Here is a 57,671-nt window from a genome sequence, read left to right as displayed (position 1 = left end):
AAGGCCGAATACATGACCTCCCTGTTCCGTTCAGTGCTTGGATTCCCCAAGGAAGGTATCAACTTCCGTGATTTCATGCCGGTTCTCGAGGACGCGAAAGGTCTGCAGATTCTCTTGGAAGGCCTTGAAAAGGCACTGCCGGTTCCTGCTGATTCCTTTGACTCTGTAGCAGGGCTGGAAGCCAGGGGCTTTCTGTTCGGTCCGGCGCTTGCAGCCCGACTTGGCAAGGGATTCATCGCAGTGCGTAAGGCGGGCAAGCTACCGCCACCCGTCATCGGCGAGGATTACACCTTGGAATACGGGCAAGCCCGTGTGGAAGTGGAATCCGATGCGGTCAGCTCCGGCGAACGCGTACTGATTGTCGACGATCTCATCGCAACGGGCGGCACGGCGAAGGCGGCAGCGGACCTGATTCGCAAATGCGGCGGCATCATCGCCGGTTTCAGCTTTGTGATGCAACTCGAAGGGCTTGACGGAATCGACAGTCTTGGTCCATACCCTACGAGCACACTGGTGTCCATGCCGGCGTGACCGGATGAAGAGAGGCAGAAATGGATTTATACGAGTATCAGGCTCGCCAGCTGCTTGACGAGCAAGGGATTCCCACCCCAAGTGGGATTTATGCGTCGAATGCCGACGAAGTCGCCCAGGCTGCGGATACCATCGGATATCCGTGCGTCATCAAGGCGCAGGTGAAAATCGGCCATCGCGGTCAAGCAGGCGGCGTCAAGATTGCCCATACGCGCGATGAAGCTGTCGCTGCGGCGAATGCCATTTTCCCCATGGTCATCCATGGCCATCAGGTTCGTGGCGTACTGGTCGCGGAAGCCAAGAACGTCATCCACGAATACTATGTCTCGATTTCAGTGGACCGCACCTCGCGTGATTTCGATGTGCTCGCGACAGCGAACGGTGGCACCGAAGTCGAGGAAATCGCAAAGGCCCATCCCGAATCGGTCAAGCGCCTGCACATCAACGCGTTGGACACTTTCGACCTCGAAGCCGCGACTGAGATGGCGCGCAACATCGGGTTCTACCATGCGGACGTTGACCAGGCTGCGCGCATTCTGCTGAATATGTGGCAGTGCTTCAAGACCAACGATGCCACGCTCGTGGAAATCAACCCGCTCGCCAAAATCGGCGACCCGCAAGATGAATCAAGTAAATCGTTGTGCGCGCTCGATGCCAAGATTTCACTCGACGACAATGCCTCGTACCGGCATGACGGTTGGAAGCGTTTCGAAGGCGCCACGCAGCTTGACCCGTACGAGCGCAAGGCAAAGGAACTCGGACTGCACTATGTACATCTGACCGGACAGGTCGGCGTCATCGGCAATGGCGCAGGACTCGTCATGAGCTCGCTTGATGCGGTTTCTGGAGCCGGCGAGGAACAGGGCACCAGCATCAAGCCGGCGAACTTCCTCGACATCGGCGGCGGCGCCTCAGCCGAGGTCATGCGCAACAGCTTAGAGATTGTACTGTCTGACCCGCAAGTGCGTTCTGTCTTCGTGAACGTCTATGGCGGCATTACGTCATGTGAGCAAGTCGCTGCTGGCATTCTCGGCGCATTGCAAGCCATCGAGACCGTCAAGCCGATTGTTGTACGATTCGACGGCAACGCTGCACAGGAAGGTCTGCGCATGCTCGCTGATGCCAATGACCCGAACCTGCATGTCTATGGCACCATGGAGGAAGCAGCACAACAGGCCGCACGCATCGCTGCCGCATCGTCCAGCAAGGAGGCCACGAAATGACGTTGTTTGTTGAAGATGGTGCCCCGGTCATCGTCCAGGGCATGACGGGCCATCAGGGTATGACCCATACGGCAAGAATGCTCAAGGCAGGGACGAATATCGTCGGTGGTGTCAATCCTCGCAAGGCAGGCACGACCGTCACCTATCCGAAGGCCCGTGAAGGCAAGGACGCGGTCATTCCCGTATACGCGACATGCAGCGAAGCGATCAAAGCGACCGGAGCCAAGGCGAGTGTCATCTTCGTACCTCCGCGCTTCGCCAAAGACGCTGTCGTCGAAGCGATTCAAGCCGGTATCGGCACGATTGTCGTCATCACCGAGGGTATTCCCGTTGCCGATTCCGCATACTTCGTCGAACTCGCCTTGCGCAAGGGTGTCCGTATCATCGGACCGAACTGCCCGGGCCTGATTACATTGCCGGCGACTGACGGTGCTCACGGCGTCAACCTTGGCATCATCCCCGATGGCATCGTCCACCGCGGTCCGCTCGGCCTCGTGTCGAAATCCGGTACGCTCACCTACCAGCTCATGGGCGAGCTCTCCGACATAGGTTTCACCGCGTGCGTGGGTGTGGGGGGCGACCCCATCGTCGGCACGACACTCCAGGAAGCTTTGGAACAGTTCGAAGCCGATGACGCCACCAAGGGTGTCGTCATGATTGGCGAGATCGGCGGAAGCGCCGAACAGGATGCCGCCGCATGGGCCAGCAAGCACATGACCAAGCCCGTCGTCGCCTATATCGCAGGCTTCACGGCTCCTGAAGGCAAGCAGATGGGTCATGCAGGCGCCATTGTCTCCGGTGGAAAAGGCACCGCGCAAGATAAGAAGATTGCGCTGGAAGCCGTCGGGATTCCTGTCGGCAAGACACCGCGTCAGACCGCTGACCTCATGCGCAAGGCATTGCAATCCATCGCCGCATGAAAGAAGGGTGCGTTTCATTCGTCAAGGGGGTCGTCTTCGCGGCGGCCTCCATGGCGTTATATGCGCTTGCGCTCTGGTTGCTGATTTCCCTGCTTCTGCTGGTCATATCCATGGAAGAAGGTACCGGCGGTTTGACAGACTATGCTTTCTCGCTGACGCAAAGCATGATTCTGCTCAGCCAAGGGATTGGATTCCAGACCAGCGCAATCACCCTGAGTGTGATTCCTCTGGCACTGACGCTGTTGATGGTGTGGTTGCTCGCATCCATCGCGCGCAAGCGTCATCTGTCTTGGGCCGCATATTTTGGCGGGCTCATCACATGGTTGTCCTTCAACATGGCCTTCGCCTTCCATATCTCCGTGGGCCTGCTTGACAATATCGGCATCGTGGCGGTAAAAACCTGCTTTGTATTCACTGTGGCCTTCGTGCTCGGGGTGTTCCCGGTAAGCGAATCGTGGCAACGCATTAAGGCGTTCTTTGGACAGCATGTGTCCCGTGAACTCAGGCGAGCGCTGTCGCTCGGCGCGGCACTGGGCTTGACGCTGCTAGGCATATACGTTCTGTTGGCGTGCATCGATGTGGTGGTCTGGATTGTCTACGGCGCCGATGCAGTATCCAAGATTTTTGAATTTGATGCGATGGGCGTGGGATCACGCATCATGACATCGGTATGTTCACTCGCGTGGCTGCCCAACCTGTGCATCTGGTCCCTGTCTTGGATGTTCGGGTCTGGATTCCGCATAGGGGAGCTTGCACATTTCACGATGTGGATCGGACAGTCCACGGACCTGCCGGGTGTGCCGCTGTTCGGCATTTTCCCGCAAGCCATCGGCAATGATGGGTTGCGCTCATTCCTTTTGTCACTTCCGCTGATCGTATCTCTCGTCTGTGCCCTCGCATTCATGTTGTCGCCGACCGGTTTCGCCATTAGGGCGCCCCGCGCCGGAGACGACCGTGCCACAGTGGTGCGCGACATTATCATGTTCGCCTATCCGCTTGGCTCATTCTGCATTTCGGGGGCGCTCGTGGCTTTGGGGTCGTCGTGCATGTTCGCCCTGTCCAACGGTGCGCTGGGAGCGCATCGGCTCGCGCACGTCGGCGTCGACGTCGTGGCTTCGACACGCGCCGTAGGATATCCGACCATCGTCGGATTATTCGGCACATGGGCGGCGGTCATCGTTGCCGATGCGACATGGTATGGATTACGCTTGTGTTGGTCGCATCTGCGCCCGGCCAAGAACAGTCAGTCAACCGGGAATACGGCTGACAGACAACCGCGAGGTGTCGCCAGTACACCTATTGTCGTAGATCATGCGACAACAACCACCAAGGAGGAACAGGATGGCATCAACGAACAGACCGATTAAACGGGCCCTCGTATCCGTATTCCACAAGGAAGGCATCGACGTGCTTGCCAAGGCGTTCATCGCCGCAGGCACTGAAGTCGTTTCCACCGGTTCGACCGCCAAGCGTCTCGCCGAACTTGGTGTCAACGTGACCGAGGTCAGTGAAGTCACTGGCTTCCCGGAAAGCCTTGACGGCCGTGTCAAGACCCTTGATCCTCACATTCATGCGGGCATCCTTGCCGATATGACCAACCCCGAGCATGTCAAGCAACTCCAAACGCTGGGTATCAAGCCTTTCGACCTGGTGGTGGTCAACTTGTATCCGTTCGCGGATACCGTCCGTTCCGGTGCGAATGAGGCGGACACCATCGAGAAAATCGATATCGGTGGCCCGTCCATGGTTCGCGCAGCGGCGAAGAACAGCGCCACAGTCGCCATCATTACCGATCCCGCTGACTATGCGCTGGTGGCCAAGCGCATCGAAGACGGTCGCGGGTTCAGCCTTGAGGAGCGTCGCTGGCTCGCCGCCAAGGCTTTCGCCCACACAGCCGCCTATGACGCGACCATCAACGAGTGGACGTCCAAGCAGTGGCCGAAGCCGGAAAGCATCACCGCCGACCAGCCTGTGTCGGATGACGACATTCCCAATGAGGATACCGTGTTCCCAAAGGCGTACACGCGTACGTGGGATCGCTCTCATATGCTGCGGTATGGCGAGAACCCGCATCAGCAGGCAGCTCTCTACTTGGATCCGCTGAACCAGAACGGGTTCGCCCATGCCGAACAGCTCGGTGGCAAGCCCATGAGCTACAACAATTACGTTGACGCCGATGCTGCTTGGCGCGCCGTGTGGGATTTCGCCCCGAGCATCGCCGTCGCTGTTGTCAAGCACAACAATCCTTGCGGTTTGGCACTCGGCAAGACCGTCGCCGAAGCCCACAAAAAGGCGCATGCCTGCGACCCGATGAGCGCTTATGGCGGTGTCATCGCCGCGAACACCACGGTGACGCTTGAAATGGCCCAGAACGTGCGGCCGATCTTCACTGAGGTCATCGTCGCCCCCGACTATGAGCCGGAAGCCCTTGAGTTGCTCAAGACCAAGAAGAAGAACCTTCGCATCCTGAAGGTCGCCGAGCCTCCTCGCACCAAGCAGCAGTACCGTCAGATCGACGGGGGACTGCTCGTGCAGACTACTGATCTGATTAACGCCCCCGGCGACAGCCCGGATGCGTGGAAGCTTGTCTCCGGCGATCCCGCGGATGCCGATACGCTGCGCGACCTCGAGTTTGCTTGGCGTGCCATTCGTTGTGTGAAGTCGAACGCCATTCTCATCGCCCACGATCAAGCAACCGTCGGCATCGGCATGGGACAGGTCAACCGTGTGGATTCTTGCCATCTCGCCGTCGAACGTGCCAATACGCTGGCTGATGGCGCCGACCGTACCACTGGCTCGGTCGCCGCTTCCGATGCGTTCTTCCCGTTCGCTGATGGCGCGGAATACCTCATCAACGCCGGTGTCAAGGCGATTGTGCAGCCCGGTGGATCCATCCGCGATGAGGAAGTTTTCGAAGCGGCTCGTAAAGCCGGCATTACCATGTACGTCACGGGAACCCGCCACTTCTTCCACTGATTCGCGGTTTTCGGCGTAACGGCCTGTTTGGGGCGGTGTCTGGTCTTCGGGCCGGGCACCGCCTTTTGCACGGATGCGACTTCCTGGTGGTGCGGTAGCCACCATTGGTCGCATTTCAGTGGTCGGTACTCAGCGGTGCCGTGTGTTCCAGACTGGCTGATTTCCGGTGTCGCCAATCGACTCGTACCGTGCTGCCATATTCCTAGCGATTTCGATGCCACGTCGAAGCGGACAGGTATTCTTCCCTTTGACGTGTCAAGATATCGACAACGGGACTCACTGCACACCGATTGTCGATGTGACATCTGTTCCCAACCGCCACGAGGAGGCCATCATGCCGCAAGAGCATCCGTATGTGTCTGAAGCCAAAGAAGGCAAACCGGTATGTGAATGGATTGTGGCGCTGTTGGTATGTGTCAGCGGCATCCTTGCCGCCTTTGGATATACGATGGCCGCCACAGCGTTGCTCGCTGCGACGGCCATCGTCTTGGGGACAATGCGCATCATCCTGCGTGAACGCAGCCCATGGAAGGTCCGGTCCGTGGCATTCGATGCGTCGATGTCCCTGTGTTTTGGTATCGGAGTCTCACTGCTCGATCTGAGCATCCGCATCATGCTCTGACACCGCGGACGCTTCCTGCTCGCCGTGATTGGCAGACTCGGTAGCGGTTTGCGTCGCATCGTTGCCGCTGAGGGCGAGTGCGTCGGTATCAGCTACATTCTGTTGCGCGGCGGTGTCATCGACAACCTGCTGCTTGGCGTTGGCATTGTCACGCAGCAACTGCGCACCGATCATGACCATCGCGACAATCGCCGCAGCGAGAATCGGGCATATCCAGAAGACCCACAGCTGCTGCAGCGGGTTCTGGGACAGTCCGGCGTTGCGCGCGAACAGGGCGATGCCGGTGGAGCGCGCAGGATTCATGCCGGCTCCGGTGACTGGATAGGTCATCGCGGCGCCCAGACCGTAGGCGAAACCGATGGCCGCAGCGTGCGAAACCGCTGTGGTCTCCTTGTTCATGGTCGCCACAGCGGCGGCAATCACCACAATACTTGCGATGATTTCGACCACGACAGCCAGAGTGATGTCAAAGGAGGCGCTCACGCTGCTCAGCGTGGATGCGGAGACGGAGCCGTTGCCGAAGCCGTTGACGGCATCGGTCAGCCAGATCTTCGCGGTCAGTGTTTCGGTCGTCGGCAGGATACGTACGATCAGCGCGCCGGCGGCGATGCCGCCCAGCACCTGGGCGATGATGTAGAGGATGCCGTCGAGCACCTTGGTCTTGCCGGTCAGTATTGCAGCGAGGGTAATCGCCGGGTTCAGCTGTCCGCCGGACACCTTTGAGAATATCAGTGTCATCGCGGCGTACGCGATACCGGTGGCCAAGGCGATGAACGCCATATTGATGCCGAACAGGGCGGTTCCGAAGGTCGTGAAGCTGTAAATCGCGAAGAATGCGATGAAGCTTCCCGCCAGCTCAGCGCCCACGCGTACCGCAAGTGGTTCCTTCGTGCATGATGCCGCGTCACTGGCGCGCTGGGATCCCGTATCAGTCATTGATTGTTCTTTCTCTAGGGGAATAGCGGACAAGGCTCCGGCCTGAAGCGTGGCCATATCCGCCGGACGTGTGACATTCTATCAGTAGGGACGCTTTTCTGTGCCTTACGCTACAATGTCTATGTCGTGTGTCTCGTAGTTCATGCCATGGCGAGTACCGTTGCGAGTGCATCACGACACCAGATATCTATCCATGACGGCTCCGATGGCGCCGTCCGGCCACGTTGGGAGAACGATGCCAAACGCATATTCTCGTGCATTGAAAGCACATGACAATAATCAAGAAGGCATTCGCCTGCAGAAGATCCTCGCACAAGCCGGTTTCGGTTCGAGGCGCAAGTGCGAGCAGATCATCCTCGACGGACGTGTCGAGGTTGACGGCGAATTGGTGACCGAGCTCGGCACCCGTGCCGATCCGAGCAAGCAGGAGATTCGTGTCGACGGCTCCCGCGTCCGCCTGAACCCCAATCACATCACGCTTGCGCTTAATAAGCCGCGCAAGGTGCTCAGCACCATGGACGACCCCAAGGGGCGTTATACCTTGCGGGACATCGTCGGTGACAAGTATGAGCGCATCTTCCATATGGGACGCCTCGATTATGACTCGGAAGGGCTCATCCTCATGACGAATGACGGTGAACTCAGCCAGCATGTCATGCATCCCAAATATGAGGTGGAGAAAACCTACATCGCCACCCTGCAGGGCAGGATCAGCGGCAATGTATGTCGGCGTCTTGTCTCCCAAGGAGTGCAGCTGGACGACGGCTGGATTCGCCTGGACCATTGTGCCATCATCGACGCCAACCATGACACGACCTTGGTGAAGGTCGTGCTGCATTCGGGCAAGAACCGGATTGTCCGTCGTATTTTCGACGCGGTCGGGTTCCCCGTCAAGCGCCTGGTGCGCACGCAGATTGGCCCGATCAAGCTCGGCGATCTCAAATCAGGTTCGTACCGCGTGCTGTCCCAGACTGAGGTTCGTTCACTTGCCAAGGAGGTCGGACTGTGATCCGTGTCGCCATTGACGGCCCCGCCGGTGTCGGAAAATCATCTACGGCGAAGGAACTGGCCAGACATTTCGGTTTCGCATACCTTGATACTGGAGCCATGTATCGCGCATGCGCATGGTGGTGCCTGCATCAGGGCATTGACCTTGACTCCCCGCAGATTGATGAGCAGCAGATTACCGAGACGGTGGGGGAGTTCTTCACCGATGACCATTTCGATATCTCGGTAGACCCTGACCGTCCGATTGTGCTCGCCGACGGTGAGGACATCAGTGAGGACATCAGATCTTCCGAGGTGTCCACCCATGTGTCACGGGTGTCAGGCATCATCCCCGTCCGCCATGTGCTCATTGCAGCGCAGCGCGCGTATATCGCCCGTGAAGCGTCGGGGGATTCCTTCTCGCAAGGGCGTGGCATCGTCGCTGAAGGCCGTGACATTACCACCGTCGTGGCCCCCGATGCCGAAGTACGAGTGTTGCTGACCGCGCGTGAGGAAGTGCGTCAGGCACGCCGGAGCGGGCAATCCGCGCAGGGCGTGGGCGCTGAGGATGTCGCGAAACGCGATCGCATGGACTCGAAGGTCACCAGTTTCCTGACCGCCGCCGATGGGGTCGTGACCTTGGATAACTCGGATCTGACCTTCGAGCAGACCTTGGACCAGCTCATCGCTTTGGTTGATCAAGCGATCGAGGAGCAGCAGTACCAGGAGTACGCCGCGAATCTCGAAGGATACGAGCTTGACGAGGAAGACCGTGAACTCATCGCGGGCGAAGATGAAGGCGACGCCGATGCCGGTTCCGGTAAGCAGGTCGGTGTCATCGCGGTGGTCGGACGGCCGAATGTCGGAAAATCCACGTTGGTGAACCGTATTCTTGGTCGCCGCGCGGCGGTCGTTGAGGACACCCCGGGGGTCACCCGGGACCGCGTCAGCTACGACGCCGAATGGGCAGGTACCGATTTCAAACTCGTCGACACCGGTGGCTGGGAAGCCGATGTTGAAGGCATCGCCTCGGCGATTGCGTCCCAAGCACAGGTGGCGGTAAGACTTGCCGACGCCGTGATTTTCGTGGTGGACGGGCAGATCGGTATGACCGACACCGATGAGCGGATCGTCAACATGCTGCGCGCGGCCGGCAAGCCGGTGACGCTCGCGGTCAACAAGGTCGACGACGCGCAAAGCGAGTATCTCACCGCGGAATTCTGGAAGCTTGGCCTCGGAGAGCCCTATGGCATCTCAGCCATGCACGGCAGAGGAGTCGGCGAGCTGCTCGACGCCGCGTTGGACTCCCTGAAGTCCGCCGACCGGACATCGGGATTCCTGACGCCGTCGCATCTGCGGCGTGTCGCGCTCGTCGGACGACCGAACGTCGGCAAATCATCGTTGCTCAACCAACTCGCCCACGAGGAGCGTTCGGTTGTCAATGATCTAGCCGGCACCACAAGGGATCCGGTCGATGAGATCATCTCGATGGATGGCCAAGACTGGCTGTTCATCGATACCGCCGGTATCAAGCGTCGCCAGCACAAGTTGTCCGGCGCGGAATACTATTCCTCACTGCGCACCCAGGCGGCTATCGAGCGTGCGGAACTTGCGTTGGTGCTGTTCGACGCGTCCCAGCCGATCGCCGATCAGGACCTGAAAGTCATGAGCCAGGCGGTTGACGCCGGCCGAGCAATCGTCCTGGTGTTCAATAAGTGGGATTTGATGGACGAATTCTCCCGTCAGCGGCTGGAGCGTCTGTGGGCAACCGAGTTCAACCGGGTGACGTGGGCTGAACGCGTCAATCTCTCGGCGAAGACCGGGTGGCATACGAACCGCCTGTCTCGTGCTATGCAAACGGCTCTCGAATCTTGGGACAAGCGCATACCCACGGGCAAGCTCAACGCATTTCTCGGGCGGATCCAGGCGGCGCATCCCCACCCGCTGCGAGGCGGCAAGCAGCCGAGAATCCTCTTCGCGACACAGGCTTCGACACGGCCGCCGCGGTTCGTGATTTTCGCGACCGGATTCCTCGAGCACGGCTATCGGCGGTATCTGGAGCGTCAGTTGCGCGAAGAATTCGGATTCGAAGGCTCGCCCGTCCAGATTTCCGTCAAGGTCCGTGAAAAGCGGCGGAAGTAGGCGCCTACCGGAATCGGAAGGGTACGCCACGCCGGGTTGCGTAGACTGAACTGCTGTGGTAAGTTAGCTCTTCGGCGCGTATAGCGCCGATCGGGCCGTAGCGCAGTTTGGTAGCGCACTTGACTGGGGGTCAAGGGGTCGCGGGTTCAAATCCCGCCGGCCCGACCGGAAAGCCGCGGAATCGTTGAGATTCCGCGGCTTGTGTTTTTCCGGTCGAAGTCAAACGGGGTTACGGACAGCAGGATTCGTATGTCCACGGTTATCGGGGTATCGATCATATGTGTGTCTGGCGTCGAGGCCCAACAGCTACATCTTCTGCCGACGTTGAGGGGTGTATCAGTGTCGGTGGAAGCCAAGCAGTGCCGCCCGCACTGTCGTATGCTGTATGCCGGACAGGTTGTCTGTCGGTATCCTGACAACCGGCTGCGTCGCATGTCGTCAGGGCAGCTGTTCAGCCGGTCTGGCCGGCGGCGATCTCATCGTCATCGCTTTGGAAAGGGGCATACGGATTGCTGTGTTGACCTGAGCGATGACAAGACGATATAATCGCGCAGTTGACGATCGGCGTTTCGTCTGCAGCATGCGCATACATACGGGGAACAAATTCATCCACGAATCCTTCACCTGTATCCGGGTGGTAATGCGTGGGCGCCGCCGGTATGGGGGCTACACTTATGAGCAGTCATGGGAGAAAGGGTTATGACATGACGACAAATGAACATGCTGAGCATTGCGCACAAGTGATGCGGGAACATGGCATGAGCGAGATGTCGATCGCACAATTCAGTCATCTGTATGACGTGTGGGCGCAAGGCACCGAAACGACATGGATCCGTGAACACGATATCGAACCGTTGCTCGATGTCCCCAGCTTCCATGATATCTACCAGACCATCGACCACGAGAAAGCCGTGCAGGCGTTCGGTAAAACGGCCTTCATCAAGCTCAACGGCGGCTTGGGAACGTCGATGGGTCTGTCCTGTGCCAAATCGCTGCTTCCTGTACGCCGGCACAAGGCTCGACAGATGCGTTTCCTGGATATCATCGTCGGTCAGGTGCTGACCGCACGAGAGCGGCTTGGTGTGCCATTGCCGCTGACCTTCATGAATTCTTTCCGCACGTCGGCGGATACCTTGCGTGTCCTTGAGTCGAATCCTCGGTTCCACCAGGATGACATTCCTGTCGAAATCATGCAGCATCAGGAGCCGAAAATTGATATCGCCACCGGCGAACCAGTCCGGTATCCCCAACGTCCTGAGCTGGAGTGGTGCCCTCCCGGGCATGGCGATTTGTTCTCCACACTGTGGGAGTCAGGATTGCTCGATACGTTGTGGGATAACGGCATGAGATATCTGTTCATTTCGAATTCTGATAATCTCGGTGCTCGTCCGTCGCGTACGCTGGCGCAATATTTCGAGAACACCGGTGCCCCTTTCATGGCGGAGGTCGCGGTGCGTACCGAGGCGGATCGTAAAGGCGGTCATCTGGTACGCAGTCGTGAGACGGGACGGCTGATGTTGCGTGAGATGAGCCAAGTCCACCCTGATGACCGTGGGCATGCGCAGAATATCAGCAGGCATCCGTACTTCAATACGAATAGCATCTGGATTCGCATCGATGCGCTGCGCGACCTGCTCGCGAGCCACGATGGGGTGTTGCCGCTGCCAGTTATCATCAACAAGAAGACGGTTGATCCCACTGATCGGGAGAGCACGCCTGTGGTGCAGCTGGAGACGGCGATGGGCGCGGCGATTTCCCTGTTTGATGAAGCGACATGCGTTCAAGTGGACCGGATGCGCTTCCTTCCAGTGAAAACCACCGACGATCTGTTCATTATGCGGTCGGATAGGTTCCATCTTACGGACCAGTTCGAAATGGAGGACGGCAACTATATCTTCCCCAATGTGGAACTTGATTCGCGGTACTACAAGAATATCGATGACTTCAACGAGCGCTTCCCGTATGGCGTGCCTTCCCTGGCTGCAGCAAACTCGGTTCGTATCCAAGGGGATTGGACCTTCGGGCAGAATGTGTCGTTCTTCGGTGACGCGGTGCTGCCCGACCAAGGACGGCCCAGTTATGTGCCAAACGGCGAATTCGTCGGCCCTCAGGGCATCGAGCCTGACGAGTGGCTCGCGTGATTATACCGCAGGCAAGAAATATCTCTTTTTTCGAGAAATGACCCACAGGAACATAAAAAGCCTCTAATATAGAGGCAAGGTGCTTTCCAGCACAGATACTCGAAGACTGTAACGATACGTGAGGACTAATGGCAGAGGGTAGCAACGGGAGACGGCGTTTTTCCGACAAATGGGGCAAGCACGAGCTTGATGTCTTGGCCGTATTGTCATCAGCCTTCCCCCAATGGCTCACTTCGCGCCAGATCGCGCAACGCGTGAAGGCGTATGCGGACTCATACGGGGAATTGGCTGATCAAGCGGCGAAGGCGGCTTTCGCCAAGCAGTTCCAGCGTGATCGCGCCAAACTCGCCGCCATGGGTATCGCAATTGAATCGCGGCAGCCGGAATATTCCTCGAAATCCGAAGGTCAGGATTTCGCGTCATACCGCTTGCAACTCGGGGACGAGCCTCGTGTCCGCCTGCATTTCGAGCCGGAGGATTTGCCTGTGCTCGCCGCAGCGAATTACCTCGCGCGTTCCATGTCGATTTCGTCAAGCGCTTCCAGTCAGCAGGTCCAGCACACCTCACGGACCGCGCCGCGCGTCCCTCAGACGCCTGTGCCCGGTCTTGGCTTGGATTCCATCGCTCCGGGGCTTGGTACACAGACCTTGCCCGAATCGCTGGTGAAGGTGATTGATTCCCGTCGCTTTGCGGCAACCGTGGATGTCGACGGCGAGCGCATCAACGTCGCCTACACGGATTCCGACGACTTGGCCATGTATGTGCTCGAACATCCAGGCGCGTATATCGTCAGCCCTCAGGAGGCCGTGGACGCGTTCAACCGCAGGCTCACCGCGGCGACGAAGTTCGAGCTAGCCGACTCCGCCCAGAATTCGGAGAGCTTGGAGGTCAATGCTCCCTCGATCAGTCGGCAGGTGCACGAACCTGGTGATCCGGAAAGCATAAAGGCCCGTCAGAAGAAGATCGGGCCGTCATTCCAGACCGGCAGCGAAGTCGACCGCAGGTTGAGGCTCATGCTGTTCCTGTCTGCCCATCTCGGCGAGGAGTTCTCGCTGGCCGAGCTTGCGGAGCGTTTCATTGGCAAGCCCAAGTCCGAGGATGAGCTCACCAAGTACGTCAACATCATCCACAAGGACATCAACACCTTGACGACGGTGTCCGATGACGGTGAGATGGCGGGTAGCCAGTTCTTCGATATCGATTGGCCGCTTCTGGACAGTGAGGGTATCGTGTCGGCCACGAATTCCCTTGGTTTGGAGCGTCTCGCCGGCATTTCCCAGCAGTATCTGAGCATGTTGACGGCTTCGGTGAGTTATCTGGCCCATTCGTCATTGCTTCCCGATCAGCAGCGCGACCAGGCGCAGTCGTTGTATTCGCGCTTGCGTCAGCATGTCAAGCCCGGTCAGACGCCGTGGCTGAGCCTGACCGGTTACGAACTCGAGCCCCGTGCGTTCTCGGTCGTCAAGCGTGCTATTTCCACGGACAGCCTGCTCGACATGGAGTACACGGATGGCGCGGGTCGTACCCGCCGTAAGCTGGTGGCCCCAGCGAAGATTTTCGTGGATGAGGGCGTGTACTATGTGGCGGTCTGGACGGATGTAGCATCCGCAGCTCCGCACGATGAAGCCAAGTTCGTGCAGAAGGACGTCACCATCAACAAGGCGAACGGTCTGCCCAGGGTGTGGCAGGTTCTGCGTCTTGCCCGTATCGAGAAGGCCGAGCTGGTCAAGCCGATCAAGAAGCTCGATATCCCGGATGTACCGGTAAGTGAACTGCGCAAGTGGAGTTTCGACAATGGCACGCAGACCGTGTTCATCACGGACCAGCCTGATTTGCCGTTCACCAAGCGGCTCCCGGGCGCGACGGTGGAACCGTGCGGCAACGGGCAGAAAGTCCGGCTGATCGTATCTTCCGATTCGTGGTTCGTTGCTTTCTGTATTGCCCACGCGCGGCATATTACCGCTGTCGCCCCTGAGACCTTGCGTTCGATGATCAAGGCACGCGCCGAGCGTGAACTTAGCGTGGACAAGCGTGAAGACGACACTGACTGATAGGCTCGAATGCTGTCCGTATCCGTTTGACAGGAGGTTTCCATGCAATGGTGGGTTGTCTGGGTTGTGCTTGTCTTAGCGTTGCTGGTATCTCTTGCCGCGGGTATCTGGTATGTGTTCAGACGGGGTCTGGCCGCATTGCATATGGTCTCCTCGCTCGGTGATGCCATTGGCAGCAAGTTTGCCGCGGCGGACGGTGTCGATGAATCGCAGCCGAAACCGGCATCGTTCACGGTTCCGCTCCAGCAATCCATCGACCAGTACAGTTCCGCCCACGCCCAAGTGATCAGACGTGAGGAACACAAGCGCGAACGGCATGAGGCCGTATGGCGTCGTTGGGGCGTGTTCAACGAGTAACACCGTTCCACGGTATTCGTTCAGTGTTGACATGGGGGAGAGAAGGCATGTCTCGACATTCGCATTATGCCCCGCAAGGGCGTGGGACAGATTCCAGCCACAGTCAGGGGGAGATTCAGGATTCTCCGGCTCAGCGGTACCAGCGGTTCAAACGCAACCAGCAGTACCGGAAAACGGCCGTGGCAAAGTTCGCGTCATCGTTGCCGTTCGATCTTGACGCCTTCCAGATTCAGGCGTGTGAAGCCTTGGAATCCGGGGACAATGTCCTTGTGGCAGCACCGACGGGCGCGGGGAAGACGGTGGTCGCGGATTTCGCGATGTACTTGGCGCACGAACATCATGTCAAGGCGTTTTATACCACGCCGATCAAGGCGTTGAGCAACCAGAAGTACCATGATCTGTCCGCAATCTATGGCGCCGAGCATGTCGGGTTGCTCACGGGGGACACGTCCATCAACTCCGAGGCGGATATTATCGTGATGACCACGGAAGTGCTGAGGAATATGCTGTACGAGCATTCCAACACCCTGCTTGCGCTTCAATACGTCATTCTTGACGAAGTCCATTATCTTGCCGACCGATTCCGTGGACCGGTGTGGGAGGAAGTCATCATCCACCTGCCGCAATCCGTTCGCATCGTCGGATTGTCTGCGACGGTATCGAATGTCGAGGATTTCTCCGCGTGGATTTCCTCGGTGCGTGGCTCCACCAGGCTTATCGTGTCCGAGCATCGTCCGGTGCCCCTTGAACAGCATGTGATGGTGCAGGCCAACGAGCGCACCGAACCGGAGCTCATCGACCTGTATCGTCGCGACAGTGACGGTGAGGCCACAACACGGCTCAATCCGCAATTGGCCAGACGTATCGATCAACTGGAGCATCAAGCTGTCCGCAGGCGTCCGCCCCATGGATCCCGCAAAGGCCGCGGCTTCGGCCGGACCGGTCGTTCGCAGTATGAAGCCGAACGGTTCACCCCACGGCGTGCGGCAGTCATCGACGAACTCAATTTCCTCGGCATGTTGCCCGGAATCTATTTCATCTTCTCACGTAATGGCTGCGATCAGGCGGTCGAGCAGTGCATCAATGCGGGGCTCGAACTGACGACTGACGATGAGGCGATGCGGATCCGTGAGATTGTCGATGAGATGGTTGAAGGGCAGATGAGCCGCGACGATCTCAAAGCATTGCGATTCTCGCGATTCCGTTTTGCGTTGGAGGAAGGTTTCGCCTCGCATCATGCAGGTATGATTGCCCTGTTTAGACAGATTGTCGAACGTCTGTTCGAAGAGGGTCTGGTGAAAGTGGTATTCGCCACGGAGACTCTCGCGCTTGGTATCAACATGCCGGCCCGCAGCGTCATCGTCGAAAAACTTGAGAAATACGACGGCACAGGGCACGTCATGCTCACCCCCGGAGAATTCACGCAACTGACTGGCCGTGCGGGGCGTCGTGGCATCGATACGATTGGCCACGCGGTGATTGTCGACCATAAGGGGTTCGTTCCGGCCACCGCCGCGGCGTTGTCCAGCAAACGTGTGTATCCGTTGCATTCGAGTTTCAAACCTACTTTCAATATGGCCGTGAATCTGTTGTATTCCAGCTCCTACGAAACCGCCCGCAAGACGCTCGACCAGTCCTTCGCGCAATGGGAGGCGAATGAGTCGGCGTGGCAGCTTGAATCCGAAATCCATACGCTCGAACATGCTTTGGAAGGCTACGAGCAGGCGGCATACTGCGATCGCGGCGATTTCACCCAATTCATGCTGCTAAGGATGAAACTCAGCGATTTGCAGAAGAACGGGCGGCGCGAACTCAAACATCGTTCGTTCCCGTCTCAAGAGGCGCGTAGTAAGGCCTTCCATGATCTTGACAGGCAGATTGCCGAAGTCAAATGGGAACAGCAGCACCATCCTTGCGCCTCATGCCCTGACGAGCAGGAACACCTCAGGTGGGGGCATCGCTGGATGAGGGAGCGGCGCGAACTCGACCGGGTGCAACGGCGCTACGATTCGCGCACAGGGTCCGTGGCTAGGCAGTTCGACCGCATCTGCGACATCCTTGTTGAACTGGGGTATCTCGAACGCCATCAGAACGGCCAGGAGCAAACCTCTTTGGAATTAACTGTCGGTGGGCGTCTCCTTCGCCAGCTGTACAGTGAACAGGATCTTGTGCTCGCCCAAGCGATCCGTACCGGATTGCTGGATACCTTGACCCCGCAGCAGCTTGCCGCCGCGTTGTCTGGGCTTGTCTATGAGTCGCGCAGGGGAGAGGGTGGTGAACCCCGCCGGTATCCTGGCGGCTCTACCGGTCCGGTCGCCCATGTTTGCTCGCAATTGCGCGCGATGAGCATGCGTATCAATGCGTTGCGTGAGGATTATGGGCTGGAGCGGCTTCCGGATGTAGATTTCGGGATTGTCGATGCGGTGTATGCATGGGCCGACGGTGAACCTCTGGCCGTGATCCTTCACGACATGGATTTGACCGGCGGTGATTTTGTACGCAACATGAAGCGTCTGGCCGATATGCTGCAGCAGATAGCATCAGCGCTTCCCGGTGTTCCGGAATACGAGGGACCGTTGTCCGTGCATGCGCGTGCCGCCCAGTTGATGATTAACAGGGGAGTCGTGGCATACTCGGGTGTTGACTGAGGAACAAGGGGTCGCGGGTTCATTCCCTCCTGCTCGTCTTGGGTTTGTTCAGGATTGTGCCCCAAGCCATGGCTCATTTCGCCCGGGGAATATGCGATGCGTCCGGGCTGTTAGGTAATTTGGATAGTTGACTAAACCCCTAGGAGGAATGGATCGACATGGCAGAACGCAGTCTGCGCGGTATGAGCATCGGAGCCAAGTCACTGGAATCAGACGATAATGTGGATTTCGCGGCCCGTACTGACATCGCGTACGTGTGCCCGAACGGGCATCGTACGATTGTCCCGTTTGCCGAAGGTGCTGAGCCTCCGAAGGAATGGGAATGCCGTTGCGGGCAGATCGCCCATCGTGAAGGCGATCAGGACGCCGAGGACGACGAGATCAACAAGCCGACACGTACCCACTGGGACATGCTGATGGAGCGCCGTACTGAGGATGAGCTCAAGGAGTTGTTGGAAAAGCGGCTTCAGATGCATCGTGACGGTTGGATTCCGGATTACGAGTGATTTCCTTGGCTTGGCTCAGCGCTTGTAAGCGCTGAGCCGGACTTGTTGTACTGAAGTGCCGTGCCATGGATACCTGCCTTGGCACGGCACTTCATGTATCAGGGAGATTCCAGTTCACCAGTGGATTCCCATGCGTCGGTTCGAACACGCCAAGGTCACGCGTTCAAGGCATAATACGAATGGGGAGAAGCGTTGAGAAGACGTTTACCTTACAGCCTTCGGAGCATTCGGAGAGAGGACCGTATGACCGTATTGCATTCACCGCGGCGCATTGTGCTGCTTGACCTTGATGGTACGTTGACCAAATCTGACCCGGGCATCATCGCCTGCGTGGTCAAGGCGTTTGAGGCGCTTGGCCGTCCGGTGCCGGACGAAGCGGAACTTCACCGGTTCATCGGGCCGGCGATTATCGAATCGATGAAGCGCAATCACATTCCGGATGATCAGTTGGCCAAAGCCGTCGAGATTTACCGTGATTATTACAGCAACAAGGCGGTGTTCGACGACCCCAATCATCCCGGGAACAAGGTACCGGGAAAGCTGTACAACACTGTGTATCCGGGCATTCCTGAGCAGTTGCAGACATTGAGGGCCGACGGGTATTTCCTGGCCGTCACGACGTGCAAGCCGGAATATCAGGCGAAGCCGATTTGTGAGCATTTCGGGCTTGACAAGCTGGTCGATGCAGTCTATGGGGCCAGCAAAGACAATTCCAGGCTCGACAAGGACCAGGTCATCCGGTACGCGTTCGAAAATATGGGCTTCAATGTCATCCAAGGTGATCGCGCGTTGATGGTCGGCGACCGCTGGACGGATGTCGAAGGCGCGAAGGCATGCGGCTTGGATTGCCTGGGTTGCGGATGGGGGTACGCCGAGCCCGGAGAGCTCAACGAACATGGCGCGTACCGGATTATCGACGAAGTCAGCCAGTTGCGTGACGCCGTCGAAGATTACTTCAACATTGACGAAAACTAAATCAAAGGCAATCGACAATCCATAATCGGAATGGATGCCGATACAAACATAACACATTCGTCCGGATGCAGAATGATATGCATCCGGACGTTCTCATTGTGTGAGTGATTGCCTGGAATAACAACGCATGAAGCTCTTCAGTCAGCGGCGACGGAATTGGTACCATTAACATCCGATAATGTACGTTATGTCAGAATGTAACTATTGACCCCTCCCCGTACACGCAATCGCATATCTTTCGATGCTTCAATACGACAACGACGCATGCGCTCATCCCGGCGCATCAGCAATCTATGACAATCGGCGTCGGCACTCCGATGCGAATTCCAACGTGACTGTTCGTCGTCATATCATTGGTGTAGGCGCCAAACGTCATTGATGTCGTTGTCACGACGGCGTTGTTATCGCGTGGATCGGCTTCGGCTCGACATGGCGTTCGGCGCATCATGATGATATTTGATGACGCGTAGTGAGGTTGCTATAGCTTGGTCCCTGCCGGCTATGGTTGCGATGATACTGGATATCGGCTTTCTGGTGTATGCCGTTGCTGTGTCCGTGTTCCATTACCGCTTGCATGACGGTGCCAGGTCGATATTCTTCTGTGTCCTGCTTTGTCTGCTCGGCGCGTGGACCACATATGGAACTGTGGCATCCTTGCTTCTGCATCGTCCCCGGCGTGAGTCTGCCCTTGTTCCGCTCGTTCGGTGATTTGTGGATGTTGTATTTCTTCGTAGGCGGATCGTTCAGGCGATTTCGGAACCGCGGTTGTTTCCCCGATGTCACACGCGCGCTGATGATATCGACGTATGCGATCAGCGCAACCTGTCTCCTGGTGTTTCTGCCCGGTTGGTGGATGACCACGCGCTGGGTAAATCGAACGTGACTCATATCGCCGATGCGGGAGCGAGGTGCAGGAGTCACGTAAGGACTTACATCCGGTCATTCCCGCTGTTTGCCGCCGAGACGGCGTCATCGGCGTGTTTCCTGGGGTTGTCTTTCCCGGTCTGCGCTGACTGATCGGCAGGCTCGAGGTTCTTATGCCCGGCAAGTTTGGCGTGTGTGGCTTCGGCTTTCGCGGCGCGTGACGCCTGCCGGTACATGAACCACAGTTCCAAGGCGATGAGCACGATCAGAATCGCCCCAGAGATGCCTCCGACGCTGTCATACCAGGACAGCATGGTTTTGCCGATGCTTTCCGCGGCTTCGGTAGCCACGATATACGGCGCCATAGCAAGAATCAACGAGACGAAATGCAGGATGATGACGGTTTTGCTGACCGGACGAGGATCTGTGCTCTCCTCCTCCCCTGCCGCGACGGTATCGTCTGACGCCACAACACCGTCTGATGCTGTCTTGGCAGCAAACGCTACAGAGGCGGCGGATGCCGAATCCGCCGGATGACCGGCATGGGAGCGTCGCGTATCCATCTTCAGCACCATCACGATGACGGTGACGCAACATACCAAGGCAATCAGCCAGAGAACAAGTGGAAGAGCAGTCATCGAATGTAACTCCTTAGAACTGACAATAAACCCGTATCAGAGCATATCTGCCAACAACGGCGATCCACAGCAGCAATGGCATGCCGCGCGTGAATGCCTGGCCACTCACACATGCACAAGGAACGGATCATACTCATCCAAGTCCTGCATGCTGCGTTCCTCATGTCGGATTTCAAGTTTCCTGCGCATACGGGCTTGCGCAAGCTCCTCGAATGGTCCACCGCTCGGCATCTGGGAAGCTGTGACGGAACCATCGGGAAACACGTCGACGTGCGGCTCTTGTTCAAGCCGCTGCTCGATTCCATGCCACAGCGCGGTCACGGAAATGCCGAACACCGCCGTTCCGCTGCCGAGCACATCGCCGATTCTGTCCCCGTCCCGGCATTCGTGCACATGCTCGCCGTCGCTGAGAATCGTCGTATGCTCCAGTTGCGCGGTACTTCGTTGCATGAGATACCCGATGGCGATGGTCACGTTCTGCAGGTTCACGCCTGCGTCAAGCAGCCGTTTGGACACGGCGAGAATCAGCACGTCCTTGAACGAGTACAACCTTCGCGAACCTGAGCCATGCGAGGCTTTGATGGACGGCTCGACGATTTGCTTCCGTGCCCAATAATCCAGCTGACGGTAGGTGATGCCGGCGACTTTCGAGGCGACAGTCCCTCGGTACCCGCGTGTCGGCTTGTCATCGTCAGGGAAGGAAAACAACTCCCCCTGGACGATGGTGATGTCACTGGATGACACAGTAGCGTTCGACGCGTGAGTAGCACGATGGACTGCCATGTCACCTGTGCCCTTTCTGAAGAATACTGCGGTGGCTTGGAGACCGTACCGAGGCCGCAGTGCGGGAAGAGGAGGCGTGATCGCGGGATTGCCGCCGATCACGCCGAAATAAATTCAGGCCTGCGCGGCGTTGCCGAAGAACACCAGCCTGAATTTACCAATCATGATTTCGTCACCGTTGTGCAACACCGCGTTATCCACGCGTTGACGGTTGACATATGTGCCGTTGAGGCTTCCCGCATCGATGACTTCGAACGTGCCGTTCGTGCGGCGGAAGACCGCATGATGACGCGACACGGTCGAATCGTCGAGCAGGATGTCCGCATGCGGGTCGCGTCCCACCGTCACTTCGTCCTCGTCAAGGAGATACCTGGAGCCTGATACAGCGCCTCGCGTCGAGATGAGCAGCGCCGTGCCGGGCGACAATTTGGTGATGGTGTCGAGGTCTTCCTGGGTCAGAGGACGGTCCCCGGTCGTAGTAATGGGTATCGTGATGGCAGGCATCCCGATGATGGTCGTTTCGCCTGCGCTTGGAATCGGATCAGTCATACTTGCTATTCTACAGTCTTTGCGTATTGATATTGGGGTACGTCGCGAATCTCGTTGATTTCGACCTTATCGGATGATGTCACTTTGACTTTCGCGCCGAATTTCACACTGAGCCTGGAGCCGACGCCGCCGGCGATATTGACGGCGTTCTGCAGATTCTGCGGGTCGCCGATAGCCTTGACCTTGTACGGTGTGGAAAGTTCCTGACCATCGCAAATCAGCCCCGTTTTCGTGTCGGCGAAGTAGGTTGACGTCACGACTCTCACGGTGTTGACCGCCATGACTTCCGCACCTGCATTGCGCAGTTCCTCAATCAGTTCGAACATGGTGGCGGCATCGATGCGCTCCTTCGTGCCCTTGCTGATGGTGATGACCACGCCTTTGCCCTGTGCCGCCAGACGGCCGGAGAGCAAGCCGCTGGTCTCTTCGTTCTGCTTGGCGATGCGTTCGGCTTCCGCCTGCTTGTCCGCGGCCTTCTGCAGCGCGGTGAGCTGTTCGGTCAGCTGGCTTTTGCGCTGTTCGAGATTCTGTACTTGGGAACTGGTCTCGGTGATGAGCCTGGTCAGTTCGTCCTCGCTCATCGTCTCATATGTTGATGTGGTGTTGTTCAGCTGGATGGCATAGCTGAAACCGAGCAACGCGCACAGCAAGAGCACAAGCAGGCTGGTCATAAAGCGGGTGCGGGCCGCGTTCGCTTGTAGCGAACGCTTGGGTTTTCTTCTGACAACCGGGAACGATCCCGTCTCGGTATGGTCGTTTGCGCTGTCCGCGACACGCTGACGGTGCAAACGGCTAAGCAGATCCTGTGGTTCCTTCTTATGACTCATGACATTACGCCTTGAAGACGAACCGGCGGATTGCGGACACATTGGAGAAGATTCTGATGCCCAGCACGACGATGACTGCGGTCTGCAGCTGCGAGCCGACGCCGAGCTGATTGCCCAGAAGCACGAGCAGTGTGGCGGTCAATACGTTGGAGATGAACGAAATCACGAACACCTTGTCGGAGAATGTGCGTTCGAAATACGCACGGGCCGCTCCCAGCAGCGCGTCAAGCGCCGCGACGACCATGATCGGCAGGTACGGCTGCAAGACGACCGGTATATCCGGTTTTACGAAGATGCCGATGACCACGCCGATGATCAGCCCCAATACTGCAGCCATTAGTTCGCCCTTTCCGCGTAGCTGATGTCACTTGAGCTTGCCGCTTCCAGTGTAATCGACTTCGACGTCGTGATTTGCGGGTAGATTCCCGCGCCTTTCAACGTCGTATATAACGAGCGCTGGCTCTTCTCCCCCACGGCGGAGGCCAACGCGCTTGCGTCCCCTATGGCTTGGATTTTATAGGGGCTCTGCACTTGGTTGACACCCACCAGAATTGTCTGGCCTGCGGTGCGCACCGACGTCTGCACACCTAGACGATAGCCATTGATGGAGATGGCTTCCGCGCCGGCCTGCCATAGGATCTGGATGAACACCTGCAGATCGCCGTCGGTGACGACACGGATATTCGAGCTGCTTTCCCGCGGCAACGACCCCGAAGTGGTGTCGCTGTTCGCGGCGAGCGGGTTCGCGATGGTCAGCGTGATACCCGGCCCAGTCACCGGAATCGTGCCGGTGGCCATCTCGTCGTAGGTCAAGGTGTCGTCCTTGGTGGTGTTGGCCAGCTTCTTGGACTGGTTCTCCACCTTGACTCTCAAGGAGGAGACTTCACTGTTCAGGGTGTTGAGATGCTTGGTCTGCTGTGTGAGTTCCTTTGCCAGACTGCTACGAATCTCCTTGCGAGGGTCGGTGTGCAGAATCTGGACGATGATGCTGCCGGAAAATCCTACGGCGATGCAGATAATGAACACGATAACCCGTGTCGACCACACACGAAAAGCCGATTTCGGCCGCTTGTCCAGCCTTGAATCGCTGAACATCGGGTCCATCGGACGGTTCGTCAGGTCATCGATGAGACGCAGCGAATCATCCTCCAGTTGGGGGCGCCTGCGCCTCGGAGTGATGGGCATGTCAGGTGACGGCGCTGCATGGTGTGCGCCCAGTGATGACGCGGAAGCGGAAAAGACAGCCCGCGTACGCACAGGCGCCATCTCCTTCGGTATGGATATGGAGTCCGGCGCCTGTGGTGCTTCATGCAGCATATCTGCCATATGTCACTGCCTGTTGTCGTTACGGATCAGTCCCAGTCCCTGATGCGCGTAGATAAGCCCTGCGAGCCAGTACAACGCGATGCCCCAGATGCAGATGGCCAAGGCAACGAGATGCAAGGTCAAAGTTGCCGGATTTCTCCAGATATCGGCGAAAATCAGCAACACAATCGCCGTCATAAGCAGAGCCGTGCCCGTCTTTCCCACGAAATGGACCGGCAGGGGCCCATATCCATGCTGCGCGAGCATCACGATGAGGACTCCCATAAGCAAATCCCGCATACCGATGACGATTAACACCCACCATGGGATGACATGGGCGATGCCGAGGGCGAGGATACTGCAGAAAATGAGCAGCCGGTCAGCGATAGGGTCGAGGATCTGTCCAAGTTTGCTCACCTGGTTGAATTTCCTCGCGATGACTCCGTCAAGCCCGTCGGATATGGCCGACAGGGCGATGATGATCAACGAGGCGACCATCTCGTGTTTGGACACCAAGACGGCAATCACTGGGATTGAGATAATCCTCAAAACGCTGATGCCATTGGGCACCGTGAATATCACGTCGCGTGCTTCAGGGCTGTACTGCTCCCCTGAGGTGTTGGAATGCGTGTGCGTATCGCTCATAACCACTGGGGACTTCAGATACGGGATGCCTGGAGTGCAGTGACGATGATACCGCGGGCGCCGACCTCATAGAGCCGATCCATCAGTTGATTGACCTTTTCACGCGGCACCATGACGCGCACAGCTGCCCACTGCTTGTCATGTAGCGGGGAGATGGTCGGGCTCTCGAAGCCCGGCGTGACCTCGACTGCAGCTGCGACTTTCGAGACGGGGATATCGTAGTCCATAAGCACGTACCGCTGTGCAGTTAAGACGCCTTGGATGCGGCGGCCCAGGATGGTCAGGCGCTCGTCGTTCTCCGTGACACGCGGGGAACGGATGAGGATGGCTTCCGAGTGCAGAATCGGGTCGGCGAACACACGCAGGCCGGCATTGCGCAACGTCGTGCCGGTGGAGACGACATCTGCGATGAGATCGGCGACGCCAAGCTGCACGGAGGATTCAACCGCGCCATCAAGGTGAATGATATCGGCGTGGATTCCGTGGGCCTTGAGATAATCGTCGACCAGTTTGTCATAGGAGCTGGCAACGCGCTTGCCGTCGATGTCCTCAAGACGGTTGATCGGCGATTCCGCGGGAGCTGCGAACCTGAACGTGGACGCACCGAACCCGAGCGGCATATGCTCGACGGCCTCGGTGCCGGAATTGAGCAGCAGATCGCGGCCGGTGATGCCGACGTCGATGGTTCCGCGGCCCACGTACACGGCGATGTCCAGCGGGCGAAGGTAGAACAGCTCGATATCGTTATCTGGGTCTTCGACGACCAACTGCCGTGAGTTGCTGCGCAGGCGGTACCCCGCCTCGGCAAGCATGTTCCAGGCCGGTTCCGACAGCATGCCTTTGTTCGGCACGGCAATCCTTAACATATTTCCTCCCTAATTGCTGCGGTTCCCGAAGACAGGACGCTCACAGGTTCTTGTAGATGTCTTCCAGTGTGATACCCCGATCGATCATCATGACCTGAAGATGGTAGATCAACTGGCTCATCTCTTCCGCAGTGCGTTCCGCTCCTTCGTATTCGGCAGCGATCCACGTCTCCCCGGCTTCTTCGACGATCTTCTTGCCGATGAAGTGCGTGCCTTTGTCGAGCTCGCCGACGGTGAGTGAACCTTGAGGGCGGGTCTGGGCTTTCTCGCTGAGCTCCTTGAACAGTGATTCGAAGGTCTTCACTTGTTGTCTCCCTATGTTGTCTGTTGTTGCGTGCAGGGCGGCCGGTTATGCCCGGTATGCCGCCTGTGCTTTCTCACGGATTGATTCGATGGCTGCGGCGGGATCTTCGGCACCGTATACGGCGGAACCTGCGACGAGCACGTCGGCGCCCGCATCAGCGACGATGTGCGCGGTCTTGGGGCTGACTCCCCCATCGACCTGGATGTGGGTATCCAGACCGCGGCGGGTGATTTCATCGCGCAAGCGACGAACCTTGCCCATCTGGTTGTCAAGGAACTTCTGGCCGCCGAAGCCCGGTTCTACGGTCATGATCAGAACCATGTCGAACTCGTCAAGAATGTCGAAAATCGGCTCGACGGGCTCGGCAGGACGAACCGCGAAGCAAGCCTTGCAGCCCATGTCACGCAGTTGGCGGGCCAAACGCACCGGCGCATGCGTGGCGCCCATATGGAAGCTCACCGACGCCGCGCCGAGCTTCGCATACTCCGGAGCCCAGCGGTCCGGATCCTCGATCATCAGATGCACGTCGACCGGCAGGTCGGTGACCTCGCAGATACGCTTGACGATTGGCTCGCCCAAGGTGAGGTTCGGTACGAAGTGGTGATCCATCACATCGACGTGGACGAGATCGGCATTGCTGATCGCTTTGAGGTCACGCTCGAGATTGCAAAAATCGGCGGACAGGATGCTAGGTGCGATTTGAATACTCATAATACTCATTCTATGGAGTACGGCTGACGATGACGAACCGGGAGCCGGAAGGTGGACACGGCCCGCAGCCGGGCAGGTCATGCCTCGCTTGCGCTGGCTTCCAGTTCGGTCTGGGTACGCAGACGTTCCGCAAGCAGCGAACTGTCTTTTCCGCGCCGTTGCAGGATGACGAAGGCGATGGCGCCGAGAACGAACACCACCATCGACACCCATACGTTGATCCTCACGCCGAGGAACTCGTGAGCGAAATCAATGCGCAGGCATTCGATCCATGTGCGTCCGGCGGTGTACCACATGACATACAGCGCAAACAGGGATCCGCATTTGAGGGTGCGGTACGCCTTGTGCCCGATCCACACGAGCAGTGCGGCGCCGATGAGATTCCAAATCATCTCGTAGAGGAAGGTCGGATGGAACAGAGTGCCTGTCGGACAGGTCGAGCCGTCGTAGCATTGCTCCATGCTGCCGATGGCGGTTCCCGCAGTGTTGAGTTTCAGGCCCCAAGGAAGAGTGGTGGGCGCTCCGTACAGTTCCTGGTTGAACCAGTTGCCCAGACGCCCGATAGCTTGGGCGACCAAGAGCCCCGGTGCCACGCAATCGGCGAGCAAGGCCATCGGGTAATGCTTGTGTCGGCACCATGCCCATGCGGCCAAGGCGCCGAAGACGACACCGCCCCAGATGCCCAGTCCGCCGTTCCAGATGCGGAACATCTCGACCCAATTGCCGTTGGGGCCGAAGAAGCGTTCCGGCGTGGTGATGATGTGGTACACCCGCGCGCCGATGATGCCGGCCGGCACAGCGCACAGCGTGATGTCGAGAATCTGGTCGAATGTGCCCCCGGCATGCCTCCACCGGTTCGTGGTGATCCACACCGCGCATATGATGCCGGCGAGGATGCACAGCGCGTAGAAATGGATGGTCACCGGGCCGATGGTGAACTGCGAAATCGACGGGGACGGGATATAAGCCAGTGTCATGATTCCTTGATGGTAGTAGACGATGGCGATAACGTGCCGATGTGGCGTATTGGCGCGCGTCGTGGGCGGGCGGTTACTTCCGGGCTGTCTTTGCTCCTACTGTACTGTTGTATTGCAGTAATGTAATACAGTAGTACAGTGGTTTAGGTCGGCTGTGACCAGGCGAGGATACGGAACGAATACAACAGGACCCCACCAAGCGTCACCTTGGTGGGGTCCTGTCATCGGCACGAGGGTACGTGAAGGCGGGCCGACCGACCGAGCGCCTCAGCGCAAGGTGTCAGTGCCGCGCGTTGTGGATGCCCTCAGCGAGCTCCTCTGTTTTTGCTGCCAACGCGGACAGGCCTTCGTTGAGTGGCTTCGGGATGCGTGCAGAATCATCGAGCAAGGTGTGCACTAGCGCGGAACCGACAATCACGCCATCTGCATACGATCCGACCTGTGCGCCCTGCTCTGGGGTGGACACGCCGATGCCGACACATACGTTCTGCGCGCCGGCATCCCTGGTCCGGGCGACGAGACGCTCCGGGGAGGCGGACAGGGTCGCGCGCTCGCCGGTGACGCCCATACGGGATGCGGCATACACGAAACCGCGTGCGTTCGCCGCGACGATGCGCAGACGCTCATCCGAAGTGTCCGGAGACACCAAGAAGATTCGATCGAGACCGTGGCGGTCAGACGCCTCAATCCATTCACCGGCTTCGTCGGGAATCAGATCAGGCGTGATGATACCGGCGCCACCGGCGTTCTCGAAATCGGTCGCGAAACGTTCCACACCGTAATGGAAGATGAGATTCCAATAGCTCATAACCAGCGGCACGCCGCCAGCGTTCGCCACGGTTTCCACCGCTTTGAACACGTCGGCGATGCGCTCGCCGTTGTCAATTGCGATTTTTGACGCCGCTTGGATGACCGGGCCATCCATCACCGGGTCGGAATACGGTAGGCCGATTTCCACGGCGTTGACGCCATGGCGAACCATCGTGTCGAAGGCCTTGAGCGAGTATTCGGAATCCGGGAAACCATACGGCAGGTATCCGATGAACGCGGGCTCGTCGCGCTTCCTGAAGTCATCGAACATTGCGCGGGTCTTGCTCGGTTTATGGCTGATGCCGAGAGGCTGTCCTGAAGGGGTTGTTGCGGGGTTGGTCATCGTTCACTCTCCATCTACGCTCGTGCCGTGTGCGCCGTTGGCTTCCAGCGCCTTGCTTTGTTCATCGGTCAGATAGCCGAACCATTTGCCGGCTGTGGCCACGTCCTTGTCTCCGCGTCCCGAGATGTTGACCACAATCACCGGATTGGTGTACCCCTTCGCCTTGAGATCGGCGGCAGCCTTATAGGCGCCTGCGACTGCGTGAGAGCTTTCGATGGCTGGGATGATACCTTCGGTCTCGCACAGGTCTTTGAACGCGCTCATCGCTTCGTCATCGGTGGCATACGAGTACTGTACGCGGCCGATGTCCTTGAGCCACGCGTGTTCGGGGCCGACGGAGGCGTAATCAAGGCCGGCAGAAATCGAATACGTGTTCTTCGTCTGTCCTTCGGAATCTTCCAGCAGATAGGATTCGGCGCCTTGGAACAGACCCAGATCCGCCGCTCCCGGGGTCAGACGTACGGCGTGCTCGCCCGATTCGATGCCGTGGCCGCCGGCTTCGAACCCGTACAGGTTGACACGGGGGTCATCGAGGAAGGCGTTCATGATGCCGATGGCGTTCGAGCCGCCGCCGACGCAAGCGCAAATCGCATCCGGGTGGTCGATGCCGTAGATGTCCTTGAGCTGTTCCTTGGCCTCCTCGCCGATAATCTTCTGGAAGTCACGCACGATGGTTGGGAACGGGTGCGGCCCGCAGACCGTGCCGAGCAGGTAATGCGTGGTCTCCACGTTGGTGACCCAGTCTCGCAACGCTTCGTTGATGGCGTCCTTGAGAATACGCGATCCTTGAGTTACTTCGACAACCTCGGCACCAAGCAGCCGCATACGCGCCACGTTCAGCGCTTGGCGGCGGGCATCGATTTGGCCCATGTAGATGCGGCACTTGAGGCCGAGCAATGCGCAGACGGTCGCGGTCGCGACACCGTGCTGGCCGGCGCCGGTCTCCGCGATGACGCGGGTCTTGCCCATGCGCTTGACCAGCAACGCCTGGCCCAACGCGTTGTTGATTTTGTGGGCACCGGTGTGGTTGAGGTCCTCACGCTTGAGGAAGACACGGGCGTTGAGTCCGGTCTTCTTGTTGAGTCGTTCGGCGAAGCGCGGCGCCTCGGTGAGTTTCGAAGGACGGCCGACATATTGTTCGTTGAGCCGCTTGAGCTCTGCCTGGAACGCCGGATCAGCTTTGGCTTCGTTGTAGACGCGCTCGAGCTCGTCCAACGCCCCAATCAACGCCTCCGGAACGAACCGGCCACCGTACTTGCCGAAATACGGGCCCTGATGTTGTGATAATGGTGTGGATTCTGAGGCTTTCACGCGTTCTCCTGTCTGTATTAGCCTGCGCACCGCCGCGGTATGGTCGTCGGCGGTCGCGACACCTTCACCGACCAGCACCGCATCGGCGCCGGCCCGCGCGTAATCCTCGAGTTCAACACTGCCAAACACGCCGGATTCCGCGACTTTGATGACATCATCAGGCAGATCGCCGGCAAGTTCCTGATACTTGCTGACATCCACCTGAAGATTCTTGAGATTGCGGGCGTTGATGCCGATGACCTTCGCCCCCGCATGGCGCGCACGGTCGATTTCCTCACGCGTATGGGTTTCGACCAGTGCGGTCATGCCCAAATCGTGGGTGAGCTTCAGCAGCTGGGCGAGGCGGCTATCGTCCAGTGCCGCGACGATGAGGAGCACCAGATCCGCTCCATGCGCCCTGGCTTCCCAGATCTGGTATTCATCGGTGATGAAGTCCTTGCGCAACACCGGAATATGCACGGCTTGGCGCACCTGGTCGAGATCGACAAGGCTGCCGAGGAATCGACGCCCTTCCGTCAACACGGAGATTGCGCTTGCTCCCCCGGTCTCGTATTCGCGTGCCAGCGCAGCAGGATCGGGAATATCGGCCAGATGCCCTTTGGACGGCGATGCGCGTTTGATTTCCGCGATGACCGGTATGGAATCGGCGCGTTTGAGCCATTGCGTGGCGTCAAGCGCCGGCGTCCTCGTCTCCGCGAGCCGTTTGAGCTCATCGATCGGCGTGCGTTGCGCACGTTCATGCATGTCTTGTGTGGCTCCTGCCACAAGATCGTCAAGTACTGACATGGTTCCTCCAGAAGTTGTTCCCAAGACTAACGATTCAGACGTGTCATTCCACGGGGATTCCCGCATACCGGGACATCGGCGTGCGCGTGGACGCGTCGCAGCTCATCCCCGTACATGGCGTGGATCCTCTGGTTGCAACGAACGCAATTGCGCGGCAATCTGGATCGCTTCGACGCTGGCCTCGGCTTTGTTGCGTGTCTCCTGCCACTCGTTGGCTGGCACGGAGTCGAGTACGATGCCGGCGCCCGCTTGCACCGAGGCCTGATGGTCGCGGATGAAGGCGGTGCGGATGGTGATGGCCATATCCATGTTGCCGCTGAAATCGAAGTATCCGGCGGTTCCACCGTAAATACCGCGGTCTGCGGGTTCGAGCTGGTCGATAATGTCAATCGCCTTGGGCTTCGGTGCTCCCGACAACGTGCCCGCCGGGAACGCCGAGGTGAAGACATCGAATACGGTTTTGTCCGGGCTGACCGTGCCTGTCACCGTCGAACAGATGTGCATGATGTGGCTGAACCGTTTGATATCCATCAGGGAGACGACTTCCACGCTATCGGGGACGCATACGCGGCTCAGATCGTTGCGGGACAGGTCGACAAGCATGATGTGCTCGCTGCGTTCCTTCGGATCGGCAAGCAGTTCCTGTTCCAGACGGGCGTCCTCTTCTGGGGTGGCGCCACGTGGTCGCGATCCTGCGATTGGGAAGGTCATCGCATGGCCGTCGTCCACTTTGATCAGGGTTTCCGGGCTCGAACCGACGACATTGAAATCACGGCCCTGTGCGTCCGTCAACGCGAAGAAGTACATGTATGGACTCGGATTGAGCGTGCGCAACACCCGGTAGACATCAATCGGATCGGCTGGGGAATCAATGTCGAGACGCTGCGAGATGACGACCTGGAACACGTCCCCGTCGATGATATGCTGCTTGGCGCGTTCGACCGCGCGCTCGTACTGGTCCTTGGGCGTACGGAACCTAAGTTCCGGCTTGGGGACGCTCGGGTCGAGGACATTGACCCGAGATTCGCCCTCGGCGGGGGTTGCGGCCTTGCGCTCCATCGTGTTCAGACGCTCGACGGCGCGATCGTAGGCGAGGTCGGCACGGGTAGGCGAATCATCCATGTTGACGGCGTTCGCAATCAGCCACACCGAACCGTTCACATGGTCGATGACGGCGATATCGGTGGCCAGTGCCAGCACCGTTTCCGGCTGACCGGTCTCATCGGGCGCGTTCGCGCTGAGCGTCGGCTCCCAATGCCTGATGGCATCCCAGCCGACCGTGCCGACCAGCCCGCTGGTCAGGTTCGGCAGCCCCTCGACGTTAGGCGCCTTGAGCGCTCGCAGAGTGGCATGAGCGACTTCGGCGACATCGCCGCTCGTGGGGATGCCTTTGGGCACAGTGCCTAACCAGCTGGCTTGGCCGTGGTCGGAACGCAATTGCGCCATGGAATGTACACCGATGAAGCTGTACCGGCTCCACGATCCGCCATATTCCGCGGATTCCAGGATGAACGTGCCGCTTGCTCCACCGGCGAGCCGTTCGTAGAATCCCACAGGTGTCAGTGAATCGGCAAGCAACCTGCGCACAATGGGAATGACACGGTACCCTTGGTCAGCCAGCTCGTGGAATTGGCGGCGGTCCGGCCAAGTTTCGCCCCATCTCAGGTTGGTTACGCTGCACGTGCTCATTGCTGTTCCTGCTCCTTCGCGCGATATCCAACGACCACCGGCAGTGGACCGCCCTGTTCGAAGCATGACCTCTTGCCGGTGTGGCATGCCGCTCCGACCTGATCGACCTCGACGAGGATGGCGTCGCCGTCACAATCGAGATTCAGCGCCTTGACATACTGGACATGTCCGGACGTGTCTCCTTTGCGCCAGTATTCCTGTCGTGAGCGGGACCAGAACGTCACCCGCCCGGTGGTGAGTGTGCGTCTGAGAGCCTCATCGTTCATGTAACCGACCATCAGCACTTCACGCGTGTCGTATTGCTGGATGACCGCGGCGACAAGTCCTTTGTCATCGCGTTTGAGTCTTGCGGCGATTCTTGGGTCGAGCGCGGTGCTGTTGTCGTATTGCGGCTGTGGACCATTGCCATTCGATGCCATGGGTTTCGCTCCCTGTCTGTTGGCTTGTTGTTGGGATGTCATTGTCGCCAAGCATCGGCGAGGGATTTCCCGTCCGCCGGTGCGGAAAGCGGGTACTGAAGAAAACATGAGAGGAACTCCGGGATGGTGGACTGGCCTGATTGCGTTACGGCCATATCCGGATGTCTCAACGTATCCTCGGAATGCTGTTGGGTCAGCGAACCGTATAGCCGGCCTTGCGCAGCTCGGCTTTGACTTCGCCAATCGTCATCTTCCCGTAATGGAAGACTGACGCTGCGAGGACCGCATCGGCTCCGGCCTCGATGGCGGGTGGGAAATCCTCCACCTTGCCGGCACCGCCGCTGGCGATAATCGGTATGGTGACCTGCGAACGCATCGCACGGATCATCTCGAGATCGAATCCGTTCTCGGTTCCATCAGCATCCATTGAGTTCAGCAGTACTTCGCCTGCTCCAAGTTCCTGGGCCCGGCGGGCCCACCACAACGCGTCGATGCCGGTGGAATGGCGGCCGCCCATGGTCGTCACTTCGAAACCGGACTGCGTGTGCTGCTCGCCGCGTTCGCGACGGGCATCCACAGAAAGCACTAGGACCTGGCTACCGAAACGCTGGGAAATATCGCTGATTAGCGTCGGATTGTTGATTGCCGCAGTGTTGACACTGACTTTGTCGGCGCCGCACCGCAAAAGCTGGTCTACATCGTCGACGGAACGGACTCCACCACCCACGGTAAGCGGGATGAACAGTTGCTGGGCCGTCCTGTTGACGACGTCGAACATGGTGCGACGATGCCCTGTGGAGGCGGTCACATCGAGGAAGGTGAGCTCATCCGCGCCCTGACGATAATATTCGGCTGCAAGCTCCACTGGATCACCTGCATCGCGGAGGTTCTCGAAATGCACGCCCTTGACCACACGACCTGCGTCGACGTCGAGGCACGGAATAACGCGAACCGCCAATGCCATATGCGACTCCTTGTGTGAAGGGTGAAGCTTGCCTACACGTCACACCATAGCCGTTGGGCTAGAGCAATCCGGCGATCCGTCTCACGAAGTGGGCGCGCAATCCGAATTCGGTTCGTTTCAAGCGGTTTTCCTGTATTTCGCTGAAAGTTGCCCACACGCACCGTCGATATCCTGTCCACGTGTGTCCCGCAGGGTCGCCGTGATGCCTGCGTGGTGCAGGATGTCAAGGAATTGGCGCTCGTCTTCCGGTTTAGACGCGGTCCACTTCGATCCCTCGATAGGGTTGAGCGGAATTGGGTTGACATGCGCCCAATCATCGCCGTAGTGGTTCAATCGTTTCGCGAGTAGTCGGGCATGTTCCGCCTGGTCGTTGATTCCCCGCATCAGTGCGTATTCGATACTCACTCGGCGTTTGGTCGCCAGATAATAGTCATGAGCGGCATCGAGCACCTGGGTGGTGTTGAACCTGCGGTTCATCGGGACGAGTTCATCGCGCAGCTCGTCGCTGGGGGCATGCAACGACACCGCAAGGCGGACAGGCAGCCCCTCTTGGGCGAGTTTTCGAATGCCGGGCACGACGCCGACCGTTGAGACGGTGATGTTGCGTGCGGAGATGCCGAACCCCTCCGGAGGCATCGCGCTGATCTGCCGGACTGCGCTGATGACGGAACGGTAGTTGCCCATCGGCTCGCCCATGCCCATGAACACGACATTGCTCAATCGGCACGGACCCCCGGTGATGCCGCCGTCGCGAGCGGTTTTCGCCGCGATGCGCACCTGCTCGAGAATCTCGCCGGTCGACATGTTGCGCGTCAGTCCGAGCTGGCCCGTGGCGCAGAATGGGCAGCCCATCCCACAACCGACCTGGCTTGAGATGCACAAGGTGGTGCGACTCGGGTATCGCATGAGCACGGATTCGATCATGGCCCCGTCGAACAAGCGCCACAGCATCTTGATTGTCGTTCCCTCGTCTGCGCTCTGGTGCGTGACCTCATGGATGAGTTCCGGGAAGAAAGCCTCCTGCGCGGTGGCGCTGAGTTTCGACGGAAAATCGGTGAATGATTCGACATCCGTGTCGAAATGCGCGAAATAGTGGTTGGCGAGCTGCTTGACACGGAATTTGGGCATGCCGATGGCTTTCGCCGCAGCCACGCGTTCCTCGGGGCTCATATCGACCAGATGAACCGGCGGTTTGCCGCGCCGGGCATGGTCCTTGGCGAGCACATCGCGGAATGCGCCAGTGGTGCCTCCGGGTGTGATACCGGTTTCCGGTGTCTGACCCGAGTTCACATCGCCGTCATCGTGCGTAGCCATACATGCTCCTGTCAGTTGTGTTGCTTGGTTCTTGTATTGCGGGTGTACTCATGGAATGCTGTCATTGATGATGCCAGCGGCGTATCAGGTTACAAGCCGGTGACATACAGCAACGCCATCATGAACGGGGCGGTCAGCAGAATGGAATCGACGCGGTCCATCACCCCGCCGTGACCTTTGAGCAGATGGCCCATATCTTTGATGCCGATGTCGCGCTTGAGCATGGATGCACACAAATCGCCGAACGTGCCCACGATACCCATGAGGATGCCGACCACGATCGGCACCCACCAGCGGGATGCCCACAGAGACGGGTAGGTGCATGCGAAGATGGCGAACGCGCCCGCCATGGCGAACAGAATCGAGCCGAGCAGCCCTTCCACCGATTTCTTGGGGGAAATACGTGGAGACAGTTTGTGCTTGCCGAACCAAGCGCCGGCGAACAAGCCGCCGGTATCGCTCAACGCGGGCAGGAACACAATCATGATGGCATGGGCGAAAGCATGGCCGTGGAAAGTCAGCGACAATGCGATGAACGAGGCGATCAAGGGGATATACAACACTGCGAACACGGAGACCGCCACACTGGTCAGCCGGCTGTGCTGTACGGTGGCGGAACCGTGATTGAAGGAGGATTCGAGCCGTGCCCCGGCGTTTGTCTGCGCGAGTTTCCGCTCAACCTCCATGCTCAGCCGGTCTCCGAAGCTGAAATTCGCGGTGGCGCTCAGTGCGACGAGCACGATTGAGAGCATGATGCACAAGGCCATTGTCGACACATGCCAAGGCGAATAGTAGGTTGCCAGCAGGGTGACCGTTGAGCAAATCCACAGCATCACCACAGGGATGTGCATGCCGGCAATCGCGAAATCGACTCGAAGCTCCCACAAGGCCAGGATCATGAAGACGACGAGTAACACCATGAACACGTCCATGCTGATCGCCAAGCATGCGATGATGATCGCGATCAGCACGACGGCCGTGGCAATCGCCTGGGGCATGTTGCGACCCGTCTTCTTGTTGATTTCCTCTATCGTTTCGTCGGCGTTGCCGCCATGCTCTACATGTTTGTCCATCATCATCCCTTATCGGCTCACCATCGGAAACGGGCCCCGACATCCGTGTATACGGCATGATCGAGGCCCGTCGTGTAGGGGTCCTCAGACCTCCATAATCTCCTTCTGCTTGGTTTCCAGCAGAGAATCAAGTTCGTCCGTGAACTGCTTGGTGATCTTGTCAAGCTCTTTGAGCTGGCGATCGCCGTCGTCCTCGCCCATATCGCCGTCCTTGACGGACTTGTCGATGGTTTCCTTGGCCTTGCGACGGATGTTACGAACCGCCACCTTGCCCTCTTCGGCCTTGGTCTTGGCGATCTTCACATACTCCTTGCGGCGTTCCTCGGTCAGCTCGGGCATGGTCGCATAGATGACGCTGCCCTCCCTGCGGGGACTGACGCCGAGATCGGAGTCGCGGATGGCCTTTTCGACGGCGTTCGCCTGTGAGGCGTCATAAGGAGTGACCGCCAGAGTACGCGGCTCTGGAACGCCGATGGTGGCGACGGCCTTGATTGGCGTAGGCACGCCGTAATACTCGACGGTCAGGCCGTTGAGCAGCGCCGGGTTCGCGCGCCCGGTACGGATACCGGTGAAGTTCTCCTTGGTGGCTTCGACGGACTTTCCCATCTGTTCCTTGGCTTGTTCGATGACTGTGGCCATGCTATCTCCTTTGGCGGATTCGTCGTTGAACGACTGGTTGTTCTTATTGTATCGTCATGCGGCGTCGAATCGGCGCACGACCCTTGATGTTCAGTCGACGAGCGTCGATTGGGCGGTTGACACGAGCGTGCCGAGCTGTTCACCGAGCAGGGCCTTGGTGACATTGCCCGGCTCCTCGAGCCCGAATACGCGGATCGGCTTGCGGTTGTCGCGTGCCATGGACAATGCGGACGCGTCCATGACAGCGAGGTTGTCGACAAGGGCGCGATTGTAGCTGAGCGTGGCGAAACGCTGCGCGTTTTCGACTTTGCGCGGGTCTGCGGTATAGACACCGTCGACGCCGTTCTTGCCCATCAGCACCTCGTCGCAATGGATTTCCAAGGAACGCTGGATGGAAACCGTGTCAGTTGAGAAATAGGGCATGCCGGCGCCGGCGCCGAAAATCACCACGCGGCCCTTTTCCAGATGCCTGATGGCCTTGAGCGGGATATACGGCTCGGCGACCTGCCCCATGGCGATGGCCGTCTGCACACGGGTGGCTTGGCCTTCCTGCTCGAGGAAGTCCTGCAATGCGAGACAGTTCATAACGGTGCCGAGCATGCCCATGTAATCGCCGCGGCTGCGATCGATGCCGGCCTGTTGAAGTTCTGCTCCGCGGAAGAAGTTGCCGCCGCCGGTGACGATGGCTACCTGAACACCCTGACGTACTGCGGGAACGATTTCCTGGGCGATGCGCCGCACCACCTTCGTATCAATGCCGACTGCTCCCCCGCCGAACGCTTCGCCTGAGAGCTTGAGCAACACCCTGCGTGGCTTATCCGTGCCAGTCATATTTGGGCCTTTCTGTGCCTGTCTTATCATTGCCGCCTAACCACTGTAGCGTCGATGAACGACAGACGTGCATCGACTCGCCCGCGGGTCTTGCATCACCGCATTGGGAATATCACAAACCACCATAGATAGGAAAACCCGCCGCGGGCAGTTGCTTGAAACTGACTACGGCGGGTATCGGTTCGCGTCCGTAGCCCCGACCTTCAGGTGATGGCACGGGGCGGGCTGTCAGAGGGTCAGTCCTCTTCGTCGCCCTTGCCGACTTCGATACGGGCGAAAGCGATCGCCTTCGCACCGGCTTCGTCGAACAGCTTGCCGACGGTCTTGGACGGATCCTTGACGTAATCCTGATCCAGAAGCACCGCTTCCTTGTAGAAGGCGTTGAGACGGCCTTCGACGATCTTCGGCGCGATCTTATCGATGACGGCCTGCGGCTTGCCCTTGGCGGCGAGCTCATCCGAAGTCTTCTCGGTCGCGATACGACGCTCGGACTCGAGAACGGTCGGATCGACGTCCTCACGGGTGAGCCAGCGCGGGCTCATCGCGGAAATCTGCAGCGCGGCCTCGTGAGCGACCTTTTCGCCGGCTTCGTCAGTGGCGATGAGGGCCACGATGGATGGCGGCATTTCGGCGGACTTGCGATGCGCGTAGATCTCGACATGAGGTCCGGCGATCTTGGCGAACTGGCCGACCTTGACATGCTCGCCAAAGAGCGCGGCGGCCTGTTCGATGTCCAGCTTGACATCGCCGTCAGCGGTCTTGGCTGCAAGCACGTCGTCCACGTTGTTCGCGTCGGCGGCGATGGCTGCGTCCAGCACGGACTCGGCGAACTCGACGAACTTCGGGGTCTTTGCCACGAAATCGGTCTCGGAATTGATCTCAACAGCGTAGCCGACCTCGCCGTCCGCGGTCTTGACGACCTTAGACGCGATGGTGCCTTCCTGGGCCTTGCGGCCTTCGCGCTTACCCGCTGCCGCGATGCCCTTGGCGCGGATGATTTCCTTGGCGCGGGCGACATCGCCTTCGGCTTCGGTAAGAGCCTTCTTCACATCCATCATACCGGCGCCGGTTTCTTCACGCACCTGCTTGATCAGAGCTGCAGTGATAGCTGCCATGTGTTGTCTCCTCTTGATTTTGAAGTGATACCCAGCGGCGGGAGATGGTTGGTCTCCCGCCGCCTAGGATAACAAATGCCGCGAATCAGGCCTTGGGCTCTTCGCTCTTGGCTTCTTCGGCTTCGGCAGTCGGGGCGTCCTTGGTCAGGAGCTCCTTCTCCCAAGCAGCCATCGGCTGCTCAGACTTGTCATCGGCCTTGGCCGCCTTGCCGGAACGCTCGAGCAGACCGTCGGCGACGGCATCAGCCATCAGGCTGGTGAGCAGTTCGATGCCGCGGATCGCGTCATCGTTCGCCGGAATCGGGTAATCAACCAGATCCGGGTCGGTGTTGGTGTCAACGATGGCGACCACCGGGATGCCCAGCTTGTGGGCTTCGGAGACGGCCAGCGCTTCCTTGTTGATGTCCACGACGAACAGCACCGAAGGAGTGCGGTTCATGTTGCGGATACCGCCAAGCTGCTTCTCCAGCTTGTCCTTCTCGCGCTCAAGCAGCAGCAGTTCCTTCTTGGTCAGGCCGGAACCACGCACGTCGGTGAAGTCCATCTCTTCGAGTTCCTTGAGACGGGCGACGCGCTTGGACACGGTCTGGAAGTTGGTGAGCATACCGCCGAGCCAGCGCTCGGAGACATACGGCATACCGACGCGGGTCGCCTGGTTCTTGATGGCTTCCTGCGCCTGCTTCTTGGTGCCCACGAAGAGAACCGTGCCGTTGTGGGCAACGGTTTCCTTGATGAAGTCGTAGGCGACGTCAATCAGATCAAGGGACTTGAACAGATTGATGATGTGGATGCCGTTGCGCTCCATGAGGATGTACTGCTTCATCTTCGGATTCCAACGGCGGGTCTGATGGCCGAAATGGAGACCGGCCTTCAGCATGTCGCTCATAGTGATCTGAGCCATGGTACTGCTACCTTTCATTGTCGGTTATTGCCTGGCCATGTGCCTCCGCGTGCAACCTGATACTAGGCCGACCGACACGGGGCGTCGCGGACATGACGCGAATTATGCGCCGGTTGGACAATGGGTGCTTCCTAGCTGCGCGACTTGCACGGAAGCGATGTGGCGCACGGGGCAAAATAATAGCACGGACCGGGGATTTCCCGATCCGTGCCATCACACAATCAACCGCCAGATCAGCGTTCGCCGCGCAACTGCCTCATTGCGGCCCTGCGCTCGCTTTTCTCCAGCCGGTCCAGATAGATATGGCCGTCGAGGTGGTCTGTCTCATGCTGCAACATTCTTCCCATGATACCCTTGCCTTCGAGCACGACGGTTTTGCCGTCGAGGTCGATGCCGCGCACCCGGGCGTAATCGGCGCGACGGGTCTTGTACCACAAGCCGGGTACGGACAGACAGCCTTCATCGCCGTATTGTTCGCCCTGCTTGTCCTCGATTACCGGGTTGAGGACATAGCCGACCTTGCCTTCGATGTTGTATGAGAAGGCGCGCAGACCCACGCCGATCTGGTTCGCTGAAAGTCCGGCGCGACCGGGATCGTCGACGGTGTCGAGCAGATCCTGCACCAAACGGCGGATTGCCGGCGTGATTGTGGTGATCTCATCGCACGGGGTGCGCAGGATGGGGTCGGGAATTACTCGAATCTCTCGGATTGCCAATTGTCACTTCTCCTCTGTCTCGTTAGTGTTCTCAGTGCCGTTGTCTTGGGTCTCGGCATCCGTGCCCTGAGCGAGTTCCTCGTCGGAGCTTTCGCCCTGCCGCTTGGCGCGGAGTTCGGCCATATTCGACTTGGCCTGGTCAATCGCTTGCTTAACCTTCGGGCTGACGGTCTCAGAGACCTGCGACACCGTTTCCGCGGTCTTGTCAAACAGTTTCACGGTCGCGGGAATCGGTACGGATGGGCCTTTCGGCGTGTAGATGACATGCTCGATGATATCGTCGTAACGCTCGATGACCTTCTTGCGCACCACTTTCATGCTCGGGGTAAGCGTGCCGGCGTCCTGGCTAAAATCATCGGGAAGAATGGCGAACTTGCGCACCGATTCCGCACGGGAGACGGAGCTGTTCGCCTGATCGATGTACTGCTGCACGAACGCCCTGACAGCATCGTTGTTCGCGATTTGTTCCATTGGCATCTCGGCATCCATACCTTGGTTCTTCAGCCAATCACGGGTCATCTCTTCGTCGAGCGCGATGAGTGCCGCCACGAACGGCCGTCCATCGCCGATCACTACGGTGTGCGAGACGATCGGGCAGGTGTTGATCGTGTCCTCCAACGGTGCCGGACTGATGTTCTTGCCGCCCGCGGTGATAATGATATCCTTCTTGCGGCCAGTGATGAACAGGAATCCGCGGTCGTCGATATATCCGATATCGCCGCTGTGCAGCCAGCCGTCGGGCTCAAGGACTTCAGCGGTGAGTTCAGGCTGCTTGAAATAGCCTTTGAACACATTCGGGCCTTTTATTTCGACTTCTCCGTCGTCCAGCGTCCTGATGGCGATGCCGGGGCCGGGGCGGCCGACCGAACCTACTTTGTTCGCGTCTTCGAAGTTGACCACGCACGGAGCTGCGGTTTCCGTCATGCCGTACCCCTGGATGAAGGTAATGCCGTCCATACCGTTGAAGAAATGGGCGAGGTCGGCGTTGATGGGCGCGCCGCCGCAGGCAAGATACTTGAGGTTCGGGCCGAGTGCGGAGCGCATCGATTTGCCGACCGTGGCCATGTAGAAACGATGGTGGATCCGCTCCCCCAAAGTATGACGGCCTTGGTGCTCGTCCTCATCCTTCGACCATTGGACGAAATGCTTGAACGCCTTGGCGAACACACGGCCCTGGAAGCCTGCGCCGGCCTTCTGCGAAGCCGCGTTGTAAACCTTCTCGAACACGCGCGGCACGCCGAGCAGATACGTTGGCTTGAAACTGCGCAGATCGGCGAGCAGATGCTTGGCGGTAGGGATATACCCAACCACGCCCTGGGCGCCGATCGCGGTGTACTGGATGTACCTGGCGAAGCAGTGTGCCAGCGGCAGAAACAGCAGCAGGCGGCTGGGCTGGTACAGCATCTCGTCGAGCACATCGTAGCCAGCATAGACGATGTGGGTGAAGTTGCGGCTGGTGAGCATGGCGCCTTTGGGCTTGCCCGTCGAACCTGAGGTGTACACAATGGTCGACACGTCGTCAGCCTTGACCTTGCCCATCGCGAGGGCGAGCTCGTCATCGGTGACGGATTCCCCGAAATCAACGACGGCGTTAAGCCCATCGGTCTGGAAATTGAACACGTAGGTCAGGTCAGGGCTGTCACGCCGGATGACGTCAAGCGTATGGGCATGCGATTCATCGCCGGCGAATGCGATGATTGGCTTGACATCCTGGACAATGCCTGCCGCCTGCTTGGCGGAATCCGTCTCGTAAATCGGTACGGTGACCGCACCGATCGCCGAGCATGCGAAGTCCACGATCGCCCAGTCGTAGCAGGTGGCGGAGTAGATAACCACCATGCTGCCGTGCTTGACGCCGATACCCAACAGACCGCGGGCGACCGCGCGGACACGGTCATCCATCTCCTGTGCGCTGACCGTATGCCATACACGGTCGCGTTCACTCTGCCATTCGGCTATCGCTCCTTGCGGATCGCGTTGCGCACGCTTCGCGAGGAGCGAGTAGACCGTATCGTCATCCGTGGTCTGATAGACCGGATCAACAGAAAATTCTTTCAGCATGTGTTCAATTATAGTCCTATGGCTTGCTTGGAACATGGATGTTCGCTGGGATTTGTCAGCCAATGTCCGCGAGGTCGCAAATCCACCGGCTTGCTTTGCGGCGGAAGACAAGCATCGAATGGAACACAATGGTGCCGATGTTGACGTTGACCGTGCATTCCATGAGCTCACTGGTCACCAGCGCGAAATGGATCCATTGCGGCATAGGTGGAACCATTTTGATCATCGCGTTTTTCTCATCTTCGAGATTGAGGATGTCATAGCAACCAACCAGCTGCCACATGAATTCAAGACGTTCGATGCATTGAGGCGCCAGATGTTTGCGTAATAAGGGCGTTACGCCGCGGCCGCGATAGGTGTCGGCGAGCATGCACGCCATGTTGTAGACGAGGAATGCGTATTCCTGGCAGAATTTCACACTGTACGTGTCGGGGGCTTCGGGAAAGAAGCCGACGATACGCACGGGAACCGTGACCCCAAAGGAGCCTACGGTGATATTGCCCTCCATTCTGGGCAGATTGCGTTCGTACCGGTATGTCCACAGTTCGGTGCTGTCGTTCATATGGTGTTCCCCCTTCCGGGCTTCATTGCTCGCCGGCCTGTTGCCGGATGGCTATTCAAGGGGAACAGAAAAATCCCGCCATGTCAACCGGCATGACGGGATTTGTGGATATGTGGATAACTTGCCTCGGTCAGCGACCGGAGGAGGTAACGACCACCGAGCAACGCTGGAAATTCTTCACGTCCACATAACCCGTGGACGCCATGGCACGGCGAAGCGCACCGATGAAATTGGTCGTACCATCAGCCTGATGGCTGGGCCCATACAGAATCTCCTTGAGCGGGGCGACGGTACCGACATTGGTGCGTTTGCCTCGCGGAAGCGTCTGATGCCGTGCCTCGGAACCCCAATGCATGCCATGACCGGGGGCCTCGGTCGCGCGGGCGAGCGGCGAACCCAGCATCACCGCGTCGGCGCCGAGTGCAAAAGCCTTGATGAAGTTGCCCGACGAGCCCATGCCGCCGTCGGCGATGAGCTGGACATACCGTCCGCCGGATTCGTCCATGTAGTCGCGCCTTGCTTCGGCAATATCCGCGATGGCCGTGGCCATAGGGGCTTGAAGACCAATGGTGTTGAGCGTTCCCGAGACAGCGCCGCCGCCGAAGCCGACGAGCACACCCGCGGCGCCAGTGCGCATCAGATGCAGTGCCGCGGTGTAATTCGTGGCGCCTCCCACGATGACGGGGACATCAAGGTCGTAAATGAACTTCTTGAGATTGAGCGGCTCATGATCAGTGGACACATGTTCCGCCGACACCGCAGTGCCGCGGATCACGAACAGATCCACGCCGGCTTCGATCACGGTGGAATACAATTCCTGCGTACGCTGCGGGCTCAACGCGCCGGCGACGGTCACGCCCGCCTTGCGGATCTCGTGAAGGCGTTGCGTGATCAGCTCAGGCTTGATCGGCTCGGCATAAATTTCCTGCATGCGACGGGTCGCCTGCCTTTCCGGCAACGTGGCGATTTCGTCGAGAAGCGGCTTGGGATCTTCATACCGCGTCCACAAGCCTTCGAGGTCGAGGACACCGAGTCCGCCGAGACGACCCATTTCGATGGCCGTTTCCGGGCTCGTTACCGAATCCATCGGCGCGGCGATGACCGGTATGTCGAACTCGTAGGCGTCAATCTGCCATGCCGTGCTGACGTCCTGCGGATCGCGCGTACGGCGGGACGGGACGATGGCGACATCATCCAGAGAGTATGCGAGCCGGGCCTTCTTGCCCAGACCGATTTCAATTTCCTGAGACATGGTTTCAAGGCTAATGCGAACTCGTGACGAACGCCATCAAGCTTCCACCAGCTGAAGCTTGATGCAGCATCGTGGCGTTCGAAGCGGCTCAAGCGGCGGAAGTGTCCAACATCGTGGACGCGGGCACACATTCGTTATGGGTTTGCGGTATGAATAAGATATCGCATAACCTTCACAACCCCGTGAGGAGGGCAATTCATGGCCAAGATTAAGGTCGAAGGCAAGGTCGTCGAGCTCGACGGAGACGAAATGACCCGCGTGATCTGGAAGGATATCAAAGATCGTCTGATCCTCCCCTATCTCGACATCGACTTGGAATACTACGATCTGGGCATCAAGAACAGAGACGCCACCGACGACCAGGTGACCATCGATGCGGCCAACGCCATCAAGCGCGAACATGTCGGCGTCAAATGCGCAACCATCACCCCGGACGAGGCCAGGGTCAAGGAATTCGGTCTGAAGAAGATGTGGAAGTCACCCAACGGCACCATCCGCAACATCCTCGGCGGCACCATCTTCCGCGAGCCGATTGTGATTTCCAATATCCCGAGGCTCGTTCCCGGCTGGACCAAGCCGATTGTTGTCGCGCGTCATGCGTTCGGTGACCAGTACAAGGCGACCGATTTCAAGGTCGATCGCCCCGGCCGCTTGACGGTCACCTTCACCCCGGACGACGGCAGCGAGCCGATTGAGCATGTGGTCTTCGATTACCCGGGTGCCGGCGTTGCGCAGGTGCAGTACAACGTGGCCGAATCCATCCGCGGATTCGCGCGAGCATGCTTCCGCTACGGCCTGCAGCGTCACCTGCCGGTGTATCTGTCCACCAAGAACACGATTCTCAAGGCGTACGACGGCGAATTCAAAGACATCTTCGCCGAGGTCTTCGAAACCGAGTTCAAGGACCAGTACGCCGCGGAAGGCCTGACCTACGAGCATCGTCTCATCGATGACATGGTGGCGAGCTCGCTGAAATGGCACGGCGGGTACATCTGGGCGTGTAAGAACTATGACGGCGATGTCCAGTCCGACAGCGTCGCCCAAGGCTTCGGTTCGCTCGGCCTCATGACGTCTGTGCTCATGACACCGGACGGCCAGACCGTCGAAGCCGAAGCGGCGCACGGCACCGTCACCCGGCATTACCGTCGTTGGCTCAAGGGAGAAAAGACCTCAACCAACCCGATTGCCTCCATCTTCGCCTGGACCGGTGGCCTCAAGCACCGCGCCAAGCTGGACAACACGCCTGAAGTGGCGCATTTCGCCGAAACCCTGGAGCATGTGATCGTCCACACCGTGGAGTCCGGCCGTATGACCAAGGATCTCGCCATGCTCGTCGGTCCTGACCAGCCATGGCTTGACACCCAAGGCTTCATGGACGCTCTCGACGAGGAGCTGTCTCGGGCGCTCGCCGAGTAACCCGAGCCGTTCGTGGAGGTATTGCCCGGGAACATCTTGTTCCCGGGCATTGCTGTATCCGGTAAGGTATACCATACGTGGGCACGTTAGGACGGAAAGGTTCATATGGCATCGCATCGCATCGGCACGTTGAAGGCTTTGGTCACGTCACTCGCGTGCATCGGCATGCTGTCCATGGCGGGCGCATGCGGCACGGGAAGCGATGGTCAGCCGACAAGTACCGCGACCTCCGGCTTGGGATCGGTGGCCATCTTCACCCCGTCCGACGGCATCACCATCTCACAGCACACGCCACTGAACAAGTGGGCGAAACTTGTGCCTAGCATCAAAAGCGAGCTGGTGGAACAAGGGTTCGCTGCCAAGCAGATAAGCACGCATACGGACGGTAGTCTAGACAAGCAGAGCCAAGACATCCAGGATTATGTCGTGTCCCGCGCCGCCGAGACCTCGTCGAAACATTCCTCGACGGGCAGCGCGACCACCTTGATTGTCGCGCCTTGCACGTCAACGGACAGCACCACGACACAGTATGGTGATTATGTCACCAATCCCCTGGATTCCGAATCATCATCAAACGACGCCGATGCCACAGCGGATCAGCGGATGACCAGCGCATTGACGCTCGCCCGGAAATCAGGCATGCATGTCATCGTGCTGTCCAACGACATCGGTGGGTTCTCGCCCGACGCATTCGTACAGATGTCAACCGCACGGAGCATCGGTGAAATCCAGGCGAAGCAGCTGGTCAGCAAGCTGCAGCTCGATTCGGTCTCCGCCACGAATCCAAAGACCATCGAAGTCTTTCTGCCTGTCGGTTCCGCCAAAGATGAGGACCAGTCTGTATCCATGGCCTTCGCTAAAGAGGCGTTCAAGGGCATCTGGAAGGTGCTTGGCCCGTATTTTAAATCGGGAGCCGTAGTCAGCGCTTCCGACACACTCAATGCGTCCACGTCGGCGACAAGCTGGAGTTCCGTGGCGTTTACGGCGTCAAGCGACAACGATGTCAAGCAGGAGCTTGCTTCCAGACTGAAGCCTGAGGGCGCCGCAAAGCCGGTCCATATCGACGGGATCATCGCGATGAATGACTACATCGCATCGGTGATTGTGCAGGAACTCGACGCGCTCGGATATGAAGGGTCTTCGGCTGAGATCAACCCATCGATATCGATTCTTGGCATCGTTGGCAATCTCGCCGGCCACAAGGATCTCACCAAGTCGGCCGTACCATCCCCCGCTGGCTTGGGGCAGGACGATACGTCTTCGGAAGCATCCCTTCAATGGCCGATTGTGACCGGATACGGGGCATATACCGATATGCTTCCCGATATCGTGAACGGCAAGTTATGGATGACCGCCCTCGAAGACCGTGCGCAGCTGGCGACAGGCATCGCGAAAGTGAGTCGGCAGCTGGCGTCCGGCGGGGATGTGACCGCATTGCAATCGGTGAGCAAGACTACGGTCAATGGCAAGTCCGTGCCTGCGTTCACGCAATCGCTGATCGCGGTGAGTGCGTCGAATCTCAAGAGCGAACTCATCGATACGGGGTATGTCACTTTGGCCGATGCAGGGTTGTGATTGTTTAGGCATGGTGTTTTTCGCCCGGGTGGGTATGGCTGTAAGTCTGCTGTCACGGCTGTGATGTCTGCGATGTCTGACCCGATGTTCCTCGCGAGGGCTTCAATCGCCGACCTGCACAGGTTTGAGCGCGATGGTTCTGGGCAGAATCAACGTTGACGGGTCAAGATAGTCGTCGGACGCATCCATGACGCCCCAATGGACGCAGAAATCAAGACAATGATCGGACAACCCATCGGCGACACCAAAAGGTTGACCTCTGAAAATCGGATCGCCGGTTTCCAAGTCGCTGTGCGCCGGTTCGAATGTTGATGTCAGCCCGTCGGCGTGCTTGATGCTGATCACGTCCTTGCCGGCGACCGTTCCGTTGAAGGCGATGACGCCATCATCGGGCGCGATGAGGGCAGTGCCAGTGCCGGCCGTGATATCCACTCCCCTGTGTCCCGTGGCCCAGCGCATGGACGGACGGTCGAAGGCCTTGGAAATGTGAGCGTCGGCGACCGGTAACACCATCCGCGCACGGCATTGGCGGGCGGCGCCGGAGTTTGACGCATTGCTGTTGCGGATATTTGACATTCGCACTGACGAGGTTGTCACTGACGATCCCGCTGGGGATCGATTTGGGTTCCTGCCGGTTTCGGCGGATGCCGTCATATCGGCTGCCATGGGTTGATATGTTGTGATGCGGATTGATATCGTGCTCTGGTTTACTGCTTCGGTGTTGCTCCTGCACGATGCGAGTCCGGTCACCGACACGATGTCCGGATTTTGCGGTGTGGGATCGCTTAGGATTGAAGTTTCGGAAATCCCCGAATGCGAACCTTGCGCCGGGAAAGCAATGACATTGCACGTGATGAGGATGCAAACGATTCGGGCGAACGTCGAGATGAACTGCGAAGTGGGTTTAGGAATAGGCTTCGATATGAACATGAGATCCCCGTTCTCTGTGATGATGCGTCGTGCTGTCACGTTGTGCTGAAGTATATGAGTGCATCGTGCCATGATTGCCGCAATCGGGACAAGCCGCAGCGGTACATGTGGTCAAAAGTTGCGGGGCATACGCAGGGGGTATACAACACGGCCCGGCGTATACAACATACGCCGGGCCGGAACCGTGATCGGCTGCGGATTGGCCAATCACATATGGCGATCTGTCAGATCGCGCATCCATTCGCGTCGAGATTGGGATTGTCCTTCGAGTTGCCCGCGACAAAGAACAGGCTGATGACCGCGACGGCGAAGACCGAGGCGATGGTGATGATCAGCCACATCGGCACGGACGGAATCCACATGATGACGAGGAATGAGATTGCGCACAGCAGAATCAGCGTCCACGTGATGATGCGCAATACCTGGCGCACTGAATGCGGGGAATGGCTTACTTTGGGGTTGTTGAGCGTGATATCCTCGTCTTCGTGGCGCTCTTTTTGAACGCTGGAAGAGGGCTTCCACTCGCCCTCCTGCTCATGCTCTTCGAGATGGCGAGAACGTTCCTGCAGGGCGTACTCGTCGACGAGTCCGCTACGATTACCACCTTGTGCTTCGTTGGCCTGCTGAGGCACTCCCTTGTTCTGCTTGCTGCGCTTCGCTGCTGCGCGACGCTCTGCTCGGTTCGGCATTTCGCTCCCTTCGCGTTGTTGGGTTATCGGTCACTAGTGTACTCGCCTGCCAAGGTACCGTTTGCGACTCTGTTGAACCGGCTATGCCAGGTGACTCGTACAGACTGTGAAGAACCTGATGGCGGATGGAATCGGGGTATTGCCTGATTCCATCCGCCATCATGAGTGGGCTCCCCGTTTCAGCGGGGCAGCATCATCGGGCGTTGTGTCGGCACGATGGGTGCCGGCAGCTCGGTTGATCCGGTGAGATACCGGTCAACGGCGGCCGCGCAGCTGCGGCCTTCGGAAATCGCCCAGACGACGAGGCTCTGGCCGCGGCCGGCGTCGCCACACACGAAGACGCCATCCTGCGAAGTGGCGAAATCGTCATTGCGGGCGACGTTTCCACGCTTGTCCAGTTCGACCGGCATCTGCTCCATGATTGAAGAGGTGTCCGGATGCAGGAACCCGACGGAAATCAGAACCAGATCTGCTGGGATGACACGCTCGGTTCCGGGCTGGCGAGTGAACGGCCCGTTCTCGCCGGGAGCCACGTCCACGATCTTCAGACCGGTGACATGGCCGCGCTCGTCCGCGAGGAACGCGGATGCGGTCGCGGAGTTCTCGACGGTCACCTTGTCGGCGTCCGCATCTTCGAATTCCACGGAATCCACGTTGTACAGGTACGTGCCGCCCTCTTCCATCGATGAGGTCTTCTGGTAGGTGCGTGCATACGTCGGCCACGGGGAATTGTCCGGCCTTGAGGACGGTTCCTTCGGCATAATCTGCAGGACGGTGACGTCCTTCGCACCTTGGCGTATTGCGGTTCCCAAGCAGTCGGAACCGGTATCGCCGCCGCCGATGACCACGACATGCTTGTCTTTCGCGGTGATGTCGTGCACCGGCTCCACGCCGTAGACGCGTCGAGTCGCATCAGGCAGGAATTCCATGGCGAAATGGATGCCGTCAAGCTCACGGCCCGGCAACTTCATATCGCGCGGGACCGTCGAACCGATAGCTACCACGACAGCATCGTAACGGTCACGAAGCTCGTCCCAGCTGAGATCCTTGCCGATTTCGATGTTGGTGCGGAATCGGGTGCCTTCGGCCTCCATCTGCTTGACTCTGCGGTCGAGCAGACGCTTGTCGAGCTTGAAATTCGGAATGCCGTAGCGCATAAGTCCGCCGATTGCGTCGTCACGCTCGTAGACGACAACCGTATGACCTGCACGGGTCAGCTGTTGGGCGCAAGCCAACCCCGAAGGACCGGATCCGACGACCGCAACGGTCATATCAGTCAGACGTTCAGGTGGCATGGGCTTGACATAATCGAGCGCCCACGCCTGATCGATGATTGTTTCCTCATCGTTCTTGATCATGGTCGGCGGCTGATGGATGCCGAGCACGCATGCCTGCTCGCACAGCGCCGGGCAGATTCTGCCGGTGACTTCGGGGAAGTTGTTGGTCATAGACAACCGGTTGTAGGCGTCCTCCCACTTCTCCTGACGAACCAGATCGTTGAACTCCGGGATGAGGTTGCCCAGCGGGCATCCGCTCATGCAGAACGGCGTGCCGCAATCCATGCACCGTGCAGCCTGCTGTGTGGTCCAAGGCTGCAAACCGCTTTCCGCGTGAACGTCAAGCCAATCCTTGATGCGTTCTTCGACCGGGCGCTCAGCAAGCTCGCGACGGGTGCGGACCTTCAGGAATCCTCTTGGATCTCCCATGTCAGTGTGCTCCTTCCATGACCTGCTCGTATACGTGCTCCCACGCACCGGGGGCGTTGAAGTCGACGTGGTTCTTTTCGGCTTGTTCCATCGCCTTGGTCATGGCGACGTAGTGCTTGGGCGTCACATGTGTAATGCGTGTGCGGGTGTGCTCCCAGTCGTCTAGCAGGCTCTGGGCGAACGCAGAGCCGGTTTCCTCGGCATGCCGCTTGACCAAGCTGTGGACGAGCTCCTCATCGGCGCCTTCCAACGATTCGAACAGCAATGCGCCGCTCTTGCGTGCATCCGGGTTGATCTGATCCATATCCAGATCGAGCACGTATGCGTTGCCGCCGGAGAAGCCGGCGCCAAAGTTGCGGCCCGTTGAACCGAGCACCACGACGACACCGCCGGTCATATACTCGCAGCCATGGTCGCCGACGCCTTCGACCACGAAGGTGGCGCCGCCGTTACGTACGGCGAATCGTTCGCCTGCACGTCCGGCGACAAACATCTCGCCTGAGGTCGCGCCGAAACCGGTCACATTTCCGGCGATTACGTTGGTGTGCGGATTGAAGGTGATGTCATGCTCCGGACGGATGATCATGCGACCGCCGGACAGGCCCTTGCCCGCATAATCGTTGACCTCACCGTAGACGCGAATAGTCTCGCCGCGCGGGATGAACGCGCCGATGGACTGGCCACCCGAACCGTGGAAGGTCATGTCGATGGTGTCGTCGGGCAAGCCTTCGGCACCGTAACGGCGGGTGATTTCGTAGCCGACCATGGTGCCGAGCGTACGGTTCACGTTGCGAATGGGCATATCGATACGAACCGGTTCCTTATGTTCAAGGGCAGGTTGCGCAAGCTCGATGAGCTTGTTGTCCAGCGCCTTGTCCAATTCGTGGTTCTGCTCGATGGTCTGATGAAGGATCGTTCCGGGAACAGGGCCGGGCTGCATGAGCACATTGCTCAGATCGATGCCGTCGGACTTCCAGCGCGCGACTGCTTCGTTCTGATCCAGGCACTCGACATGGCCGACGGCCTCTTCAAGCGTCCGGAAACCGAGCTGTGCCAGGATTTCGCGGACCTCCTGTGCGATGTACATGAAGAAGTTGATCACGTATTCAGGCTTGCCGCGGAAGCGCGCGCGCAATTCCGGATCCTGGGTCGCGATGCCTTGCGGGCAGGTGTTCTTCTGGCATGCTCGCATCATCACGCAGCCCTCGGTGATGAGGGCGGCTGTCGCGAAGCCGAATTCCTCGGCTCCAAGCAGCGCTGCGATCACCACATCACGGCCGGTCTTGAGCTCACCGTCGCACTGGACGACGATGCGGGAGCGCAAACCGTTGAGTACCAGCGTTTGCTGGGTTTCGGCCAGACCGATCTCCCACGGCGTACCAGCGTGCTTGATGGCGTTGAGCGGAGCCGCGCCCGTGCCGCCGTCGCTGCCGGAGATGAGCACCACATCTGCATGGCACTTGGCCACACCAGCGGCGATGGTGCCGACACCGAATTCGGAGACGAGCTTGACATGGATACGCGCCTTCGGATTCGCCATCTTCGCATCGTTGATCAGCTGCTTGAGATCCTCGATGGAATAGATGTCGTGGTGCGGCGGCGGGGAGATCAGCTCGACACCAGGTGTGGCATGACGGACCTTCGCAATCCACGGCGGCACCTTGGCACCCGGCAGATGGCCGCCCTCGCCCGGCTTGGCACCTTGCGCGAGCTTGATCTGCAGATCGGTGGCGTGCACCAGATAATCGCTGGTCACGCCGAAGCGCGCGGAAGCGATCTGCTTGATGCGGCTGTACCGCAGCGGATCGTTGATACGGTCGTCGGATTCGCCACCCTCACCGGAGTTCGACCTCGCCCCGATGGTGTTCATCGCGATGGCAAGCGTCTCATGCGCCTCCTGCGAGATGGAGCCGTAGCTCATCGCGCCAGTGGAGAAGCGTTTGACAATTTCGCTTGCGGGTTCGACCTCGGAGATATCAATCGGTTTGCGGGTCTGCTTGAACTTCATGAGCCCGCGCAGTGTCATGAGACGGTTCGAAGTGTCGTTGATATGCGCCGAGTACTTCTTGAACAGGTTGTAATCACCGCGCTGGGTGGACTGCTGAAGCAGGAAGATCGCTTCGGGGTCGTTGAGGTGGTCCTCACCGGTGCGACGCCACTTGTAATCGCCGCCGGTGCGCAGATTGCGGTGGGGACGGCTCGTCCACTGGTTCGGGTACGCCACACGGTGCCTGATCGCCACTTCTTCGGCGATTTCGTCAAGTCCCGCTCCCCCGACACGCGAAGTGGTGCCGGTGAAGTATTCGTCGATGACTTCCTTGTTCAGGCCGACGGCTTCGAACAGCTGCGCGCCTCGGTAGCTCATAATCGTGGAGACACCCATCTTGCTCATGATCTTGAGCACGCCGGTGGACAGCGCATGCATGAGGTTCTTGACGGCCGTCTGGGCATCGACCTTGAGATAGCCGTTGCGTGCCAGCTCCTCGACCGATTCGAAGGCGAGGTATGGATTCACGCATGCGGCGCCGTATGCGATAAGCAGCGCGACATGGTGGATTTCACGAACATCGCCGGCTTCCACGGCAAGCGAGACCTGGGTGCGCGTGTGCTTGCGCAGCAAGTGGTGTTGCACGGCGCTCGTCAGCAGCAGAGACGGGATCGGACCCCAGGTATGGTCGGATTCGCGGTCGGACAACACAATGAAGTTCTTGCCCTGTCCGATGGCGTCATCGACTTCCTGGAAGATTTCGTCGAGGCGCTCCTTCAGTGCCTTGCCGCCACCTGCGACCTGATACAGGCCACGGACGACGAAGGGCTTGTAGAACCCGCCGAGGATCTTGGCTTTGTCAAGGCGCTTGAGCTGCGCCATCTGGTCCGAATCGATGACCGGCAGCGGGATGAGGATCTTCTTGGCATGCAGTTCGGTGTCCTGCAGAAGATTCGCTTCAGGGCCAATCGCCGATTCGAGGCTGGTGACGATACGCTCGCGCTCCCAATCCAGCGGAGGATTGGTAACCTGGGCGAATTTCTGGGTGAAGTAGTCGAACAGCATGCGGCTGCGCTTGGACAGGACAGCCGGCGGCGTGTCTGAGCCCATGGATCCGAGTGGTTCCTTGCCGGTGTTCGCCATAGGGGCGAGCAGCAGCTTCAAATCCTCTTCGGTGTAGCCGAAGGCGCGTTGACGACGCTGGACGGACTGGCCGAAGTGGCTGACGTGCTCGCGCACCGGCAGCTGACTCATCTCGACGGAATTGCCTTCGATCCATTTACGGTACGGATGCTGCGAGGCAAGCTCATGTTTGATTTCGTCATCAGGGATAATGCGGCCAGCCTTGGTGTCGACAAGGAACATCTTTCCAGGCTCGAGACGGCCCTTGGCGACGATATGGTCCTGGCTGATTTCCGGGAGCACACCAGCCTCGGATGCAAGAACCAGGTAGCCGTCGTCTGTGACCTGCCAGCGGCCGGGGCGGAATCCGTTGCGATCGAGCTGGGCTCCGACCAGTGTGCCGTCCGTGAAGACGATATCCGCCGGGCCATCCCAAGGCTCAATCAGTGTGTTGTTGTATTCGTAGAACGCCTTGACGTCAGGGTCGAGCGTGTCGTCGTTCTCCCAAGCCGGCGGGAGCATCATGAGCAGAGCGTGCGGGAGGCTGCGTCCGGCGAGATGCAGCAGTTCCAAGCACTCGTCGAAGGTGCCCGAATCCGAATATCCGGGGGTCGCGATCGGAAGCAACGGCTTGAATTCGCCGAGCAGCTCGGAGCTCAGCCTGCCTTCGCGGGCGGACAGCCAGTTACGGTTGCCCTGGATGGTGTTGATTTCTCCGTTGTGTGCAATCAGGCGGAACGGCTGGGCCAACGGCCAGCTCGGGAAGGTGTTCGTCGAGAAACGTGAATGCACAATCGCGATAGTCGTCTTCATGCGCTCGTCAAGCAAATCCGGGAAGAACCCGGTCAGCTGCATGGTGGTGAGCATGCCCTTGTAGGTGATGGTGCGGGCGGACAGGGATGCGAAATAGATGCCGACCTCATGCTCGACGCGCTTGCGGATGCGGAAGGTCTTGCGGTCGAGGTCGATTCCTGAAAGCTTGTTCTCCGGGTCGGCTATCACCAGCGTCTTGAACGAAGGCATCGATGCCAAAGCCTGCAATCCCAGACCGTCCGGGTTCGTCGGGACGACGCGCCACGTAAGTACTTCGAGGCCTTCCTCGTTGACGATCTTGGCGATGGCTTGCTCCTGCTGGCCGGATGTCGCGATATCACGATCCAGGAACGCGATACCCGCGGCATAATGCCCGGCTTCGGGCAGCTCCACGCCGGTGGTCCCGCGCATGAACTCGTCAGGCATGGCCATGAGGATGCCGGCACCGTCACCGGTGTTCTCCTCGGCACCGACCGCACCGCGATGATTGAGGTTCACCAACACTTCGATGGCGTCATCGACGATCTTGCGTTCGGGACGCTTGTTCAACGTGGTGACCATGCCGACACCGCAGGCATCATGTTCTTGGGAAGGGTCATACATGCCTTCCGGGCGATGAACCGTCAAATCTAGCGGAGCTTTGAACGTCACCGAAACCACCTCTCTTTAGGCAGGACAATGCCTGCGACCCAATACACTGCCCTCACAGGTTACAGCGCAGACAGGTCAAATATCGTTGTTTGTCCATATACCGGCGACCTCAAAAAGTCAAGCCCCACATTCAGATCGGCACGGAATCCTTGTGATGCAGCCACATATCCGAGGCGTGAATCGCCGATGCGCCAGATCAGTCAGTATTAGTAATCGGTGACGTCGAACCGGCGATCCTTGAAGTAGTAATCGCGGTCGGCGTCGGTGATCTCGCGAATGACACGGCACGGGCTGCCTACGGCGATCACGTTTGAAGGGATGTCCTTGGTCACGACGCTGCCCGCGCCGATGACAACGTTGTCGCCGATCGTCACGCCGGGCAGGACGATCGTATTGCCTCCAAGCCATACGTTATCGCCGATGGTGATCGGGATCCCGTACTCATAGCCGGAGTTGCGGCTGTCCGGGTGGACTGGGTGCCCGGCGGTGTAGATGGACACATTCGGCGCGCACATGACGTTCGAGCCGATCGTCACGTTCCCGACATCGAGGATCGTGAGATTGAAGTTGGCGTAGAAATCCTCTCCAACGGTGATATTTGACCCATAATCGCAATGGAATGGCGGTTCAACCCAGACCCGCTCCCCTGTGCCGCCGAAGAGGTCTTTGATTACCCGAGGCACGCCGTCTTCACGAAGATCCGGTGCCATGGTGTTCAGCACATACAATTTGCGCCGGCATTCGAGACGGGCTTCAGGCAGTCCGTCCAACCATGCCTTGTATGGCAGTCCCGCCAGCATCCGTTCGTGTTGATTCATCGTATTCTCGACCATGGTTCGCTCCGCTTCCGCCGCCTGATAAGGCGGGTCTGTGTATTCCAGTGATGCCATACTACCCAAGGCGATGGGTCATCGGACACGTGCGCGGACATCATGGAGTGCCGCGGGTTGGTATCAAACGCACTTGAGCCAACTGTGCGATATGCCGCCACGATACACCTATGGCATATGGCTGCCATGCGTCCATATTATGGGCGGCTGATTGTCTGGCTACAACGCCAAGGAATCGACCCAGGATTTGACTGTGGAAGCTGACACGGAGGACGGGAAGCGTTTGCCGACCAGCCACTGGGCGTGCTTCGCCATGCCTTTGACCTCGGATTCGTTGCCGAACGAGGAGCTTGCCGAGGTGACGAACGCCGCCAGCTTCTTGCCGGTGAAATCGTTGGAGGTGAGAAAATCGTCGATCGGCCATGCGGCGGCGCCCCACCACACCGGGGCGCCTATGAACACCACATCGTAAGAATCCCAGTCCGGCACGGACGTGTCCGCAAGCTTCACCGACTGGCGTGCAGCGGGATCGTTCGCCTCACGGTTGACGCGGCTTTCCGGATTGCGCCAATCAAGGTCCGCCGACGTGTATGGTCGCGCCGCCTTGAGTTCATGCAGCGTGGCTCCAGTCGCCTCTGCGATGGTCTGTGCCACACGGCGTGTGCAACCGCTTTCAGTGAAATACGCCACCAATGTCTTCATTTGTTCCTCGATGCTTGAATCGCTTGAGTCATTTGACTCGCTTGTATTGTTTGCCTGAACCGTTCAATCCCGGTCGCAGACTGTCGATAGAACCGCCCGTCATGCCACGAGTGCGTCGTATTCGGCGTCGGTGACGGGCTCAAGCCATTCGTTGCTCATGCCTTCGCCGGGCAGCATGAACGCCAGATGGGAGAACCAGCTGTTCTTCGCTGCACCATGCCAATGCTTCACTCCGGCCGGCACCTCCACAACGTCGCCTGGAAGCATGCGCTTCGCAGGTTGGCCTTCGAACTGGCACCACCCTTCACCATCGACGCAGATGAGGATCTGCCCGCCGCCACGCGTGGCATGGTGAATGTGCCAGTTGTTGCGGCAGCCTGGTTCGAATGTCACATTGTGGATGGTCAGCGGATCGCCAGGCATGCTCACCTGCTTGAGGTAGGAACGTCCGGTGAAGTATTGCGCGTAGCCGTCGTTCGGTTCGCCCATGCCGAAGAATCCGCCGTGTTCCTCCTGCTTTGCCGTGTCGCGCGCGGCATCGGAGGCATACACTTCCTTTGCCATCGAGAATGCCGCCCATGCGTTCGGCCAGCCTGCGTAGAAAGCGATATGCGTAAGAATCGATGCCATTTCGTCGCGGGTCACGCCGTTGGTGCGGGCGGTCTGAAGATGGTATGTCAGCGAGGAATCAGTGATGCCTTTGCCGATGAGAGTGCTGATCGTGATGATGCTGCGCGTCTTAGGCGAGAGCGTGGGGTCGTTCCACACTTCGCCGAAGAGCACATCGTCGTTGTAATGGGCGAACTTCGGCGAGAAATCGCCCAACTGATCGTGTCCTGCTGTTTGCTTGATCATTGTCATCCCCTTGGTAGTAGGGCCGAATGCTTACCCTTCGGCCTGTGTGGATTGAGTTGTGTTTGCATCGGGTTGTTACAAATGCGCCTGTGGGTTTGTTTGGACACCGCGTGCGAGGTATTCCG

The 57,671-nt window shown here is 58.8% G+C and carries 51 protein-coding genes and 1 tRNA gene (1 of these 52 only partly in view); 17 read left to right on the top strand and 35 right to left on the bottom strand.

The genetic code is table 11. The features are described from left to right. From ACZ41G_RS04490 to ACZ41G_RS04465, 6 genes are all read left to right on the top strand, one after another. Positions 1-531 carry the 3' portion of an adenine phosphoribosyltransferase gene (locus tag ACZ41G_RS04490; RefSeq protein WP_033505620.1) on the top strand. 48 nt of this gene lie to the left of the window's left edge, so the window shows 531 of its 579 coding nt (coding positions 49-579); the start codon falls outside the window, past its left edge; it ends in the stop codon at positions 529-531. Positions 532-551: 20 nt separating this feature from the next. Beyond that, positions 552-1,754, top strand: coding sequence for an ADP-forming succinate--CoA ligase subunit beta (sucC, locus tag ACZ41G_RS04485; protein WP_464144681.1), 1,203 nt, complete (start codon positions 552-554; stop codon positions 1,752-1,754). Next, positions 1,751-2,674, top strand: a complete 924-nt coding sequence (gene sucD, locus ACZ41G_RS04480; RefSeq protein ID WP_015450574.1) for a succinate--CoA ligase subunit alpha — start codon at positions 1,751-1,753, stop codon at positions 2,672-2,674. The genes sucC and sucD overlap by 4 nt, the downstream gene beginning before the upstream one ends. After that, the gene (locus tag ACZ41G_RS04475; RefSeq protein ID WP_464144679.1) at positions 2,671-4,041 is read left to right on the top strand and encodes a cell division protein PerM; all 1,371 of its coding nucleotides are present in this window, start codon (positions 2,671-2,673) and stop codon (positions 4,039-4,041) included. The genes sucD and ACZ41G_RS04475 overlap by 4 nt, the downstream gene beginning before the upstream one ends. Continuing rightward, positions 4,016-5,650, top strand: a complete 1,635-nt coding sequence (gene purH, locus ACZ41G_RS04470; protein WP_033505613.1) for a bifunctional phosphoribosylaminoimidazolecarboxamide formyltransferase/IMP cyclohydrolase — start codon at positions 4,016-4,018, stop codon at positions 5,648-5,650. The genes ACZ41G_RS04475 and purH overlap by 26 nt, the downstream gene beginning before the upstream one ends. 334 nt (positions 5,651-5,984) lie before the next feature. Then, positions 5,985-6,272: a hypothetical protein gene (locus ACZ41G_RS04465; RefSeq protein ID WP_033520546.1), complete on the top strand. Its 288-nt coding sequence runs from the start codon at positions 5,985-5,987 to the stop codon at positions 6,270-6,272. Here ACZ41G_RS04465 and ACZ41G_RS04460 read toward each other — a convergent pair. Then, the gene (locus ACZ41G_RS04460; RefSeq protein WP_464144678.1) at positions 6,237-7,208 is read right to left on the bottom strand and encodes an MIP/aquaporin family protein; all 972 of its coding nucleotides are present in this window, start codon (positions 7,206-7,208) and stop codon (positions 6,237-6,239) included. The two genes, ACZ41G_RS04465 and ACZ41G_RS04460, sit on opposite strands and share 36 nt — an antisense overlap. Before the next feature lie 235 nt (positions 7,209-7,443). On the opposite strand from ACZ41G_RS04460, the gene ACZ41G_RS04455 reads away from it, so the two are divergent. The 3 genes from ACZ41G_RS04455 (at position 7,444) to ACZ41G_RS04445 (ending at position 10,502) form a co-directional block, all read left to right on the top strand. Continuing rightward, entirely contained in the window at positions 7,444-8,217 is a 774-nt protein-coding gene (locus tag ACZ41G_RS04455; RefSeq protein WP_029576735.1) for a pseudouridine synthase, read from the top strand. Then, the gene (gene der, locus ACZ41G_RS04450; RefSeq protein ID WP_321046235.1) at positions 8,214-10,337 is read left to right on the top strand and encodes a bifunctional cytidylate kinase/GTPase Der; all 2,124 of its coding nucleotides are present in this window, start codon (positions 8,214-8,216) and stop codon (positions 10,335-10,337) included. Before ACZ41G_RS04455 ends, der begins: the two co-directional genes overlap by 4 nt. Positions 10,338-10,428: 91 nt before the next feature. Further along, positions 10,429-10,502, top strand: a tRNA-Pro gene (locus ACZ41G_RS04445). Positions 10,503-10,788: 286 nt separating this feature from the next. Here ACZ41G_RS04445 and ACZ41G_RS04440 read toward each other — a convergent pair. Further along, positions 10,789-10,950 (bottom strand): hypothetical protein, encoded by a 162-nt coding sequence (locus tag ACZ41G_RS04440; protein WP_464144676.1) that lies wholly within the window; start codon positions 10,948-10,950, stop codon positions 10,789-10,791. A gap of 91 nt (positions 10,951-11,041) precedes the next feature. On the opposite strand from ACZ41G_RS04440, the gene ACZ41G_RS04435 reads away from it, so the two are divergent. The 6 genes from ACZ41G_RS04435 (at position 11,042) to ACZ41G_RS04410 (ending at position 19,015) form a co-directional block, all read left to right on the top strand. Further along, complete coding sequence (locus ACZ41G_RS04435) at positions 11,042-12,478, top strand: UTP--glucose-1-phosphate uridylyltransferase (protein ID WP_464144674.1); 1,437 nt, start codon at positions 11,042-11,044, stop codon at positions 12,476-12,478. Between the two features lie 128 nt (positions 12,479-12,606). Next, entirely contained in the window at positions 12,607-14,529 is a 1,923-nt protein-coding gene (locus ACZ41G_RS04430; RefSeq protein ID WP_033505603.1) for a helix-turn-helix transcriptional regulator, read from the top strand. A gap of 42 nt (positions 14,530-14,571) precedes the next feature. Next, a complete protein-coding gene (locus ACZ41G_RS04425; protein WP_033505601.1) occupies positions 14,572-14,886 on the top strand; it encodes a hypothetical protein in 315 nt (104 codons plus the stop codon). Between the two features lie 47 nt (positions 14,887-14,933). Beyond that, entirely contained in the window at positions 14,934-17,534 is a 2,601-nt protein-coding gene (locus tag ACZ41G_RS04420) for a DEAD/DEAH box helicase (protein WP_464144672.1), read from the top strand. A 158-nt stretch (positions 17,535-17,692) separates the two neighbouring features. Next, complete coding sequence (locus tag ACZ41G_RS04415; protein ID WP_015450561.1) at positions 17,693-18,040, top strand: RNA polymerase-binding protein RbpA; 348 nt, start codon at positions 17,693-17,695, stop codon at positions 18,038-18,040. Positions 18,041-18,283: 243 nt separating this feature from the next. Continuing rightward, the gene (locus ACZ41G_RS04410; protein ID WP_033505597.1) at positions 18,284-19,015 is read left to right on the top strand and encodes an HAD hydrolase-like protein; all 732 of its coding nucleotides are present in this window, start codon (positions 18,284-18,286) and stop codon (positions 19,013-19,015) included. Between the two features lie 929 nt (positions 19,016-19,944). Here the strand turns inward: ACZ41G_RS04410 and ACZ41G_RS04405 are convergent. From ACZ41G_RS04405 to ACZ41G_RS04280, 26 genes are all read right to left on the bottom strand, one after another. After that, positions 19,945-20,517, bottom strand: coding sequence for a hypothetical protein (locus tag ACZ41G_RS04405; protein ID WP_464144670.1), 573 nt, complete (start codon positions 20,515-20,517; stop codon positions 19,945-19,947). Positions 20,518-20,622: 105 nt separating this feature from the next. Further along, complete coding sequence (locus ACZ41G_RS04400; protein ID WP_044282230.1) at positions 20,623-21,300, bottom strand: MerR family transcriptional regulator; 678 nt, start codon at positions 21,298-21,300, stop codon at positions 20,623-20,625. A gap of 114 nt (positions 21,301-21,414) precedes the next feature. Next, on the bottom strand, positions 21,415-21,849 hold the full coding sequence (locus ACZ41G_RS04395) for an FHA domain-containing protein (RefSeq protein WP_015450556.1): 435 nt from the start codon (positions 21,847-21,849) through the stop codon (positions 21,415-21,417). 5 nt (positions 21,850-21,854) lie between these two features. Then, positions 21,855-22,676, bottom strand: a complete 822-nt coding sequence (locus tag ACZ41G_RS04390) for a DUF881 domain-containing protein (protein ID WP_033505589.1) — start codon at positions 22,674-22,676, stop codon at positions 21,855-21,857. A gap of 4 nt (positions 22,677-22,680) precedes the next feature. Then, positions 22,681-23,013, bottom strand: a complete 333-nt coding sequence (locus ACZ41G_RS04385) for a DUF1290 domain-containing protein (RefSeq protein WP_015450554.1) — start codon at positions 23,011-23,013, stop codon at positions 22,681-22,683. Then, on the bottom strand, positions 23,013-24,002 hold the full coding sequence (locus tag ACZ41G_RS04380; protein WP_414600824.1) for a DUF881 domain-containing protein: 990 nt from the start codon (positions 24,000-24,002) through the stop codon (positions 23,013-23,015). Before ACZ41G_RS04380 ends, ACZ41G_RS04385 begins: the two co-directional genes overlap by 1 nt. A gap of 3 nt (positions 24,003-24,005) precedes the next feature. Then, positions 24,006-24,626, bottom strand: a complete 621-nt coding sequence (locus ACZ41G_RS04375; RefSeq protein ID WP_321046962.1) for a CDP-alcohol phosphatidyltransferase family protein — start codon at positions 24,624-24,626, stop codon at positions 24,006-24,008. A gap of 14 nt (positions 24,627-24,640) precedes the next feature. Then, positions 24,641-25,492: an ATP phosphoribosyltransferase gene (gene hisG / locus ACZ41G_RS04370; protein WP_033505585.1), complete on the bottom strand. Its 852-nt coding sequence runs from the start codon at positions 25,490-25,492 to the stop codon at positions 24,641-24,643. A 40-nt stretch (positions 25,493-25,532) separates the two neighbouring features. Continuing rightward, positions 25,533-25,796: a phosphoribosyl-ATP diphosphatase gene (locus tag ACZ41G_RS04365; RefSeq protein ID WP_029576760.1), complete on the bottom strand. Its 264-nt coding sequence runs from the start codon at positions 25,794-25,796 to the stop codon at positions 25,533-25,535. Positions 25,797-25,841: 45 nt separating this feature from the next. Beyond that, positions 25,842-26,507 carry a ribulose-phosphate 3-epimerase gene (gene rpe / locus ACZ41G_RS04360; RefSeq protein WP_015450549.1) on the bottom strand — a complete coding sequence of 222 codons (666 nt, stop codon included), beginning with the start codon at positions 26,505-26,507 and terminating at the stop codon, positions 25,842-25,844. A gap of 77 nt (positions 26,508-26,584) precedes the next feature. After that, positions 26,585-27,484, bottom strand: coding sequence for a prolipoprotein diacylglyceryl transferase (gene lgt / locus ACZ41G_RS04355; RefSeq protein ID WP_464144665.1), 900 nt, complete (start codon positions 27,482-27,484; stop codon positions 26,585-26,587). Between the two features lie 280 nt (positions 27,485-27,764). Then, positions 27,765-28,637, bottom strand: a complete 873-nt coding sequence (trpA, locus tag ACZ41G_RS04350) for a tryptophan synthase subunit alpha (protein WP_033505581.1) — start codon at positions 28,635-28,637, stop codon at positions 27,765-27,767. 3 nt (positions 28,638-28,640) lie between these two features. Further along, positions 28,641-30,734 (bottom strand): tryptophan synthase subunit beta, encoded by a 2,094-nt coding sequence (trpB, locus tag ACZ41G_RS04345; RefSeq protein ID WP_033505579.1) that lies wholly within the window; start codon positions 30,732-30,734, stop codon positions 28,641-28,643. A 102-nt stretch (positions 30,735-30,836) separates the two neighbouring features. Continuing rightward, positions 30,837-32,423: a chorismate-binding protein gene (locus ACZ41G_RS04340; RefSeq protein WP_412170329.1), complete on the bottom strand. Its 1,587-nt coding sequence runs from the start codon at positions 32,421-32,423 to the stop codon at positions 30,837-30,839. Next, complete coding sequence (hisI, locus tag ACZ41G_RS04335; protein WP_464144662.1) at positions 32,420-32,842, bottom strand: phosphoribosyl-AMP cyclohydrolase; 423 nt, start codon at positions 32,840-32,842, stop codon at positions 32,420-32,422. Before hisI ends, ACZ41G_RS04340 begins: the two co-directional genes overlap by 4 nt. A 193-nt stretch (positions 32,843-33,035) precedes the next feature. Continuing rightward, entirely contained in the window at positions 33,036-33,806 is a 771-nt protein-coding gene (hisF, locus tag ACZ41G_RS04330) for an imidazole glycerol phosphate synthase subunit HisF (RefSeq protein ID WP_015450542.1), read from the bottom strand. Positions 33,807-33,923: 117 nt separating this feature from the next. Then, a complete protein-coding gene (gene rlmN / locus ACZ41G_RS04325; protein WP_464144660.1) occupies positions 33,924-35,120 on the bottom strand; it encodes a dual-specificity RNA methyltransferase RlmN in 1,197 nt (398 codons plus the stop codon). 89 nt (positions 35,121-35,209) lie between these two features. Beyond that, positions 35,210-36,193 (bottom strand): phosphatidate cytidylyltransferase, encoded by a 984-nt coding sequence (locus ACZ41G_RS04320; protein WP_464144658.1) that lies wholly within the window; start codon positions 36,191-36,193, stop codon positions 35,210-35,212. Positions 36,194-36,277: 84 nt separating this feature from the next. Beyond that, positions 36,278-36,832, bottom strand: a complete 555-nt coding sequence (gene frr, locus ACZ41G_RS04315; protein WP_015450539.1) for a ribosome recycling factor — start codon at positions 36,830-36,832, stop codon at positions 36,278-36,280. Between the two features lie 90 nt (positions 36,833-36,922). After that, a complete protein-coding gene (gene pyrH, locus ACZ41G_RS04310; RefSeq protein ID WP_015450538.1) occupies positions 36,923-37,663 on the bottom strand; it encodes a UMP kinase in 741 nt (246 codons plus the stop codon). A 236-nt stretch (positions 37,664-37,899) separates the two neighbouring features. Continuing rightward, on the bottom strand, positions 37,900-38,778 hold the full coding sequence (gene tsf / locus ACZ41G_RS04305; protein WP_033505567.1) for a translation elongation factor Ts: 879 nt from the start codon (positions 38,776-38,778) through the stop codon (positions 37,900-37,902). An 85-nt stretch (positions 38,779-38,863) separates the two neighbouring features. Continuing rightward, positions 38,864-39,679 carry a 30S ribosomal protein S2 gene (gene rpsB, locus ACZ41G_RS04300; RefSeq protein WP_015450536.1) on the bottom strand — a complete coding sequence of 272 codons (816 nt, stop codon included), beginning with the start codon at positions 39,677-39,679 and terminating at the stop codon, positions 38,864-38,866. Positions 39,680-39,912: 233 nt separating this feature from the next. Next, positions 39,913-40,395 carry a peptide deformylase gene (locus ACZ41G_RS04295; RefSeq protein WP_015450535.1) on the bottom strand — a complete coding sequence of 161 codons (483 nt, stop codon included), beginning with the start codon at positions 40,393-40,395 and terminating at the stop codon, positions 39,913-39,915. A 3-nt stretch (positions 40,396-40,398) separates the two neighbouring features. After that, positions 40,399-42,456, bottom strand: a complete 2,058-nt coding sequence (locus ACZ41G_RS04290) for an AMP-dependent synthetase/ligase (RefSeq protein ID WP_321046441.1) — start codon at positions 42,454-42,456, stop codon at positions 40,399-40,401. A 55-nt stretch (positions 42,457-42,511) separates the two neighbouring features. Then, positions 42,512-43,018 carry a hypothetical protein gene (locus ACZ41G_RS04285; protein ID WP_015450533.1) on the bottom strand — a complete coding sequence of 169 codons (507 nt, stop codon included), beginning with the start codon at positions 43,016-43,018 and terminating at the stop codon, positions 42,512-42,514. 130 nt (positions 43,019-43,148) lie between these two features. Continuing rightward, positions 43,149-44,270, bottom strand: a complete 1,122-nt coding sequence (locus ACZ41G_RS04280; protein WP_033505563.1) for a GuaB3 family IMP dehydrogenase-related protein — start codon at positions 44,268-44,270, stop codon at positions 43,149-43,151. A gap of 198 nt (positions 44,271-44,468) precedes the next feature. Between ACZ41G_RS04280 and ACZ41G_RS04275 the strand changes: the two genes are divergently transcribed. Together ACZ41G_RS04275 and ACZ41G_RS04270 are read left to right on the top strand one after the other, a co-directional pair. Then, entirely contained in the window at positions 44,469-45,686 is a 1,218-nt protein-coding gene (locus tag ACZ41G_RS04275) for an NADP-dependent isocitrate dehydrogenase (RefSeq protein WP_015450531.1), read from the top strand. Between the two features lie 105 nt (positions 45,687-45,791). Continuing rightward, positions 45,792-47,261 (top strand): substrate-binding domain-containing protein, encoded by a 1,470-nt coding sequence (locus ACZ41G_RS04270; RefSeq protein WP_464144653.1) that lies wholly within the window; start codon positions 45,792-45,794, stop codon positions 47,259-47,261. Between the two features lie 102 nt (positions 47,262-47,363). Here ACZ41G_RS04270 and ACZ41G_RS04265 read toward each other — a convergent pair whose 3' ends face one another. From ACZ41G_RS04265 to ACZ41G_RS04235, 7 genes are all read right to left on the bottom strand, one after another. After that, positions 47,364-47,837, bottom strand: coding sequence for a M23 family metallopeptidase (locus ACZ41G_RS04265; protein ID WP_464146219.1), 474 nt, complete (start codon positions 47,835-47,837; stop codon positions 47,364-47,366). A 578-nt stretch (positions 47,838-48,415) separates the two neighbouring features. After that, positions 48,416-48,880, bottom strand: a complete 465-nt coding sequence (locus ACZ41G_RS04260; protein ID WP_464144651.1) for a tripartite tricarboxylate transporter TctB family protein — start codon at positions 48,878-48,880, stop codon at positions 48,416-48,418. A gap of 179 nt (positions 48,881-49,059) precedes the next feature. After that, the gene (locus ACZ41G_RS04255) at positions 49,060-50,586 is read right to left on the bottom strand and encodes a glutamate synthase subunit beta (protein WP_033505555.1); all 1,527 of its coding nucleotides are present in this window, start codon (positions 50,584-50,586) and stop codon (positions 49,060-49,062) included. A 1-nt stretch (position 50,587) separates the two neighbouring features. After that, positions 50,588-55,159: a glutamate synthase large subunit gene (gene gltB / locus ACZ41G_RS04250; protein WP_464144648.1), complete on the bottom strand. Its 4,572-nt coding sequence runs from the start codon at positions 55,157-55,159 to the stop codon at positions 50,588-50,590. 206 nt (positions 55,160-55,365) lie between these two features. Then, the gene (locus ACZ41G_RS04245) at positions 55,366-55,992 is read right to left on the bottom strand and encodes a sugar O-acetyltransferase (protein ID WP_197017455.1); all 627 of its coding nucleotides are present in this window, start codon (positions 55,990-55,992) and stop codon (positions 55,366-55,368) included. Between the two features lie 216 nt (positions 55,993-56,208). Next, positions 56,209-56,691: a flavodoxin gene (locus ACZ41G_RS04240; RefSeq protein ID WP_464144646.1), complete on the bottom strand. Its 483-nt coding sequence runs from the start codon at positions 56,689-56,691 to the stop codon at positions 56,209-56,211. A 99-nt stretch (positions 56,692-56,790) separates the two neighbouring features. Next, the gene (locus ACZ41G_RS04235; RefSeq protein ID WP_464144644.1) at positions 56,791-57,546 is read right to left on the bottom strand and encodes a carboxymuconolactone decarboxylase family protein; all 756 of its coding nucleotides are present in this window, start codon (positions 57,544-57,546) and stop codon (positions 56,791-56,793) included. Between the last annotated feature and the right edge of the window lie 125 nt (positions 57,547-57,671).

It is taken from the genome of Bifidobacterium porcinum, from assembly GCF_055378475.1.
The sequence above is the reverse complement of the archived record's forward strand: the minus strand, read 5'-3'. Positions and strand labels throughout refer to the sequence as shown.

What these genes read in the sequence shown, in the direction of transcription:
- ACZ41G_RS04375 (WP_321046962.1), bottom strand. Translation starts at nt 24,626, where the DNA reads ATGAGCGATACGCACACGCATTCCAACACCTCAGGGGAGCAGTACAGC.
- trpB (WP_033505579.1), bottom strand. Translation starts at nt 30,734, where the DNA reads ATGTCAGTACTTGACGATCTTGTGGCAGGAGCCACACAAGACATGCAT.
- ACZ41G_RS04280 (WP_033505563.1), bottom strand. Translation starts at nt 44,270, where the DNA reads ATGTCTCAGGAAATTGAAATCGGTCTGGGCAAGAAGGCCCGGCTCGCA.
- ACZ41G_RS04320 (WP_464144658.1), bottom strand. Translation starts at nt 36,193, where the DNA reads ATGGACAAACATGTAGAGCATGGCGGCAACGCCGACGAAACGATAGAG.
- ACZ41G_RS04475 (WP_464144679.1), top strand. Translation starts at nt 2,671, where the DNA reads ATGAAAGAAGGGTGCGTTTCATTCGTCAAGGGGGTCGTCTTCGCGGCG.
- hisF (WP_015450542.1), bottom strand. Translation starts at nt 33,806, where the DNA reads ATGGCATTGGCGGTTCGCGTTATTCCGTGCCTCGACGTCGACGCAGGT.
- ACZ41G_RS04275 (WP_015450531.1), top strand. Translation starts at nt 44,469, where the DNA reads ATGGCCAAGATTAAGGTCGAAGGCAAGGTCGTCGAGCTCGACGGAGAC.
- ACZ41G_RS04340 (WP_412170329.1), bottom strand. Translation starts at nt 32,423, where the DNA reads ATGAGCACGTGCAGCGTAACCAACCTGAGATGGGGCGAAACTTGGCCG.
- ACZ41G_RS04235 (WP_464144644.1), bottom strand. Translation starts at nt 57,546, where the DNA reads ATGATCAAGCAAACAGCAGGACACGATCAGTTGGGCGATTTCTCGCCG.
- ACZ41G_RS04245 (WP_197017455.1), bottom strand. Translation starts at nt 55,992, where the DNA reads ATGGTCGAGAATACGATGAATCAACACGAACGGATGCTGGCGGGACTG.
- ACZ41G_RS04395 (WP_015450556.1), bottom strand. Translation starts at nt 21,849, where the DNA reads ATGACTGATCCGATTCCAAGCGCAGGCGAAACGACCATCATCGGGATG.
- ACZ41G_RS04400 (WP_044282230.1), bottom strand. Translation starts at nt 21,300, where the DNA reads ATGGCAGTCCATCGTGCTACTCACGCGTCGAACGCTACTGTGTCATCC.
- ACZ41G_RS04405 (WP_464144670.1), bottom strand. Translation starts at nt 20,517, where the DNA reads ATGACTGCTCTTCCACTTGTTCTCTGGCTGATTGCCTTGGTATGTTGC.
- pyrH (WP_015450538.1), bottom strand. Translation starts at nt 37,663, where the DNA reads ATGACTGGCACGGATAAGCCACGCAGGGTGTTGCTCAAGCTCTCAGGC.
- trpA (WP_033505581.1), bottom strand. Translation starts at nt 28,637, where the DNA reads ATGACCAACCCCGCAACAACCCCTTCAGGACAGCCTCTCGGCATCAGC.
- ACZ41G_RS04410 (WP_033505597.1), top strand. Translation starts at nt 18,284, where the DNA reads ATGACCGTATTGCATTCACCGCGGCGCATTGTGCTGCTTGACCTTGAT.
- hisG (WP_033505585.1), bottom strand. Translation starts at nt 25,492, where the DNA reads ATGTTAAGGATTGCCGTGCCGAACAAAGGCATGCTGTCGGAACCGGCC.
- ACZ41G_RS04290 (WP_321046441.1), bottom strand. Translation starts at nt 42,456, where the DNA reads ATGCTGAAAGAATTTTCTGTTGATCCGGTCTATCAGACCACGGATGAC.
- ACZ41G_RS04260 (WP_464144651.1), bottom strand. Translation starts at nt 48,880, where the DNA reads ATGCCGAACCGAGCAGAGCGTCGCGCAGCAGCGAAGCGCAGCAAGCAG.
- rpe (WP_015450549.1), bottom strand. Translation starts at nt 26,507, where the DNA reads ATGAGTATTCAAATCGCACCTAGCATCCTGTCCGCCGATTTTTGCAAT.
- rpsB (WP_015450536.1), bottom strand. Translation starts at nt 39,679, where the DNA reads ATGGCTCAGATCACTATGAGCGACATGCTGAAGGCCGGTCTCCATTTC.
- ACZ41G_RS04435 (WP_464144674.1), top strand. Translation starts at nt 11,042, where the DNA reads ATGACGACAAATGAACATGCTGAGCATTGCGCACAAGTGATGCGGGAA.
- ACZ41G_RS04265 (WP_464146219.1), bottom strand. Translation starts at nt 47,837, where the DNA reads ATGTCAAATATCCGCAACAGCAATGCGTCAAACTCCGGCGCCGCCCGC.
- rlmN (WP_464144660.1), bottom strand. Translation starts at nt 35,120, where the DNA reads ATGGCTACGCACGATGACGGCGATGTGAACTCGGGTCAGACACCGGAA.
- ACZ41G_RS04420 (WP_464144672.1), top strand. Translation starts at nt 14,934, where the DNA reads ATGTCTCGACATTCGCATTATGCCCCGCAAGGGCGTGGGACAGATTCC.
- ACZ41G_RS04460 (WP_464144678.1), bottom strand. Translation starts at nt 7,208, where the DNA reads ATGACTGATACGGGATCCCAGCGCGCCAGTGACGCGGCATCATGCACG.
- ACZ41G_RS04430 (WP_033505603.1), top strand. Translation starts at nt 12,607, where the DNA reads ATGGCAGAGGGTAGCAACGGGAGACGGCGTTTTTCCGACAAATGGGGC.
- ACZ41G_RS04425 (WP_033505601.1), top strand. Translation starts at nt 14,572, where the DNA reads ATGCAATGGTGGGTTGTCTGGGTTGTGCTTGTCTTAGCGTTGCTGGTA.
- ACZ41G_RS04270 (WP_464144653.1), top strand. Translation starts at nt 45,792, where the DNA reads ATGGCATCGCATCGCATCGGCACGTTGAAGGCTTTGGTCACGTCACTC.
- hisI (WP_464144662.1), bottom strand. Translation starts at nt 32,842, where the DNA reads ATGGCATCGAATGGCAATGGTCCACAGCCGCAATACGACAACAGCACC.
- ACZ41G_RS04385 (WP_015450554.1), bottom strand. Translation starts at nt 23,013, where the DNA reads ATGGCTGCAGTATTGGGGCTGATCATCGGCGTGGTCATCGGCATCTTC.
- ACZ41G_RS04285 (WP_015450533.1), bottom strand. Translation starts at nt 43,018, where the DNA reads ATGAACGACAGCACCGAACTGTGGACATACCGGTACGAACGCAATCTG.
- tsf (WP_033505567.1), bottom strand. Translation starts at nt 38,778, where the DNA reads ATGGCAGCTATCACTGCAGCTCTGATCAAGCAGGTGCGTGAAGAAACC.
- ACZ41G_RS04240 (WP_464144646.1), bottom strand. Translation starts at nt 56,691, where the DNA reads ATGAAGACATTGGTGGCGTATTTCACTGAAAGCGGTTGCACACGCCGT.
- ACZ41G_RS04455 (WP_029576735.1), top strand. Translation starts at nt 7,444, where the DNA reads ATGCCAAACGCATATTCTCGTGCATTGAAAGCACATGACAATAATCAA.
- ACZ41G_RS04390 (WP_033505589.1), bottom strand. Translation starts at nt 22,676, where the DNA reads ATGAGTCATAAGAAGGAACCACAGGATCTGCTTAGCCGTTTGCACCGT.
- sucC (WP_464144681.1), top strand. Translation starts at nt 552, where the DNA reads ATGGATTTATACGAGTATCAGGCTCGCCAGCTGCTTGACGAGCAAGGG.
- frr (WP_015450539.1), bottom strand. Translation starts at nt 36,832, where the DNA reads ATGGCCACAGTCATCGAACAAGCCAAGGAACAGATGGGAAAGTCCGTC.
- ACZ41G_RS04415 (WP_015450561.1), top strand. Translation starts at nt 17,693, where the DNA reads ATGGCAGAACGCAGTCTGCGCGGTATGAGCATCGGAGCCAAGTCACTG.
- sucD (WP_015450574.1), top strand. Translation starts at nt 1,751, where the DNA reads ATGACGTTGTTTGTTGAAGATGGTGCCCCGGTCATCGTCCAGGGCATG.
- ACZ41G_RS04380 (WP_414600824.1), bottom strand. Translation starts at nt 24,002, where the DNA reads ATGGCAGATATGCTGCATGAAGCACCACAGGCGCCGGACTCCATATCC.
- purH (WP_033505613.1), top strand. Translation starts at nt 4,016, where the DNA reads ATGGCATCAACGAACAGACCGATTAAACGGGCCCTCGTATCCGTATTC.
- lgt (WP_464144665.1), bottom strand. Translation starts at nt 27,484, where the DNA reads ATGACACTGGCTTATATCCCGTCCCCGTCGATTTCGCAGTTCACCATC.
- ACZ41G_RS04255 (WP_033505555.1), bottom strand. Translation starts at nt 50,586, where the DNA reads ATGGGAGATCCAAGAGGATTCCTGAAGGTCCGCACCCGTCGCGAGCTT.
- ACZ41G_RS04465 (WP_033520546.1), top strand. Translation starts at nt 5,985, where the DNA reads ATGCCGCAAGAGCATCCGTATGTGTCTGAAGCCAAAGAAGGCAAACCG.